This is a genomic window from Microseira wollei NIES-4236, from assembly GCF_020521235.1.
Classification (GTDB): Bacteria; Cyanobacteriota; Cyanobacteriia; order Cyanobacteriales; family Aerosakkonemataceae; genus Microseira; species Microseira wollei.
This window is the reverse complement of the sequence record NZ_BLAY01000053.1, coordinates 1-55,559: the sequence shown is the minus strand read 5'-3', so window position 1 is coordinate 55,559 and position 55,559 is coordinate 1. Positions and strand designations below refer to the sequence as shown.

Below are 55,559 nucleotides of genomic sequence, written 5' to 3'. Positions count from 1 at the left end.
CGTCCCACCCCACAAGAACAAAGATGATTTTTTCTTGTGGGATGGGCATCTTGCCCGTCCCACCCCACAAGAACAAAGATGATTTTTTCTTGTGGGATGGGCATCTTGCCCGTCCCACCCCACAAGAACAAAGATGATTTTTTCTTGTGGGATGGGCATCTTGCCCGTCCCACCCCACAAGACAAAAGATGATTTTTTCTTGTGGGATGGGCATCTTGCCCGTCCCACAAATTTCAAATTTTTACTCAGACAACATCTCCAAAAACTTACAACTCCCCATCGCCGAATCAAACATATGTAACCCAAACTGCCGCGAAAGTTCCTCGCAAACTTTCACTCCTCCCACGCTATTTCCCCGTTCATCTAACAACGTGGCAAGTCTACCCCCGGTAGCTAAATCCCTGGGGATTCATTTAAATAGTTTAAGAGAGAGCATACCCCGTGGATATACTCTCTCTTGAACTTAGGTTACAGCCAAAGACCACAGGTTAGGGGCACGGCTTAGGTAGGATTTGAGTCTCACAACAAGACTTTCTATTTTCCCTACTACATCTGCACCACCAATTTCTTCTCTCTCTCAACAACTGTTGGCGTTTCCACAAGCAGTTTGCACAACTCGTCCAACTCATCCGTTCTCGCATCAATTACTAGCTTTGCACGTTCTTCCAGCTTCTCGAGATTCTCAGGACTTGGATCGTCTATATCATCATTCCCCTTAGTGAGTCTTGGTTGCAAGCGATAATATTGTTTCGGGTCGCCGTCTGCATCTGGCAGGAGTTGGTCTAATTGAGAACCAACTGCTTCACTTTGACCGTCCATAACAATATTAATAATCCGTTGCATCCATTGAGCTTGTCCCCAGCGTTTCACCCGCTCAAATTCATATTCGCGGGTCAGCGAACCCGTACCGATTGAGACAACAATAATCTCATCTATAGCCAGTTTTTTGTCTGGTTGCCTCAGTTGTCTTGCTTTTTTCTTAGAAGCAATTATCGCTTCCATAATTGCCAGGGAAGTTGGATTGTTGGCAAAAACTCCACCATCTATTAATGAATAGAAGCCGTTTGGTTTATTGTCGGTGGGAACCGAGACTGGTTCAAAATAAGTCGGGGCTGCGGAAGTTGCCATAGCAGCTTCTACCATTGTAATACTTTGGCATACTCGGTGGAAGTCCAAACCGCTTGTCTTTTCTGCCTCCTTATTACTGGTGAAGTAAACAGGAATCCGCAGTTCAGTTTCATAGCTGGTAATGAAAATTTCCGTCAGTGCCTCTTGAATTCGAGTTTCCTTGCCCAAATATTCTGCTAAAACTTCTTCCCTGCCATTTGAAGCAAATTTTGGTTTAAGAAATAGTTCCCTTAAATTCTCGTGCCTGTCTATCCAGGACTGGTCGAAAATCCGTTTTCCCTCTTCCCGATACAGGTCGATTAAATCCTTAGCTTTGTAATGCGGTATTTCCGGATTATCTGGATGGGGTTTAGTCAGACCTAATGCCAAGATACCGCCGGTTGAAGTGCCAGCAATCATATCAAACAATTGACAGATCGGCTTGTTTGTCCGCCGTTCAATTTCGGCTATAATCATCGCCGGGATAATCCCTCTGATGCCGCCACCGTCGATTGACAATATTTTATATTTAAAAGTCATATTACTCTCCTTGGTCTGGCACAAAAACTAAATAATTGTTACCTTGATTTCTCGAATCACTTCTAAATTTATATTCCCCTGGTTGGATTTACTTTCCGGACTTTTTTCACTAATAATGAAAATCGTTGCAATTTTTAATAAATCCCAAGTCAATAGTTTTCCTTAATTGAGAAAACTCCAGCTTATTTGCTAGAGAAATACCTTCATCTATATTTTGGAAATTTTGCCAGACTCTGACAGTACCCTCACGGGGTACTTTTGCTTGGCTCTATTACTACAAATTATATAAAAAGTCAATTTTTTTAATTAAATTATAAAACTCTAAAACTTTCTATACATTTAGTGGCAACCAGTCGCCCATCGGGACGCCCCAGGAGAGAAGAAACTGTCTTGCTTGTCCCCCTTCCCACTTCGCTAGATTCATAAATTTTATGAACATTCTGTATCTTAAAACACAATTTGCTTGCCAATTTGAGCTTGGCGTGTTATATTAAAAAAATAGAAGGATAATTATACACCAACCGATCCCAATCTGAAGTCCATGATGAACAAAAATCGTCGCGAAGACCTAAAAAGAACAGCCGAAACACATCGTGCCAACATCCAGAAAAGGCTGCAACATCGCTTGGAAGTCGCCAGAGCCAACGGTGACCAAGAGTTAATCCGGCAACTGGAAGCGGAAATGCAGCAACTGTAGAGCAGTAAAGCGCTGAAAAATAGCATTTTAGGGAGAAAAGAAGGAGGGGCAGGCTAGGAATGCCCCTCCTTTGACTTAGAAACCCGGTTTTTTCAAAAAACCGGGTTTCTTTAACAAGCGATCGCTTGAAGAGGACGCGGGGATGCTAAGGACAAGGGGACGCGGGGAAATCCCAAGCTATCAAGTTATATCACCGATGGCGCTGCAAATGGGAGGCGGATAACCTAGAAATAGCGAGTTTTCTCGCGCTCAGAAGCCATTTTTTTTATCAATGAATTTCTATGGATTTCCCAGATCAGTTTAAGGCAAAGTCGCTAGCTTTGTTGTAGTAGCTATACTGGTGGCTCTACAAATGTAAGCCACAACTTGATTAGCGAGTGAGAAAACCGTCATGACAGTTGAATTGATAGCCTGGATAGCCGATGCCTGGGGTGCATTGCACAAGAATATTGACTGGATGGCTTGGAACCTGTTTTTAGCTTTATTGCCGTTGGCTTTGAGTGTGTGGCTATTTGGCAGACCGCGATCGCGCAAAGCATTATGGTGGATTGGACTATTCCTATTCGCCACCTTTTTGCCAAAATCCCCCTTGGTTTTGACCCACATAGCGCGTTTCATCATCGAGAACCGCACGAATTATATCGTTTGGGCAATTACGCTGGTTTTAATCGCGTTGGATGTGTGGTTGATGCGTAGTCCGCAAACCCGATCTTGGTTTTGGTGGCTGGGATTCCTCGTTTTTATCGCATTTTTGCCCAATGCGCCGTATGTTCTGACCGATATCATTCACCTAGTTGAAGATATTCGCCAGGGATACTCGATGTGGACAATTACCTTAGCGCTTGTTCCCCAGTATTTGGTCTTTATGATCGGTGGGTTTGAAGCCTACGTCCTGTCTTTAATTAACCTGGGCGAATATTTGAAACGACAAGGTTTGGGTAAATTCGTCCTTTGGGTAGAGTTAGCCTTGCACGCACTGAGTGCGATTGGGATTTATTTAGGGCGATTTTTGCGGTTCAACAGTTGGGACATCGTGACGCAACTCGATACTTTAGCGAATAGCGTCATAGACGATCTCGTCGCCAAACGCCCAATTTTAGTGATGTGGGTTACTTTCGCGGTGATTGCGGGATTGTACTGGATTATGAAACAGGTGAGTTTGGGCATAATCTTGCGGAGAAAACAAGCGATCTCTACCCATCAACTCGCTTCACAAAGCGATACCTCCACCGTTCTGTAACCCCATCACCAACCACATCCGCGCCAAATTAATCCTATCGAAAGATGGCACAAGCTTTAGGCTTCGCTGAAATTAACCCAGATAGGTAATAGGTCATAGGTCATTCTTCATCACCTATGACCTATTACCCCTTGTGTTGATAGGAGGTTGGGAATATGGCGTTATTATCTACCGATGAACTCAAAACTTTAATACAAACGGTTCAAAAGCCCTGCATTTCACTTTATATGCCCAGGCAAAAGGCAGGGCCAGAAATTAGACAAAACCCGATTCGGTTTAAAAATATCGTCCGCGAGGCAGAAGAACGTTTAAAGGAAATGGGTTTAGACGACGAGGAGACAATCGAATGGTTTAAGCAAGTTCATCAACTCGATCCGGGTGATTTTTGGGAAAATCAAGATTTGGGACTGGCAATTTATATTTCTCCAGAAATCTTTCGCTACTACAGCCTTCCCTACGAATTTCAAGAATTGGTGGTCGTCAATAATCATTTCCACATTAAGCCACTTCTGCATCTGCTCAATAATGACGGACTGTTTTACATCTTGGCTTTGAGCCAAAATAATATCAGGTTCTTTGAAGCAACGCGCTACAGCATCAACGAACTAGAACTGGAAAACGTTCCTAAAAGCTTAGAAGAAGCGCTGCAATACGACGAAACTGCAAAAGAAGGTCAACAGCGGATTGCCACATCCAAAGGCGGTACTAGGAATTCTTTCGTACAACCGGGCAGTTTTCACGGTCAAGGAAGTCCAGATCGAGATAGGCATCAAGAAGACATTCTGCAATTCTTTCACATGGTTGATAGCGCTTTATTCGACGAGAAACTGAGGAATAAGAAAGCGCCGTTAGTATTAGCAGGCGTTGAGTATCTGTTCCCAATTTACAGAGAAGCTAATACTTATCAGCATTTAGTGGAAGAAGGCATTACAGGCAATCCAGAAAACTTGAAGCCGGCAGAATTGCACGCGCAAGCTTTACCGATTGTAGATCCGATATTGCAGCAGTCAGAAGAACTTGCGCTCGCTCAATACCAAGAATTAGCCGGAGCGGGTACTGGCAAAACTTCTCACGATCTCAAAGATGTGATTTCCAGTGCCTATTACCAACGGGTTGATTCGTTATTTGTACCAGTCGGACAGCAACAATGGGGACACTTTGACCCGGAAACAATGAGTGTAGATTTACACGCGGAACCCGCAGCAGATGATGAGGATTTGTTGAATTTTGCTGCGGTTTATACGATAATAAATGGCGGCACAGTTTACGCAGTCGAGCCAGAAAAAGTGCCAGATGAAGCACCAGCGGCGATTTACCGTTATTAGGTAACGAATCGCTAATTGCTAATTGCTAATTGCTAATTGCTAATTGCTCATGGGAATATTTTATGGATATACCAGCGATTAGCTATTAGCTAGTTGCTAAAATAGATAATCTAGGAATTACGCAAAAAAACAAAGGGCGCTCCGAAAAATCGTGGTTGTCGAGGGGCGAAATTGACGCATAAACCGGGTTTTTGGCTGGAGCGAAGATTTTTACGGCTTTACCAGCCATTAGCCATTAGCAATTAGCCATTAGCAGCAATCTAAAATCACAAATCAAGCTGACGCCGAGATGCTTCTAAAATGATGCGATGTTCGGCGCGAGCGATCGCACTATATGTAGAATCAACCGCATCCAAACTGACAGAAATAGACTCAATTCCCCAGCGGACGAGGTGTTCGATTAAATCTGGATACTGTGCGGGTGCTTGACCGCAAATTGATGTGGGAATCCCTTGCTGTTTGGCAGTTTGGATCAGTTGTTGCACCGCGCGCATCACTGCCGGATGCCGCGAGTCAAACGCCGCTGCCATCTGACTTTGGTCGCGGTCAACTCCTAATAATAGTTGGGTTAAATCGTTAGTGCCGATGGAAATACCCTGGACGCCTGCCTTAACGTAATCTGGTAACAACAGCAGCACAGAAGGCACTTCCGCCATAATCCACAATTCAAATTGGGCATATTGAGTTAACCCTGCTTGCTCAACTTGACGGCGGCAAAAAGAAAACTCTTCAACCGTGCGAACAAAAGGCAAAATCAAGCGCACATTGGTATATCCGGCACGATAAACTGCAGCGATTGCAGTTAGTTCTAGCTGGAAAATCTCTGGATAAACTAGATAGCTGAACGTTCCCCGCACGCCCAACATCGGGTTGCTGGTGGCGGGAAATGAGGGGCTACCTTCTAAAGATTGAAATTCGTGCGCTCGCAAATCCAGGGAGCGATAAAATACCGGACGCGGCGCAAAAGCACTGGCAAATCTACTAATATGCTCGGTTAACCGTTCAACTAGCTGTTGCGATCGCCCCTGCTCAACCCACAAACTGGGATGTTGTCCCTGCAAAAGTTCCAGCATCATCACTTCACTTCGCAATAACCCCACCCCATCTACCGGCAGCGCTTTTGCCTTCTCAATCGCACCCGATTGACTTAAATTGACTAACAGCCTAGTAGCAAGGGGAGTAAAAGATTGCAGAGTTTGGGGTACGGAATTGGGATAAAATTCTTGCCGATGACCCTCACCAGACTCCAGGCGATAAATCTCACCGCGATCGCCGTCTACCATGACAAAATCGCCCGTTTTAATCATCTTAGTTGCACCTCTGACACCTACCACGGCTGGAATGCCTAATTCGCGAGCAATAATAGCAATGTGGCTAGTCATGCCCCCCTGTTCGGCAACTACACCCGCAGCGCGTTGCAACAAAGGTAACCAATCGGGAGTAATGCTAGGAGCAAGCAAAATCCTTCCTGGTGGCAATTGCTCTGGATGGTCAATCTTACCAGCGAGTAAGAGCGCTTTCCCCATTGCCCGCCCCGAAGACGCCCCCAAACCCCGAATCGTGGCAGTTTGACCGCTTGTGAGAGGGGAGGAAGAAGACGGGTCGAGTTGTGTAGAAACATTCCCCGCGTCCCCCCCTCCCCGAGTCAGGAAGTCCTCTTGAGAGGTTGTGGGGGATCTAGCCCCATCTGGCGGACGGGGATACGCTTGGGTGAGATACAATTGCGCTTCCAAACCCGGTTCTAAGAGCGCTAGCGTCCACTCCAGGATTAAAGTCGGACTGAGATCCGCTCTCAGGCGGTGGGTCAACTCAATCAGTTCCGTGAGATATTTTGCTTCTAGAGCGTATTTTTTTTGTTGTTCCTCGCTCAGCAAATAAGTTTGTAGGTAGTTGTCAGGGATTGATTGTTGTTTGCTAACTTTAGGGGCATAGCTAGAGGGGGACTCAAAGGTCCCTGGTAATTCGCTAACATCCTGTCCTTCTGACAAACGATAGGCGATGGTTTTGCTACCCAGGTGTTGGCGAGCGATCGCGCCGCTATCTGGCTGCACTTGGTAGTAATCTGGAAACACTTCTCCCCGCACCAGCGCCATCCCCAGTCCCCAGGTTGCTTGAATTTCCCAAACCTCTTTTGTCGCTAAAACGCGCCCAGAAGCTAGTGCATCGTGGATTGGTTGTACTAAAATCCCTAGATGAATCTGTTGCAGTTTGATCCCGGAGCGCTGCCAATACAGCAAGCTTCTGGCTCTAAATAACTCCGCCCACACCCGCTTGACGCCAAAAGCGATCGCCTCCCTCGTACAAGCGCAAACATGACTTTCCAGCAGTCCGGAAATCTTTCCGGTACTGCCAAACGCCAAATGGGACGGTAGCGCCAGCGTCGGTCGCAAAATCAATCCCTGCGCCTGCAACTTTTTACTCGCCGCTAACAGCGTTGATTCCCAAGTTTCAGGCAGCGCCGCCGCCATCATTTCGCGACGAATGCGCTGCGCCACCTGCTGGAGTTGGTAAGGATTGTCAACATCCACGTACAGCGAAGAAGAAGGCAAGTCGGCAAACAGGGGATCTAACCATTCAATCGTCTCCAAAAACTGGCGCAGAACAGGACTAGGAATTACAAAACCGCCAATAACAGGATATCCCTTCTGCCGCAACTGGCTTAAGTAAAAGGCTTTTTCCCCCACCTGGAGGCGATTTGAAGCTTGAATCCGATCGAGCCAAAGCAGGTCATCCACAGACAGAAAGCCACGAGGTCTGTATATTTCTTAACATTTATTTGGCCTTTGCTAGATCGACCCTAAGCCATCAATTTCCAGCCTTCAGTGTAGATTTCTCAGCATCGGTGACGCCTGTGACACCCATAATATTCATACCTTCGTAGAGGCGAGGCGTACGCATCGTCCTCAAACGCTCACCAGTCTCAATCTCCCACAGCGCCATCGCTCCATCGGCGCTGCCGCTGGCTAAGGTGCGACCATCGCGTGCTGTTGCGATCGCCCACACCTCAGAGGAATCGCGCTTTAATGTTTTGAGACATTCCCCAGATCGAACATCCCACAGCTTTATCGTTTTGTCGTGACTTAGGGGAGTTAGACGCCCAAACTGCTCCTGTAGAAGGTCGCGCAGTTGATCTTGAATAAACAAGTCTTGTTCTAAAAATTGCAGGCAGCTGGAAATATCCCCTGCCAAAAAATCTTTGATTGCAGAAGCCACAATTTTTATGGCTAACGGGTTTCCCCCGTAGCGCTCAAACACCCCTTGGCTTAAAAAATTTTTTGTCCCTCTTCTGCGGACAATCCTGCCAACTTTAAGCAGCGAACCGGCAGGTTTTCTCCCTCTAATGGGATCAATTCTTTGGCAAACTCACGGGACGTTAGCACCAGGCAACTGTTGTGGGAAGTTTCACCTATCAGCTTGAGTAATCGACCATATCCTTCATATTGTGAGCGATAGCAACCTGTGGGTTGGCGAGCGCCACTTTGTAGAATAAATTCGGCATTATCTAAAATCAGAAGACAGCGAGAGGTACGCAAACAAGCCATCAGCCGCAAAAGTTGTTCGTCCAAAGTTTCCTGTAAATGCGTTTCCTGCTCACCCCAGAGGAATTGCAGCAGATTCGCCAGCAATTCTTGGATAGACGGGGCATTACGTAGACTCCGCTCAGATAGTCAAACTCGCCTTGAATCTATTCACCTAACTTTACAGATAAGGCAGTTTTACCAATTCCACCCATGCCTAATAAAGCTACCAATCAGCAGCGTGAAGCCGAGCTATCGCCCCTAGGCGAATCGCCCACAATCCACTGCTTGTTCAATAGTGTGGTTATAAAAAACTGAGATATCAATCGCTTCTCCCCCATCTTGTTGGGAATTGGCTCTGACTTTCTCTGGTGTTTTTTTTACAGGTTGGGATAACATCCCATCACCTAAGTCAGCAATATCTTTGCAGTCCAGCCTCAATTTTTGACAAATTTCTGCAAAAGCACAAAGGAACCACCAGAAAACGTGGCAAAAAGTGGAAAAATTCTCCATCTTATCGCTGCTGTTCCATAACCCGAATTTGTCTTGGGACTGCTAGCATGTGGTGTTCTGGGGGCTATCTTTAAGTCTTCCCTTGTCTCCCTTCTTGCTTGTCCCTCTTCCGACGGGTGGCAGCTGGGAGGCTAAAATAAGGCTGGTGAGCGATCGCACCGCCCATCCATCCACTCCCTTGCGTGCAAGGGAGCGCCTCTCTACCCTCACAGACGGGCAAAATCTGTCCTCAGTCTTGCTTTGTCTCGGTTCAATTTCTGTTTGATCTAGGAGTTGCTTAATGCGAGCGATTAACTTTCTGATTATCTTCCTGTTTTGTGCAGCGCTGGTTTTATTTAGCTTAGAAAATACCGATCCGGCTACGATTAAATTGGTTAAAGGGGTTGACATTCAAGCACCTTTATGCATTGAATTAATTGGCGCAATGGGGTTAGGGGCTGTCCTGGCTTGGATATTTGGCATTTTGAGTTGGTTCCAGCGGTTCTTGGAATCCCGCAAGACAACGCGAGAAATTCGCGAGCGGGAGAATCGGATTCAAGCTTTAGAAAAAGACTTAGAACAATACAAAGCAGAACTGCAAGAGCAACAACAGGCTCTATCATCGGCAACAGAAGCGACAGAAGCAAAAAATACCCAGCCCAAAGTAATTGCTCAAAGTTGAATTTGGCGATGACACCGACCCCAAATCGAGCAGCTGCGTGGAATGACGCGCCGCACTTAGCGATCGCCCTGCTAATTGACTTGGCTCAGCGGGGGGAAATTGACCCTTGGGATGTCCAGGTAATTGAAGTGATCGACCGCTGTTTAAACGAACTAGCCCAAGGGGTGCAGACTGGCTGGTTAGAAACAGATCTATCCCAATCTGGACAGGCATTTTTGGATGCAGCGGTGCTGGTATTGCTCAAAGCCAATACCTTAGAAAACCTCCAAGAACCGGAAATCCCTGCTGAGTCACCAGAAGCAGAAGAACTGGAATTGGCAGATGCAGGCGAAGGGCGATTGCCATTGCGTCTGGAACGCCAGTTACGCAGGCGTCCCACCGCAGTACCGCCACCAAATCGCCCCGTGACGTTGCAGGAATTAATTGAGCAATTGCGGTTAGTCGCCGCCGCAATGGAAAAGCAATCCCCACGCTCTCGTCGCACCAATTCTCACGCCAATGCCTCTGCACGCGCTCAAATGCGGGCAGCTCTAGAATTGGCAAGCCAAGAAAATCTCAGCGAAATCGCAGTTGAACTCGAGCGGTTTTTGGCGGCTTATTGGTCAAATCAAACCGGGGAACAAGATGGGCTGACTCTCGATCAATTATTAGGGTTATGGTCCCTCTCACGGGGCAATCGAGGGAATTCTCCCGATCTACCATCAGCAGAGGCCAATTTGACAATAACTCCTACTCCCGAACAATTACACGACCGGGTGGGCGTCTTCTGGTCGCTGCTGCTGCTGTCGGCGCAATCTAAAGTAGAGTTAGTCCAACACGAGTTCTACCAAGACCTAAAAATTCGCGCTTTATAAAGCATAGCGTTGGCTATGGTATACAGGGACTCTGCAAAACCTGTGGGTAAAACCACGCTTCCGCCCAAAAAACTCAGGACTTACGCACGACGATCCCAGAAACCGGGTTTCTGCGTCGATCTCTAGTTCTCTTGCCACGATTTTTCAGAGAAACCCGGTTTCTTTGCGTAAGTCCTGAAACTGTAAGGAGGAGAGCCAGTGCGGTCTTGGGGTTTCCCCAAGTCGAGCAACTGGCGTATCACCACGCCCTCGTGGCAATTTTGGTCAGCCTGGGAACCCTAGAAATAGGGATATTAAGATTGAAAGGTCTTAAGAATCCCCGTACCAATAGGCGCGGGGAGTGTCAACAGTTTGAACAGCTAAATTGCTAGAACATCTGTCAATGATTCCCGCTCTTGACAGAAAATTGAACAGAAGATTTGATTTGCCATCAAATCCCCCAACTTTAGTAGCCAAGGGTTGAAGGACAAATATTGATGAAAGCCATGATTCTGGCGGCTGGGAAAGGTACCCGCGTCCGTCCAATCACTTACACAATTCCCAAGCCTCTAATTCCAATCCTGCAAAAACCAGTGATGGAGTTTTTGGTCGAATTGCTACGCCTACACGGGTTTGACCAAATCGTGGTCAACGTCAGCCACCTAGCCGATGAAATAGAAAACTATTTCCGCGATGGTCAGCGCTTTGGGGTCCAAATTGCCTATTCTTTTGAAGGTCGGATCGTTGAAGGCAAGCTGGTGGGAGAAGCAATCGGTTCGGCGGGTGGGATGCGCCGCATCCAAGACTTCTATCCCTTTTTCGACGATACCTTTGTGGTACTGTGCGGCGATGCCTTGATTGACCTGGATTTAACTGCTGCGGTGAAGTGGCACAAATCAAAAGGCGCAATCGCTACCGTGGTGATGAAAACCGTCCCCCGCGAAGAAGTTTCTAGCTACGGGGTAGTCGTCACCGACGAAGAAGGTCGCATCAAAGCTTTCCAAGAAAAGCCAAAAGTCGAAGCAGCCCTCAGCACCAACATTAACACCGGCATCTACATTTTTGAGCCAGAAGTGTTGGATTACATCCCCTCTGGCGTCGAATACGACATCGGTAGCCAGTTATTCCCCAAACTGGTAGAAATCAACGCCCCTTTCTACGCCGTCAGCATGGACTTCCAATGGGTGGATATCGGTAAGGTTCCCGACTACTGGCAAGCCATTCGCGACGTGTTAAAGGGGAAAGTCAAAAACGTCTCAATTCCAGGACATCAAGTGCGTCCCGGCGTCTACGCGGGGCTAAACGTGGCGGCGAACTGGGACAAGGTGGACATCACAGGACCAGTATACATCGGCGGCATGACGCATATCGAAGACGGCGTTAAAATTATCGGGCCGACGATGATCGGGCCAAATTGCTGGGTCTGCAAAGGAGCCACCATCGATAACAGCATTATCTTTGATTACTCCCGCTTGGGGCCAGGGGTGCGTTTAGTAGACAAGCTGGTATTTGGTCGCCACTGCATCGATAAAACGGGTGCATCGATTGATGTAGAAGCAGCCGCTTTAAACTGGCTGATTACCGACCGGCGTCAGGAGTTCCCTGCCGAAGAACCCGAAGAACAAAGAGCGATCGCTGAATTGCTCGGTAATGGGAATGGATGATTTTAGATTTGAGATTTGAGATTTTAGATTGATTCAATCTCGCATCTAAAATCTAAAATTTGAGATTAGATTGCAGAATTTACTCAATCTAAAATCTGCAATCTAAAATCTCAAATCAGATTACCTAACTCGACAAATACGTATACCGACTCAAACTGCGTTCGTAATTTTGCAACAACAACTGGGATTCTGGAATCGTAATCTGATTCTCCAATAGTGCTTGCTCGCAGCGGCGGCGGATATTCTCCACCAAGTCTTCGGCGTCGTACTGCACGTAGCCCAAGACTTCTTTCATCGTATCCCCTTTGACCACATGTTCTATTTGGTAACCTTTCGGCGTCAGTTTGATATGGACGGTATTCGTATCTCCAAATAAGTTATGAAGATTCCCCATAATTTCTTGGTATGCACCGTTAAGGAACATTCCCAAGTAATAAGGTTCTCCCGGCTTAAACAGATGCAATTCTAACACCGACTTAACATCCCGCAAGTCAATAAACCGATCGATTTTGCCATCGCTATCGCAGGTCAAATCCGCCAAAATTCCTCGCTGGGTCGGTTGTTCATCCAGCCGGTGAATTGGCATAATTGGAAACAGCTGGTCAATCGCCCAACAATCCGGCGCCGATTGGAACACAGACATATTCACGTAGTAGATGGAAGCCATAATTTTTTCCAGGTCTTCCAACTCATCCGGGACGTAATCTTGCTGGCGCGTAATTGCTAGAATTTTGTGGCAACATGCCCAGTAAAGCCGCTCGGCTTTGGCGCGTTCGGTTAAGCGCAAAATCCCTAAATTAAACCGACTGATCGCCTCTTCTTTAAATTGCGTCGCGTCGTGGTAAAATTCTTGGAAGTTTTCGGCGTTGATCGATTGGTAAGTTTCCCAAAGATAGCGAATCACTGGAGATTCGCCTTCTTGGGGGGGTTCCGGTGATTCGTGGGGGACTTCACTGGTGCTGAGTACATCGAAAATCAGCACCGACTGGTGGGAAGCCACAGCACGCCCGCTTTCGCTAATCAGCGTTGGTACGGATACGTTGCGTTCGCCGCAAGCATCTTTTAACTCGGCGACGATGTCGTTGGCGTAATTCTGCATGTTGTAATTTTTGGAGGCGTAGAAGTTGGTTTGAGAACCGTCGTAGTCCACGCCCAATCCGCCGCCGACATCGAGGTATTTCATATCGGCACCCAGTAACGCCAATTCGACGTAAATTTGACTAGCTTCCCGGATAGCTTCTTTGATGACGCTAATCGAGGAAATTTGGGAACCGATGTGAAAGTGCAACAGCTGCAACGAGTCTAACAGGTTAGCAGCGCGTAATTGCTCGACAGCTTGGATAATTTCTGGTATAGTGAGGCCAAACTTGGCGCGATCGCCTGTAGAAGTCCCCCAGCGTCCCACTCCCTGCGTACTCAGTTTCGCCCGCACCCCTAAAATTGGTTTAATTCCCAACTGGCGCGACGCTTCAATCGCGACCTGCACTTCTTCGATTTGTTCCAGGACAATTAACGGCAGTTGTCCCAGTCGCTGGGCTAACATTGCCGTTTCAATGTATTCGCGATCCTTGTAGCCGTTGCAGACAATTAAAGCACCGGGAGTATCCAACAGCGCTAAAGCAATCATCAATTCGGGTTTTGAACCCGCTTCTAAACCAAACTGATGGGGTTTGCCAAACCGCACCAAATCTTCAACTAGATGGCGCTGCTGGTTGCATTTTACCGGGAACACGCCTCGGTAGGAACCGGGGTAATTGTAGCGCGCGATCGCTTTGGCAAAGCAAGCATTCAACCTTTCGATGCGGTCTTCCAAAATATCGGAAAATCGGATCAGCAGGGGAAGACCCAAATTGCGCTGTTTCAGGGCATTCACCAGTTCAAATAAATCCAGCGAACCGCCGCGTTCCCCCTTGGGAGACACCGTCACGTGACCCGCCGCATTAATCGAGAAATACGGTTCGCCCCAGCCTTGTATGCGGTACAATGCTTCGCTATCTTCCATCATCCATTTCTTGGTCATTTCCCGTGCCGCAGCAGGCAGAAGCATCAAAGACTTAGCCTCTGCCAACGATAATGAATCAACAGAATTTCTCACTCGGTCTTCAACACCCTTTTGATCGGTCGTCGGCTGTGCCCCCATGTCTATCCCCCATGCAACAACTACCGACATGTCAGTTTAGCGCATCTACAACCCTTGCATCGTCGGTTTTCCCACTACTTTTGGCAGAATTTTTCCACCAACAACGAGACGATGGCTAGAAACCCGCTTTCTGCGTCAATGTCTAGTCGCCAAACCCACAATTTTTGCTAGAAACCGGGTTTCTTTTGCCTAGAAACCCCGTAGCGACGAAACTCGCAACCTCCTGTGGTAAAGTTGAACCATCTTGACCCTCACTGCCGCAAGCGAGAACCAAGCTAATAGGCACAGGTTGCAAGAGCAAGTTATGGGTCTTGGGAACCAGGACTTCTGCCCTTGGAGGGAATGTGAGACCAAAGGAACTAGGTCGTTCTCTTGGCAATTCCCGATGAATTGGGAAGCCCACACCTAACCGAGGTAGGAGTGGGTAGTTCACGATACTAGGCTGGAACCCGAATTGTAACGCGCAGGTATTTACAGTGGAACGGACATTTCTAGCAGTCAAACCCGATGGCGTTCAGCGCCAACTCGTCGGCGAGATTATCCGGCGCTTTGAAACCAAAGGCTTTACCCTCGTTGGCTTAAAGCTAATGCAAGTCAGCCGCGAACTCGCCGAACAGCACTACGACGTTCACCGCGAAAGGCCATTTTTCTCCGGTTTAGTTGACTTTATCACCTCTGGCCCCGTCGTAGCGATGGTGTGGGAAGGTGAGGGCGTCGTCGCATCCGCACGCAAAATCATCGGCGCTACCAACCCCCTAACGGCTGAACCGGGTACAATTCGCGGTGATTTCGGAGTTAGTATTGGTCGCAACCTGATTCACGGTTCCGATGCGATTGAAACCGCCCGTCGCGAAGTTAGTCTGTGGTTTAAAGACGAAGAATTAGTAAGTTGGCAACCGAGTATTACTTCTTGGTTGTACGAAAAATAGGTTGCTGACCTAATTTTTAGATCGTGCCATCGTTTCACCGATGGCATTTTTTTATTTAATTTGTAGGGGCGGGTTTTACCAACTATCTGTGATGCCAAACCGACAATTTATCTAAACCCGCGAAGCCCCAATTTCTCGCGAAACCCCCCCGCCCCCGATGCAACGATTTTGGGGGCGGGTTTATGTATATTATTAGTGAGAATCATAGATTATTGGTGAAACCCGCGAAGCCCCCGATGCAACGATTTTGGGGGCGGGTTTATGTATATTAAGTAGGTGCAGGTAAATAAAGTGAAAATAACTTAATGCTCAAAGAGCAATTGATCGGACTCAGCCCAGTATCTTTTGGAGGAAATAGCATAAGAATGATAATCAAGGTCATTAACAGGGGCAAACATCTGTTCGTTCCCGCTCTGTGTTATGGAGTTCAGCACAGCTGAGCGATTACCTAGCAGTTAGGGTGAAAACCAGTGTGTATAGATATAAAAGGGTAAAGCTTTGATATAATTAGGGAAAAGTTCAGTCAGTTTATCAATGCGCTTATGCCAGCGCCCCTTAAAGTTCACCTGACACAACGAGAAGATCAAGTTCTGCTCAAACTGGCTCAAGCAAGCCTAGTGCCATCAAGAACTAGAAGCCGTGCCATAGCGCTATCTGATAAACCGCTAACTAATAAGTTGTCAATAGGTGTTGATATCAGTTAACGGTATGCAAGAGATTTGGACATATATAGAATCTTGGCTTTATGCCAATGCCCCCAAGGTGCTCGACACTTTGCAACCTGGAGCTTCTGATACTCAAATCAAAGCAGCAGAAGATTTTCTCTCTATTCAATTCCCGGCAGAAGTTAAGGCTTCTTATCGTATTCATAACGGGCAGTCAGGTTATGACTATGGCTTTTTAGAGGGGAGGGAGTTTCTATCTTTAGAACGTATGCAAGAGGAATGGGCAGTGTGGAAAGAACTTTTAGATGGCGGGGAGTTTGAAGACTTTGAAAGTTCCCCTGATGCAGGTATTCGCTCTGATTGGTGGAGTGCACAGTGGATTCCGCTGACCAATGACGGAGCAGGTAATCATGATTGTCTAGACTTGAATCCTGGTGAGGGTGGAAAGCGTGGACAAATTATTACAATGTGGCATGATGAACCTGAAAGGCCGATTGTTGCGCCAAGTTTTAGGGAGTGGTTGGAGCAATATGCTGAAGGCTTGGAATCAGGACAGTTCGTTTTTTCCGAGGAAGACAAAGGTATATTCAACGTAGATTATATGTAAGCTGCCACGTCAACTCCACTGGGCAGACTTGAAAGGGTTTTGACAATTAGCCTTACAAAAGTTTACAACGTGTTCCAATTTGCATGTACTTTGTCATACCCCCATGCAGAGCTTAACTTTGTTCTATGTTGATAATGATAATCAATTGAGCAGGGAAGGGAAAGCGCAGCTTTCCCTTCCTGCAATAGTAATGGGGAAGTGGCGAGCGCCGCTCGCCACTTCTCTCTCTAATTGATTATCATTCTTATCATCTCCTCCAATTCACAAGTGGGTTAGAACACCTGCACTTTGAACCAGGGCAAAAACTTGGCGAATTTCTTTTTGGTAATTAAGCTATTTTCACTTTATTTACCTGCATCTACTTATTAGTGAGAATCATAGATTGTTGGTGAAACCCGCCCCTACAAACAATTAATTTTAGATCGCGATCGCTAAAATTTGTGTTACTATAAAGATAATGAAAAAGGTGCGCCCATATGTACGCAATCTGATTGTTAAAATTAGGGATTAAAGCACTAAAGCACCTGGACTTGATACAAGCGATCGCCCCCCATCGTTCCACCTCCTATAACTTGCTATTCTTCTTCATCAATCTCAAAATTCACCCCAGCGTAAATATCCTGGAACGAAATTTGAAACTGAACCGATTTCAACGATAAAACAGCTGCTTCAGACTCATATTCAGTTAAAACCCATTGCCCCTCTGAGTTTTTGGCAAACTGTTCGATGTGATATTCGTATTGGTCAACCAGAACATATTCTTTTAAATCGGGAATCGAGCGATAAAATTGAAACTTATCTGTTTTGTCAGAATTTTTGACTGACAAAATCATCAAAGGATTGGTAACGGTTGTAGTGCCTTTCCCATCATAAACAGGCGCGCCTTGAATCACCATCACATCCGGATAGGTGTATAGACGACGATAACGCGGTATCCACAACTTCACATCACCCATATAGATTTTGTAATTTTGCCCCTTCATGGTTAGTTTGAAATTGGCGTAAAAATTACCAGCGATTTCGTTGTGCTTGGTTGTTTTGCCTGTCATTGGCACTATTTCTCCATCTCGGTATTCGCTTTTGTATTCGGCAGTCTCTTCTAATTCCAGATATTCCTCTGGTGTGTAGGAACGTTTTTGAGTTTGAGTTTGCATAGGATCAATTTCTAAAATTTGTGGTACTATAAGGATAATGGAAAAGGTGCGCCCATATATGCACGAGCTGAATGTGAAAATTAGGGATTAAAGAGAGAGCGCCACATACCCTAGAGGTTTTTCCAAAAAAACCTCTAGGGTATGTGGCGTTTATCGATCAAAGGTTAAATGTTTTATCAATCGCAATAACACCGACCAAGATTGTAGGGGCACGGCATTAAATAATTTCGGGTTAGGGACGAAACTTATTGATGCCTTGCCCCTACCCTGTAATTGATGCTGCTGCCTCGATTCGCCTTGCAGCGCGCGAGCGCCAGATAGTTACAATAGTTTACATCCCGTTCATCAAAACTTAAGCATTCCTATGAATCGGTCAAAAGTCGTAGCAATTATTACAGGGGCGATTTCAGTTATTTTAGCGCTCGCCTACTTACTCCTCGTCCAACTCCTAGACTTTCGCGGCGAAATGCAACCCGCCCCTCTAAGCCAACTACCCCAACCTGCGGAAATTACGCATAGCTAGCGGTAATGTCCTATACTAACTAACTGAGTTGCCTTCAGCATGTGATAGGCTACCAATAGCTGGGTCAAAGCCAGGGGGTAACTTTGGAGGGTTTCCCCAGTAGTCCCGGTAATTTTGCCCAGTTCCCGATCGGCGTCCAGACTACAGTAGGGCAATAAGTCGGGAATTTCGCTGCATAGAAGCTTCTCTAACTCTTTGACTTGATTGCTAGTGGCGTGACTATCGACTTCCAACACATCAACGGGTTTACCCATATCCCGATCCAATCCTAGACGAATCGCTGGCATAGTTTTAGCAGCCGTTTGATCGAAAATTTCCGTCAAGTCTGGGTGGGGAATCGTCGGTCTAAGTACCAAGCGCACGTTCAGGCGTGAATAATCTTCATTTGATGCATCTTCAGGCGGGTAGAAACTCACCACCACATCGGCATATTGGCGCTGAGGACGGATAAACTGTTCCGAGTCGGGTTCGCGTTTTCGCAGTTCGGCGAGAACTTCTTCCTCTTTGTAGCCCCGCTTCATCGTATCGCGCTTTACCTTCCACTTAAACCGCAACCATTCCGGCGGTGCGAGGTACACCTTCACATCAAAGCAGTCCCGCGCACCACGGGTAGCATAACCCAACAAACCTTCAACCATGACAAATTTGTTGGGTTTGACATACTCCGGCGGCTCAAACGTCCCCGTTTTATGGCTGTAAATTGGTTTTAGAATCGGTTGTCCCGTCCGCAGCAAGTTTAAGTGCTGCTGCATAATATCCAAGTAATTGCAGTCCGGGTGCAAAGCCGTAATCCCAACTTCGGCACGCTGGCGGCGATCGTAGCGGTGATAATCATCCGTACAGATTACCGTAACATTGTTTAGTCCCAATACTTGCGCGATGCCTCTAGTCAGCGTGGTTTTTCCGGCAGCGCTATCGCCAACAATGCCAAGGATAATGGGACGGTGGCTCATAACTGTTTAAAAATTAATCTGAACTAATTTTAGGAATAAACGTGCAGAGTATCAACCATTTGACATCCTCCCCAACCTAGAAGGGGCGGATATTCCCTAGCAATCAAACAGACTTAACTGCTTGTCTTCTAGAAGCGTTGACAGTTTAGGGGGAAGCGCCCCATCCGGGGTCTTACACTCCCTCAGAGTCCGTTTAGAGTTGTGGATATGCCAGCGCCTCATTTTTTTATTTTTATACCAGCAATACTGATGTCAGAATAAACCCAGCACTAATTCCTATTACTATTTTATCTTCTCCCCAAAAAAGCGCTCTTAGAGGATTATCTCTTGGCAATAAATATGCCCCCGCAAAAGTAGCAAGGGTACGACCAAGAATATCAGTATCTAAAATCCCAAATGGGAGGCCGATAATTGGCATTTCAGAAATTGGATTTATGATTGGACTCAATAATCCAAATCCATCTTTCCATGCTATAAACATCCCAATCATTTGTGGCCAAACTATCTTTGGATATAATTCTAAAATGTCTATTTTATACCAATTTGGAAGATTTTTGGCAGTTTTTCAATCAAGTTAGATTCCCTAATAATTCTTTGGGGGTTGATGTATTCAATCTCGCCATTTTTAGAATACAAACCTTCAACAATTTCAGCGAGCGCATCTATTTCGATTAAACCCGATTCCATCCCGAAATAACTTTTCTTCTTTAGAGACGGTAAATTGCCGCTCCTTTTACTTGCTCATCTTCTAATTCTGCAAACTGATTGGGATACAAACTAGCCCTAATTATATCTGCTTGTTTAGCTTTACCTTCTTTTTCTATACAATCAGCTAAATCCAGAACTTTTTTAACATAAAAACCCAACAATAAGGTAGTGTATTTCAACAATTTTGGGTATTTATTTCCTTCATAAATTTGAGCAATAGTTCAACCTCTCGATCTTTGTTTAGTTCTGATGCCAAAACTTTGCTGTCAAGTTGAATTGCTTGGGATTTGTTATTTTGCTTTACTGATATATATAAAATCAACTGTCTCGCTTATTAGGATCAATATATCAATATTTTGTTCCAAATATTGCGGATATATGATATACCTCAATAAACTCAAAACATTGGTATGTAAAAATTGTCTTACTTTTCCACTAGCATAAGATTCGTAACCACAGTAACGCCAAGGAATATTATTTTTTTCAAGAAAAGCTATAATTTTTTTGTCGCGTTTTTCCATCGGATCTGCTAGTTCTAATTTGAGAATAGTTTTAATGTCCATCGCTCTTATGCTAAAATCTGTTAATTATTTTAACTGAAATTTTTATCGCGAATCTTACAAGCTTAATACATAAATGTCTCAACTTCCATCCGAGGGTAATAATTGATAAACCTCCCAACAAAATACGTGAAATATAATATATTTATACACCAGGATACAAAGATGCATTTAGAGGATAATTAAATCTCTCTTGGCCTTCTTCTCCGACGGCAATTCTTTCGTCTATTTTAGTTCTATTGTTTTGAATAAGTATACCGATTAAGGTGACCTCATCAACATTACTTACATTTATTGATCGGGCTAATTTTTCTTCTTGTTTTTCTAATTCGCATGTTTCATAAGCGAGATTTAATACTTCTAAAAAACCTTTATATATTTGACATAAATCATTATTATACCTGGACAAAGGAAAGCCTGCATTACCAGATGTTCTGCCCGTTTGTTGTTGTATTTATTTCATCCATTTTTTCTTTTGTTTCACAAGCACTTAATAAATCTTGTGCTATTGCCGCTGGAGCATTAATTGTCAGTTCGTCATGTATATTGCGAACTGCTATGATAGCTTCGTTGAACACCAAAAAAAAGATAAATACCGCTATTTTAGATACTTTTAATTTAACTTTAGCTTGTTTTTTACGAGGAACAAAATTTTTTTAATTTGTCATCGTAATATACTTCCTAAAGCTCGATAAATATACATAACATATATTAATAATTATTTGTAAATCTGGCAAATAAAATTATGTTATAATAGAAGAACAACAATATATCAAAAGTTGATATTAGTTTGAATCTAAGCGCTTCTGGGGGAATGGGATCGCGTTAATCCAGAGGTTGGTATCTTAGCTTTAAGCTTAGCTCCTGTTCGGTTGGCTCTGCACTCATAGGATTGTAGGATTTTATAATTTAATTGCCGCGCGATCGCTCAGTTTTCGGCTTGAGGCGAAAGCTTTAGCAGTCCCAAATCATCTGGTATTTCTTTAAGGGATGTAGGACTGGTATATCTTCCAGGGTGTATTGTTCCTTTTTTGACATTACTCATTAGTCGCGAACGTTAGATTTTGATTGCCTTGGTGCGCCAAAGTCATCCGGCAGTTCTTCGAGTGACTTCCCTAAAGCGCGGCATAGAGCTTTCATTTGAACAACAGTTAACTCTGGCTCATCTTCGCCGCTTTCCCATCTACTGATAGCTGCTTGCGTTAAAGTCTTTGTCCTTGTCTTATCCGGAATTTGCTTTGCTAGTCCTGCTTGAGTTAAGCCTGCCTCCTCTCTTAATCGTCGTAGGGGTGGTATATCTTCTGAGTTTGATTGTTTCTTTTTAGACATCTTAATTGCTCTAAGCATACTTATTGACAAGCAGATTCATAAGTAAGCTTATGGACGTAAACAACACAAAAAGACAGCCCCGCCTCCTGGTCAGGGTTGCGATGGACTGTCCCGTTCGCAGAAAGGGCGATCGCACTCCCATGCGATCGCCCCGACTAAACACAACTAATACAAGGATAAAACGATGACTGACCGAAAAAAATGGGATACAAGCCCCGTCCTTCTAGGACGGCTTTTTGATATAATTTTGCTGGTGAATACATAACCCCCCTCTAGGCTCAAGACAGGTTGAAACAGCTACGGTGAGAGCAGGCGTAGAGAAGAGCTAATAGGCAATGGTCTTCTAAAATCCAACCTAGAAGCAAAATGAGCAATTTGTATTGTGTTTTGAAAAGTCGCGGCTGGGCATTCCGAGACTTAAAACGCACGTGGAGAGAGTGTAAGACCTGGTTCAGGCGGTTCTTGTTGAAACGTCAACCCCATTCAGAGACGATTCCTTCGGGTATCGCTTGGTGAGGAATCACCGTGGCTTTAGCCCGGTGAGGATGTCAAATTCACAACAGCGCTCTTTGAGCGCGACTTTTCCCGTGGATAATTGTCCGCTGATTGCCTAACTTAGAGCGTATCACCGTTGGACGGTTTCGCCATCGCTCCTGACGCGGAGGGACACTTGCGGGTGTTGAAGCAGGTGATGCCGATGGCAGATTTTGCGATATGCCAGAGGCACGCACTCGCGTTCGCATTTGACCTGGTGCGCGAATAACATAGACTTTCCGGTTGAGGAGTTCTTTACACTAGATGCAGGACAAACTAGATAGAAATAATCCATCATATGACTGCCAATTTACCCCAATCGCCAGCCAAGCCGGAAACCCCGATGGGGACGCGAGTGAGAAACTTGTCGATCGTAATAGTTGCGATCGCCCTCACCGTTTCCCTATTTTTAGGAATGCGAACCCAGACAGACACCGCCACTCTCACCGAACTAGCGGAAAACTCCACCCCTCTAGAAGTCGCCATGAGCAACGGCAAACCAACGCTAATGGAGTTTTATGCCAATTGGTGTACCACCTGTCAAGGGATGGCGAAAGATATGGGCGAACTAGAACAAGAATACGCCGAGCAGGTAAATTTCGTCATGCTCAACGTCGATAATGACAAATGGCTGCCCGAAATTACACGTTACCGCGTCGATGGCATTCCCCATTTTGTCTTTTTCGGCAAAGATGGAACAGAAATCGCTCAAACCGTTGGCGAACAACCCCGCACCATCATGGCAGCTAATTTAGCAGCACTTGTTGCCGGTGAAGAATTGCCCCATGCTAAAACAACAGGTCAAACATCCAAATTTGAAGCACCCGTAAGCGCGAAAAAATCAGCAAGTGAAGATCCGCGCAGTCATGGCGCTCAAGTGGTAAATTAACCAGAAATTTGTAGGGGCACGGCAGCAATAAGTTTTGTCGCATTTATCAAAGTTTTTCTTTAGCCTTAGCCCCTACAATGTTGTATTGCACCCAATTGAAAAGGGAACAGCAGTAAGTTTTGTCGCATTTATCAAAGTTTTTCTCCTGTTCCCTACAATTTTGTATTGCTAACTTTAATCCCTATTAGGGATGGAAACTCAGTATTACTATTGCCATAAACCCATGACCCAACCTAAAACAAGTTTCCCGCATACAGACCCGCCCCTGTCGCCGAGAAAAACCCTGCCGACAATGTACGATCTTCCCAGCGAAGATCCGGAGGAACCCGGTTTGCCAGACGAATTTCACGATTTACAACCAGAACTGTTGAGTCGCACTTTCCGCAGTCCCCTGTATCCATCCAATCGGGTATTTACCGGCACGGATATGAACCTTTATTACGACGTGCGCCATCCATTGTGGCACAAACGTCCAGATTGGTTTTTAGTATTAACGCAAGTTGCTAGTTATCTTTTTAGGGCCCAAGACAGGTTAATGGCTAATAGCTAATGGCTGGTAGAACCGAAAAATATTCCCATCAGCAATTAGCAATTAGCGATTAGCCATTTACCAACCCACGATAGTTATAACTAGCAACTTGAGTTATTAGACGTTCCCCGCCTGTACGATGATACGGATCTCAGAAGGAGTTATGTTATTTGGCAAGAAGGCATTAGTCCCTTTGTAGTAGTAGAACTTTTATCCCCCGGAACTGCTAAAGAAGACTTGGGAGAAAACGCCAACTCAGATCCAGAAGCAATTGAACTCGATAAGTTAGCAGATAATACCGAATCTCCAACTGAGGAAGAAACCCAGCTTAACGGCGAGACTCTTACACAAGAAACACCACCCAGAAAGTGGGAAGTTTACGAACGAATCTTACGAGTGCCTTACTATGTAGTATTCAGTCGTTACACCAACAAAGTACACTTCTTCAAGCTAGAGGGAGGACGCTATCAACAACAGTCATTCAACCCAGAACAACCGCGAATTTGGATACCCGAAATCGAGTTAGGATTAGGCTTGTGGCAAGGCGAGTATAACGGCATCACTCGCCAATGGTTGCGCTGGTATGATGCATCAGGAAATTGGATTCCTACAGATGGTGAGAGAGCAGAACAAGCTGAAGCTAGAGCAGAACAAGCTGAATCTCAATTGCGGCAAGTAGTACTAAACCTCTTGCAATCGGGAATGGATACCGAACAAGTAGCGATATTGACAGGACTTTCCAGAGAACAGGTGCAGCAACTGATAGCGAATCCGTCTGCATCGGAATTATAGAAATTTTCAATGGTAAGCTGCCAGACACCTAATTTGAGAGCCAAATTTTACTTCTTGTGGGGTGGGCATCTTGCCCGCCTCTTGATTGGATTTAAATGCGTAGCAGCTGATCGACGATCCTTGTAGTAGCACGGCATAAATAAGCTTTGCCCTTAAGGAGAAGGTTTTCTCCCGCCGTGCTACTACATCCCTCTCTTCGAGAAGACGCTACCCTTGTCTATCGCGTCTTGGCGGTTCAATTCTCCAATAATTCTCGCAGCAACTGTGCCAACCTTGACCCACTATCTCTAACCGCGAGACTTGCCGCATTTTGAGCCATTTTTTCCAATTCTTCCGGCGTTTGCAACAAATTCAATACCTTTGTTTTCAAAACCTCCGCCGTTAATTCCGATTGCTTAAATACCAACGCCGCACCCACATCTCCAAACACCTTGGCATTAAAACTTTGATGATCTTCCGCCGCAAACGGATAGGGAATCAAAATTGCCGGTGTCCCCGTTATCGCCAATTCAGTTAGCGAACCCGCACCCGCCCGACTAATCGCTAAATTCGCCCGTTGCAACAACCCCGCCATATTATCGTAAAACGGCAGAGAAATATATTGCGGATGTTGCAAACTTCCCGCTTCCGGATCTTTATCTCCCGTTAGATGCACCACCCATGCACCCGCGTCAAACCAAGCTGGCGCAGCTTGACGCACCATTTGATTAATTGCCACTGCCCCTTGACTTCCACCAAAAACTATGATAATGGGAACATTGTCTGGAATCGGCAGATCGTGGTTTTGGGGTGAAAGGAATTGCTGGCGCACGGGGGTTCCCGTACAAACCGTTTTGCCACGGGGTAAATACTTCGCCGCCGCTGGAAATCCGATGGCGACGGTAGTACAAAATCGACTCAAGAAGCGGGTGACTTTACCCGGTAGGGCGTTGGACTCGTGGAGGATTGCGGGTAAATTGAGACTGCGCGCCGCAATAATCGCAGGTGCCGCAATATACCCGCCGGTGGTAAATACACCTTGAAATTTTCCTTGTTTGAGCAGTCGGCGACAAGTCCAAATCGCCGCGATAAAGCGGGTGATGATGCGCAGAGTCCCCAATCCGAAGCGCTTTTGAAACCCTTCTAAAGCAATCGTCTTGAGGGGATATTTAGCTGGAACGAGGTCTTTTTCTAAGCGATTGGGAACGCCGAGCCACTGAATTTGGTAATCTGGCAGTTGTTCGGCAGTTGCGATCGCGGGAAATAGATGCCCCCCCGTACCGCTAGCAGCAATCAGCAAGCGCAGCGGCGCTACAGTCGATTTTTTCACAGTCACTTTTGTTTCTCAGCTACCATCAAGCAAGGACAAGGGATACTCAACTTTTAAGCTGACTCTAAAAATATCACCGATGCACAATTCTCTCAAATTATTCCCAGGCGCTTCCCCCAGATTATCCATAATTTTGGTAACGGCGCTAGGGTTATCAACGGGTGGAAACCTTGCTTTTGCAGCGACTCCCGACACCGCGCCTCCTGAATTGAAAAACGCATTATCGCAAATCGACGCCGCCGCAAATCGTCGAGACGTGCAAGGGGTGATGCAGTTGTACAGCCCAAATTTTAGCAATAGCGATGGCTTAAATCGCCAAAACATGGAAAAAGCGCTAGCACAACTTTGGCAGCGCTATCCCCAATTGCAATATCGTACCTCGCTGGAATCTTGGGAACGCGATCGCAGCGGGGCAATTTTAGCCCTTACCGTGACCCAAATTACCGGCAGCCAAGCCATTGACGGCAGAGACTGGACTTTCAACTCTACCATCCGCTCGCGGCAGCGATTGGAAAACCAAAAAATCGTCCAGCAGGAAATTTTAGCCGAACGCACTCAGCTAACTTCCGGCGAAAAGCCCCCCAACGTCGAGATAAAATTACCAGAAACAGTCCGCGCCGGACAGGACTTTACCTTTGATGCCGTTGTCAGAGAACCCTTGGGCGACGACGTGCTAGTCGGCGCAGCTTTACAAGAATCTATCAGCGCCCAAGGTTATTTAAACCCCACCCAGGTACAATTAGAACCCCTGGCGGCGGGGGGAATTTTTAAACAGGGTCGCGCACCCAATAACGCGGGTAAATACTGGATATCAGCGGTTCTGGTACGAGCAGATGGTATGACGATCGTCACCCAACGCCTGCAAGTAGAAGGCACTGCTCGCCCCACTCGTCAGCAAAATCGCCGCTCCAATCCTCGCACCAATCCATCTCGTCCTCAAAATCGTCCTTCTGGTGGTGCGAGTTAGCACCTCGTGCAGGTGAGCAATGTCGGGGCGGGTTTTACCAACAATCGTTAAACTCCAACGTTAACCGCCCCTTTTAGCGAGTCAAAATTACCGATGCCCCATTAGCAATTAGCAATTAGCAATTAGCAATTACCAAATAAACATGATTTCAATTCAAAATCAAATCGTTCTAATTACAGGTGCAAGTAGCGGAATTGGCGCTGCTTGTGCCAAGCTATTTGCTCAAGCGGGTGCCAAATTAATTTTGGCAGCGCGGCGAAAAGAACGATTGGAACAATTCGCAGACGAACTGGGGAAAGAGTTTTCCAGCCAGACTTATTTATTGCAGTTAGACGTGCGCGAGCGCAACGCTGTAGAATCTGCCTTACAATCCCTGCCAGAATCTTGGTCTAATATCGACATTCTGATTAATAACGCCGGTCTGAGTCGCGGATTAGATAAACTGCACGAAGGCGATTTCCAAGACTGGGAAGAAATGATCGATACCAATATTAAAGGCTTGCTTTATCTCACCCGCTATATCGTACCGGGGATGGTCAGTCGCGGTAAAGGCCACGTGGTTAATATTGGTTCGATTGCCGGACATCAAACTTACCCAGGCGGGAATGTTTATTGTGCCTCTAAAGCTGCGGTTAGGGCGATTTCTGAAGGATTAAAACAAGATCTATTAGGAACTCCCGTGCGCGTGACTTCTGTAGACCCCGGTTTAGTGGAAACCGAATTCTCTCAAGTGCGATTTCATGGAGATAGCGCTCGCGCTAAAAAAGTATACCAGGGACTCACACCTTTAACTCCAGACGATGTAGCAGATGTAGTATTTTTCTGCGCCACTCGACCCGCCCACGTTAATATTAGCGAGGTTTTGCTCGTCCCAACCGACCAAGCAACTGCAACACTGGTTCACCGACGAACTTAGGAGCAATTTAAATTTCAAATCCCAGCTTCTTTTTCACTCACATCGTTTAACGGTTGTCAACGGAACACCTTGCCTGACCACCTTATAAACTTCCTGACACTCAGGGAAAGCTTTTTCTAGATTCCATCTTGGGACTCCCAAATAGTAATATGGCTTAGCAATATTTGACTTCTTAACTTCGATGACATCACTACCAGGTTTAGCAAATAGTTTGGCTGAATCCAAAGGTCCGGCAACTAGCACCTGCTTCCCCATCTTGCTATTTTTATTAACCCACTCCATAGCCTCACGGAGACTCAATCCCCAATATTCAGTCTCATATCGATTATAGGCTCCTATCAAACCCCCAGATAAACGATTAAAATAGATGTATTCATAGGGATGCAGATTTATCATGTCGAAGCAGATATGTAAACATAAAATAGCCATCAAACCCACTCCGAAAAATCCCATAAAATATTTTTTCCATAACCAAGAAATTGACCTCGCTGAAATAGCAGCAATTCCGGGCAAAATAAACAGAAACTGGCGCATCCCGTCCTACAGGGTTGAACCCTTAACAATCCCATAGCTTGACAGGGAGAAAATTTGCAGTAATACCAAGATTAAACAAGCCTTTTGTAAATTCGAGAATTGGGAATATTTGTAGACGCTTAAACCTAACCCAATAATAAACAGTAATAGAAATATTTCTGGGACAGTTATAGTAACTATCCGGGGAAGATAATACCAAGGCAATTGGCTACCTAAGATAAATTTACCGTCAAATAAAACCGTTCCTACCCAACCATGATTAGAGTGATATTCGAACGCTTCCAAAAACCATCCCACAGGATTTGACCAAGATACAGGATGACATACGGTGGTCACGATCGCCCAAGATATAAATATCAATATCCAGCTGATAAAAATATTTTTGTATGTATATCTAGTTATTTTTTCTGTTCCCACTCTGGTTACGATATAAGTGAATGGAATAAATCCCAGGAAAACAAATCCTCCAATCCTCGCAATCGTAAGCAATCCGACCAAAACCCCAAATAGAATTGAAGTTATACTAAAGCGGTTAAATCCAATTTTGACTTTTTCATCTAATTTCGAGTAACCCTCGACTAAATAGGCTCCCATCCAGGTAGATAAAGTGAACAGAACCGCAAATGGGATATCCTTTGGGTTGAAGAAGCTATGTCCCCAAAAACCCGGAAAAAGTGCTAGAGTAATAGAACCAAGCCATGCATATTCTGCCCCACAAAAAATGCCCACAATCCCTGCTACTGATACATAGGCTAAAACAGAAAATAAAAAAGTTACTGCATGTTTTAAGACAAATCTATCTCGATTAATTTCTATTCTAGGGAAACCGTTCTTCAGTTGGTATAATGTTTCAGCAGCAATATCAAAAGCCACACCGTAGTATTTAATATCAGCCGGGTGCTTTGGCAGGGGTTGATTTTTTAAAATCAACTCATAATTCCATCCGACATTTTTTATGTGGATAGGCTCGTCCCATGATACCCCGTAGTTATTAACTGTTGATAACCCTATAGTAGCTATTAACCCAATTGCCATAGCCGTTTTAATAAAGCCATTGTTAAAAAATCGTTGATTTCTAACCTCTACCTGAGGGACAACATTAATTGGATTCGTATTCATGGATCTAAATTATTGGCGAATAAAAGTACTAGAAATAGGGATATTAAAAACGAATGCCCTTCTGCATCACAGCCATGTTGGCATAAGTTCTCCCAGTATGCCACCGGTTTCTCAGTGTTTTTACAGAAAAATTATCTTTAGATATATTAAGGAGGGATAAATCCGCAGACAATATCCGTCGAATTACTGATGTCAAGCTACCTCTACAGATTTGAGCAGATCAAGGATTATTTAACTTAAAGTAAAATTGCTGTAATTTTTAAGAATTAGTAAATTTAAAGACAATCGACTTTAACGTGACGTGCTAAGGAGATCTGGCTACATCGGTGTGGGACTGGGGGTGCAGGCGGCAGGGAAGCCCCACATCCGCTTACCTACGCCCAGTCGTGGTGGGAAAAATTTTGGCGTAACTCTGGCGCAACTTAGTTGGCACTGTCGCGCGAGGCACTCTCGTAGAAGCGACAGTTGACGCATGGCCCCTCTGGGTTAACGGCACAGCGAATCAGTTCAGAACCTGCATTGAAACGACAGTTGGCATCTCCCAGTACCCAGCGTCCGCCCACAAAACTTGTTTCTGTAGGGCGGGGTGCAGACTGCACGTATAAGGCAATTTTGTCCAACCGATAGCGCCCTGACTTGAGTTGATAGCGGTGACGGCGTTCTAAAACCGCGTAGGTTTGACCTTCCAGGTTGAGATAGTTACCGGGTTGGGGTGTCCAGTCTAGCTGGACGCTTCCCAGCGACTGACGCGGGTGCGTCAGTATTACCTCCGTAGGCAGTGAGTCTGGCTCCATAGCTCCCAAAAGATGTGTTGCGGACTACATATTTAAGGTATCGCGATTGCAGCCCGCCGCTTCACACCATCGGCAGACTTTAACCAAATTCTGTAACAATTTCCATAATCAAGGCACTTTTTTGTGTTTCACCTATCTACATTTGGAATCTGGAATCCTTATCTTGGCGCAGGTTATGTTTTTCAAAGATGTCCGAGACTATCAAATTCTGTTTTTATCCCTTTTCCTAGTCTTAGGTGTGGCTACCAGGGACTGGACTTTGCGGCTTGACTTCATTTTAGTTGCGATCGCCACCTGCTGTACGGCGCAGTGGATTCTCTCTTCCCTCTGGCCTCGCTGGCAGCCATATCAATCTATTAAACAAGAAAATCCCGCAGAAAAACTCGCCCCGATTCAGCCTTCATTTCCTAGTGCGTTAATTACGGCTTTAGGTCTGAGTTTACTTTTAAGATCCGAGCATTCCAGCACTATAATTTTAGCAGGAATGCTAGCAATTTTGAGTAAATTTATTTTTCAATTTGAGCGCAAGCATTTTTTTAATCCCGCTAACTTTGGGATTATTTCTGCGCTTGTCCTGACCAAAGATGCTTGGGTTTCGCCGGGACAGTGGGGCGATGATTGGTGGTACGCGCTGATATTTTTAGGCGCTGGTGGAATGGTTTTGAAACGAGTAGGACGTTGGGATACAACCGCCGCTTTTTTAGGCAGTTACGCTTTCTTAGAAGCGATTCGCAATCTTTGGCTAGGCTGGACTTGGGATGTTTTTTTCCATCGATTGATGAGCGGTTCTTTGTTGCTTTTTGCCTTATTTATGATTACAGACCCCCGGTCGATTCCCAATGCCCGGTCGGGTCGATTAATTTGGGCTATTAGTATTGCCCTCTTAACTTTTATTCTGCGGAATCAATTTTTTATTCCCACAGCAGTTTTCTGGGCATTATTTGCGCTTTCGCCCTTGACCTTAATTTTGGATAAGATCTGGTCAGCCCCTAGATTTTCTTGGTCAGGGGGTAGTTGTGTAGGGGCGGGTAAAACCTGCCATCCATGCAATCATCGACAGTTGATCTAAACCAGCCCTTTGTTTGACATCAAAGCAAAAAAGGAGATTACTATGAAAATAATTCGCCCAATGGTAACGCTTTTAATTGCATTTTTAGCTGCGATTTGCTTGGCGCCTACAGCTTTAGGATTTTGTGGATTTTATGTGGCAAAAGCAGATACGAAGCTATATAACAAAGCATCTGAAGTAATTATTGCACGCAATGGCGATCGCACAATTTTAACAATGGCAAACGACTACCAAGGCAATATCAAAGACTTTGCCATTGTCGTCCCAGTTCCAGTTGTACTTCAGCCAGAACAAGTGCGCGTTGGTGACCCAAAAATTATCGAACGGCTCGATGCTTTTAGCGCCCCCCGACTGGTAGAATATTTCGACCCAGACCCTTGCGGCGATGGCGACTTCAGCGGTGGTTTTGGCACCAGAGGCGGGCCACCAATGCCAGCAAGTCCAGCCGTGAGAAGAAGGGATGAAAGTGCTTTAGGAGTGACAGTAGAAGCCCGCTTTACTGTAGGAGAATATGACATTTTAATCTTAAGTGCTAGGGAATCTAACGGTCTAGAAACCTGGCTCAAAAGAAACGGTTACCGCATACCGCAGGAGGGTAGTCAACTGCTGCAACCCTACATTCGGCAAAACATGAAATTCTTCGTTGCCAAAGTCAATCTATCGGAATTTGCCAAATCAGGATATAAATTTTTGCGACCCCTGCAAATGGCTTATGAATCTGCCAGATTCATGTTACCAATTCGGTTAGGAACCATCAATGCCACAACCGAGCAAGATTTGATTGTTTACCTCTTATCGCCGAAAGGTCAAACAGAAATTACCAACTACCGCACCGTAAAAATTCCTTCCAACACGGAGATTCCCCCGTTCGTCAAAAATGAGTTTGGCGATTTCTATAAAGCCATGTTCCAAACTGCTTATACTCGCGAAGGAAAAAATATTGCATTTATCGAATATGCCTGGGACATGGCAGGATGCGATCCTTGTTCTGCCCAACCTTTGAATCCCGAAGAATTGCGCCAAGCGGGTGTATTTTGGCTAACTCCCGGAGGCGGCACAAATGTCTTTATTACCCGTCTCCACGTCCGCTATACCCGCGATAAATTTCCCGAAGATTTGATGTTCCAAGAAACAGCAAATCGTCAATTTTTCCAAGGTCGGTATATTCTGCGCCATCCTTTTAGCGGCGAGATTCAATGCGAAGAGGGCCAAAGATATCAACGGGTTTTGGCTGAACGATTTGAACGAGAAGCTCAAACTCTGGCGCAACTAACCGGATGGAATATCCAAGAAATTCGCAAGAAAATGCCTGCCACTGCCGTACAACCCCAGAACCTTCCTTTTTGGAGAAATATTTGGCCTTGATGGCTAATTGCTAATTGCTAATTGCTAATTGCTAATTGCTAATTGCTAATATTAAAAAGCTGGGCGCCAAATTGTAGTTAAACAGCTTCACCATTAGCGATTAGCCATTAGCTATTAGCAATTAGCGGGGTTTGCTGTACTCCCGCGACAGCAGGGCTAAACAAATAATACCAATTGCGCCTAACCAATTTGCATTAATACTATCAATCCAAACTTCTCGTCGGACAGGTTTAGTTGCTGCTGGAATTGAAGTTTGTTCGCTTTCTACGTTGTTAGGAGTCGTTTGAGCAGAAGCTGGTAGCGTTGAGGGAAGCAACGTTAAACTTAAGGAAAGAATGCCAGCTCCAGCAATTTTAGCTAAATTGGAACGCTTCATATTAAAGCTCTTTTTTTAAACAGCGGCAGGCTCTTTATATCCTTAAGTTTATTAATTTCCTCAAAAAACCGCCTCACCCTTTGGTAGGAAAGCCGACCCGGCCTCAATTCTCACTCCAGAAACAAGAAAGTAGGCACGGGTTAAACACAAAATGGGTGTCAAAAGAAACCCGGTTTCTTAAATAATACCTTCGCCAATGTTCTGAAACGCCCCCAGGCTAAAGCCTGGGGCTATACAAACAAAGCCCGCAAGACAAGGGCTGTAAGAATTTCAGCCCTTGTCTTGCGGGCTTTGTTTGTATAGCGACACCCTTAAGGGTGTCGTATTTTGGCGAAGATATTGTTAAAGAAACCGGGTTTCTCTCGGCAACAGAAACCCGGTTTCTCTGAAAAATAGTGGGTTTGACAGCGAGAAATCTACGAAGAAACCGGGTTTCTGACTGCTAGGATCTGCCGTGGAAGGGTAATGGGGAGAGGCAATGAATCCAATTACCAATTCCCAATTCCCAATTCCCAATTTGAATAACTAACGCAAGTTGCTAGTTATAAACAAGCGCGTTGCAAGCTTGCAAGCTTGCTAATTGCTAATCTAGGATTTTTACCAATCTAGCCATTAGCCATTAGCCATTAGCCGCTCCCAGAGAGATAACTAGCAACTTGAGATAACTAGCAACTTGAGTTACTTAATACTTACGTTGAGGGAGAAACTGGCATTACCTCGCGATCCGCCAACAACAATGCGATAGTTTCCTGAAGCGGGTAATTCTTGCTCAAAAGTTGTGGCGCCAGTTTCCAAGACCACTCCATCCGGTGAAACGACATCAAACAACGCCCCCCCTTGCGCTTGGGAAGAGGAGATATTAACTCTCATTGTCTGACGCGCACGAGCGCCCAATATGTAAACATTTCTTTCACCTCGGATGACGCTATCTCGGATAGTCGCCGAGTTAGAACCTCGCGCAAATTGAACGCGACGGACACGCGCTGTTTGTGCCATCAAAATATCTGACTTCACACCAGATTTTTCTGGTTGATAAACTGTTGGCAATTCAGCAGCTTGAACCTTAGGTACAATTGCTAAAAATAACCCGGCAAATAATGATAAACCGCGATTCATTGGGATGTTTTACACCTTTACAGTAAACATCCTTAGTCTCTCCCATCTTTATAACAAACACCTGAGTAATTATCAGGAAATCCCTGGGGATTTTTATAACAGCTACTTTTAGCTATTTTCCCGATTTTTACTCTTGACAAATGCCGGTGTAATTTTATCGATATTTACTGGGTAGTCTGCTGAGTTACTTGCTCGATTTGTTGGGAAAAGTAGGCTTCCCGATATTGCAATTGTCTTGCTATTTCCAATCCTTGTTGAAAAGCGTTGAGGGCTTGGGTCAAGTCGTTTAAACTTAGATAAAGTTTGCCCATTTGGTCGTAAGCGTTCATCAGTCCGTAAGCATCTTTAGCCAGTGCATTGACTGAGACAAGAATTTGATAAACTGACAATGCTTGCTGGGTTTGGTTATTAGATTGGAATAGATTAGCCATTTTTTGCAACGCTGCTGCCGCGCGATTAAACATTTCGCGTTTATAGGCAAAAATATAAGCTTCTTGATAGCTTTGTGCGGCTTGTTCTAGTAAACCAAGCGCTTCATAATTGGAACCAATTGATAGGTGAAGTTCTCCAACTTGAATCAAGTCTTGCTCGTTGAGGGAAAGCTCGATTAATTGCTGCTTTGTTTTGATTGCCATTTGATATTGTTTGCCTTGGTCGTAAATATACGCCAACTGTTTTAAATAGGCGATTTGTTTGACGCGATCGCTCCTTTCCTGAGCCAATCTCAGTAATTCCCGATAATTATCCGCAGCTTTAATGTATTCGAAATAACTCATATTCATTTCGGCAAGGGTGAGCAGCGTCGCCTCAACAGTCGTAGCATCTTGTTGCGAGCGCGCTACGGCGAGAATTTGTTCGTAAACGCCGACGGCTAATTGGGGCGCATTGACTTGCTGGTAGGCAGTAGCGAGCGATCGCCACAACTCCAACTCTACAGGCGGTTGCTTTTGCACCTCTTGTTGAATAGTTTGCAAGCGCTTGGTAATAATTTGTACATCTGGTCGGCTGTTTTGCTGCCAAGCGATCGCGCCGACTCTCCCCAACGCCTGCACCTCGGACAACGGCCCGATATATCGCCGCAGCCGCAATTCGCGATACCATATTTCAAACGCTCCCACCCTGTCCCCAGCTTGCAATTTAGTCGCCGCTTCGGTATTTAGTTGCTCTAATGCCACAGAAAGTGCAGCGCGTTCGGCATCAGTTAGGCGGCGTCTTCTGTCAGTTCGAGGTAATAGGGGATCGGGGGTTCTAATTTCTAAGGGATTGGGGGGAAACTGATTCGGATTAGGATTTTGGTTGGAATTTGTCGCAGCGATCGAAGACAAACTGAAATAAAGACAAAAGGCGATTGCCAGACACAGAAATTTTGCCGTATTTTGGGTCGAATTCACCACCCGATCGCCAATTAAGTACGTGAATTCAGTCCTCTTTAGAGGACTTAAGCTATTAGCCAGGGATTTTAATCCCTGGCGGGTGATGGAACTTAAGCTATTAGCCAGGGATTTTAACCCCTGGCGGGTGATGGAACTTAAGCTATTAGCCAGGGATTTTAACCCCTGGCGGGTGATGGAACTTAAGCTATTAGCCAGGGATTTTAATCCCTGGAGGGTGATGGAACTTAAGCTATTAGCCAGGGATTTTAATCCCTGGAGGGTGATAGAACTTAAGCTATTAGCCAGGGATTTTAACCCCTGGCGGGTGATGGAACGGGTGTAAAATTTCGGTTTAAAGTGAGTGAAATATCCATTTTTATCTGCATTCATCGGTTTTAAACCTCTTCAACCTCATTTTTTCCCTGGTATCTGGCGTGTCTAAACCCAAATAGACTGTTAAACTAAATCCGGATTGGTCAATCGGATCGTCAAGAGTGGGAGAAGACAGGTGTATTGCTTTCGCATGTTTCGACTATTCGCTATTGCAGCTACTCTATTGATACTCACAGGCTGTAGCTTGCCGCAAGTCACCGCCGAACAGCGCATATTTCTGAATTTATCCTTGGATTATTTGGGCGAGTACCAATTGCCCAAGATGAAGTATAAGGATACACCCGTTGGGGGGTTATCGGCACTCACCTACGATCGCGCGCGCGATCGCTTCTACGTACTTTCCGATGACCGCTCTCAACTAGCCCCAGCGCGATTTTACACCCTGAAACTAGCTTTAAACGAAACGGGCATCCAAAACGCAGAAATCGAAAACGTCACCTTCCTCAAAACAGAAGACAATCAAACCTATCCTAAAGCCACGATCGACCCGGAAGGAATTGCCCTCACACCAGGACAAACCGTCTTTATTTCCAGCGAAGGCGTCACCAAAGACGGAATACCTCCATTTTTGCGCGAATTCGACCTGCAAACCGGACAACAAAAATCAAGTTTACCCATTCCAGAAAGATACATAGCCGACGCCACTGACGACAAACAACAAAAGGGAATTCAAGATAATTTAGGGTTTGAAGCACTGACGCTGAATCCTACCGGAACTGTTCCCGCCAAAGGCGAACCAATTCGCTTGTTTACCGCCACCGAATCGGCTTTAAAGCAAGATTTAGATCCGCCTGCAAAAGATGAGCAAGGGAACCCCAAACCGCAAATAAATAAATGCCGCTTGTTGCATTACTATATCGGCGATGGCCCGCCGCTTTTAGTGTCAGAACATGTTTATCCTCTTTCCCCTACACCTGAAGGTGCTTTAGCTCATGGTTTAGCTGAATTATTAGCCATAGATCAAGGCGGTCATTTCCTCAGTTTAGAGCGCAGTTTTTTGGGTTTAGCGGGTTTGCAAGTCAAAATTTATCAAATCGCCACAGGAGGAGCAACCGATACCTCCCGCGTTGTCAGTTTAAAAGGAGAATTGCGAGCAATTGAACCAGTCAAGAAAAAGTTACTTTTCGATTTAAGCGAACTCGGTATTGCTTTAGATAATTTAGAAGGAATGACACTTGGTCCCCGATTCCCCGATGGTTCTCAAAGTTTAATTTTGGTCAGCGATGATAACTTCCAAGAGCAGCAAGTCACCCAGTTTCTGCTGTTTCGGCTCAAAAGCGAACGGCAAGTAGGAACTTAGAAACGCCGACTATAATTGACAAATAAAAGCTTTTGAACTAAAGACATGACGACTGTAGCTATTTTGCCAGAGTCCGACGCTAGTGGTAAGAGGTTTTATCGCGCAATTGCAGGCAAAGTGCAAGCGACTGGCTTGCACTGCGGGTGAAGCGCTAGACGCTTTGACTGCTCAACTAGAAGATAGCGAATTCGGTGCGTTATTGATCGTTCAAAACTTCCGATCTGACCGTTTTTTTAGTGCCGAACAGCAAAAGCGGTTATCTGAATTGATGAGTATTTGGCAGCACGCGATCGCAGTGAGACGCTTCCTTTACAGCCGATTGCCAGCGAGTGAGGTACAGCCTTTTGGCGCAAGAATGCAATAGCGGCAGCAAAAATGGCAGCGCGCTTGACAAACTCAGGTGTACCTCATCCGCCTGCAATCCGCTATAGAACAGCAAGCAGAATTGGATAATCTTGTCCAAGCTGAGTTGCAAGCTGCCATAGGCAGAACCTCTGACTTCAGCCTCAACAGGTCTTTGTTTACATACGCTAACGGGGTATCCTAAATCACAGGATTTGCGAGCGCCACATCCTGCCGCCCGGTAACAGTTGATTTCCGTTGCGGGACAAATACGTAACAACAAGGAAGTAAAAATGACTGGCCCTTCTCCCGATGGATACTATGGACTCACCCCCGGTAACGACAGTTTTCAAATCACGCCTGGGTTGTTAACCCGATTGCCCATAGGATTGCTCGGTTTAACAGGAAACGATAGGATTACTGGCTCATCTGACGCAGAAATTATTAATGGAAATCAAGGGGATGACTTTATTTTTGGTCGAGGGGGTGACGACATAATTTATGGAGGTAAAGACCAAGATCAATTGTGGGGAGATGAGGGAAATGACACCCTCAACGGTAACTTGGGGGATGATAGTATTTATGGGGGTGCAGGAAACGATTTAATCCGAGGGGGCAAAGGCACAGATATTTTACGCGGTGATGCCGGAGACGATACTTTAATCGGCGATTTTGGTGCAGATGTGCTGACTGGAGGTAGCGGCAGCGATTTGTTTGTTTTAAGACCAGATACAGTATTAGCTGAACCAACGAGTGCGGACTTGATTTTGGATTTTGATAAATCTAGCGATCGCATCGGCATCAGCAACGGACTAACAGCAGCAAATCTCGTCCTCAGACAAGAAAATATCCCCATCAATCAAGCTCTGAATGACCCCAGGTTGGTAAACAATCCAGAAATACAGAATCTAATTAATAATGGTTTAGTCGCTCCGAGAACCTTAAGTCCAGAATTGATTCGCCAAGTGTTCCAATCCTTCACAGGTATCGATATTGACCCCAACCGAGATGGCATTATTGTCGGCACTTCGATTGAACTGCAAAACGGTACAGGTTTAGGTTTTGCTTTGAACGTTGTCCCAGCAGATTTGCAAAATCTCATGGTTCCCGTGAGTAATATTTAACCGCGATCGCGCGGTAGGGGCACGGCAATCTAGATCTGTCGCATTTAACAACGTATCTCATGCCGTGCCCCTACAGCAAAAATCCCGTTGGCGGTATGGGCACGGCAATCTAGATCTCTCGCATTTAACAACGTATGTCATGCCGTGCCCCTACAGCAAAAATCCCGTTGGCGGTATGGGTACGGCAATCTAGATCTCTCGCATTTAACAACGTATGTCATGCCGTGCCCCTACAGCAAAAATCCCGTTGGCGGTATGGGCACGGCAATCTAGATCTCTCGCATTTAACAACGTATGTCATGCCGTGCCCCTACAGCAAAAATCCCGTTGGCGGTGGGGGCACGGCAATCTAGATTTCTCCCATTTAACAACTTATGTCATGCCGGTATGGGCACGGCAATCTAGATTTCTGGCATTTAACAACTTATGTCATGCCGTGCTACTACTTGGTGGCAATTGAATTTGGCACACATCCCGTTGGCGGTAGGGGCACGGCAATCTAGATCTGTCTCATTTAACAACTGATCTCATGCCGTGCCCCTACAGCAAAAATCCCGTTGGCGGTATGGGCACGGCAATCTAGATCTGTCCCATTTAACAACGTATGTCATGCCGTGCCCCTACAGCTACGCGATTGCAAGCCGTAAAATAATTAAGTTCGTTCTTAACAATCGCACTTTAATCAACAATGACTCACTCGACGGATATTCCCACCCTAGTTCGCTGGATGGCATCCGATTTCAGCAACCAAGCACAAGCATATGAAAATCCGCCGTTTTTTGCTCACATTCGCGTTTGTATGCGTCCTCTGCCTTTAGAATTTCTGGGAGGGGTGAGTCTGTACCTAGAACAAGCTTACGACTTTGCCTTGAATCAGCCTTACCGGGTGCGGGTGCTGAAGTTTGTAGAAGTCGGCTCGCGCATCGAAATCGAAAACTATAAAATCAAGCAGGAAGAACAGTTCTACGGTGCTTCTCGCGACCTCGAACGCCTGCAAACCCTGCAAGCAGAGCGATTGGAGAAAATGCCCGGTTGCACCTTCATTACCGAGTGGACGGGGAACAGCTTCAAAGCTAGAGTTGAACCCGGAAAAGGCTGCATCGTCGTGCGAAAAGACAAAACCACCTATCTCGACAGCGAATTTGAAATTGACGAAGATAAACTAATCAGCCTCGACCGAGGGCGGGATGTGGAAACGGACGAACATGTCTGGGGTTCGATTGCTGGACCATTTGAGTTTGTCCGCAAGGCTAGTTTTGCCGACGAGGTAAAAGTCTAGGAAATTTTAGATTTTAGATATCAGATTTTAGATTGGGCAGGACTTACCCTTGGGCGACCTAGAAACCGGGTTTGCAGCGATTGGGCACGGCGGGCAAAATATTGTGTAAAGCGAAAATTTTATGCTTGCCGTGCCCCTACTACTGGCACACCTGCCCACCCGCTCACCTGCCCTCCTGTGCTTCCCTATAAGTTCATCCCTATTATCGGTATAGAGGGTACACAAAACCTGGTAGATTTAGCGAGTGTCAGTAAGCAGTATGGGCAAAAAGCAAGATGAAAGTCCTGGTTATTGGTGGCGATGGTTATTGCGGTTGGGCAACGGCCCTATATCTTTCTAACAGAGGTTACGAAGTCGGCATCCTGGATAGCTTGGTACGGCGGCATTGGGATTTACAGCTGGGAGCCGAAACCCTAACACCCATCGCACCGATTCAGCACCGCATCCAGCGCTGGCACGATCTTACCGGAAAATCTATTGACCTGTTCGTTGGGGATATTACCAACTACGAATTCCTTCTATCAGCGCTGCAACAGTTTTCTCCCGATGCCATCGCTCACTTCGGCGAACAGCGTTCCGCCCCTTTCTCGATGATCGACCGCGAACATGCCGTACTCACTCAAGTGAATAACGTCGTAGGGACGCTGAATCTACTCTACGCAATGAAAGAACATTTCCCCGACTGTCACTTGGTGAAGCTGGGAACGATGGGCGAATACGGCACGCCCAACATCGATATCGAAGAAGGCTATATCACCATCGAGCATAATGGACGCAAGGATACGCTACCCTATCCCAAGCAACCGGGCAGCATGTATCACTTAAGTAAGGTACACGATAGTCACAATATCCACTTTGCTTGTCGCATGTGGGGTCTGCGCGCCACAGATTTGAACCAAGGCGTAGTTTACGGCGTTTTGACCGAAGAAACGGGGATGGATGAAATGCTGATTAACCGTCTCGACTACGACGGCGTATTTGGGACGGCGTTGAACCGTTTCTGCATTCAAGCCGCCATCGGTCACCCGATTACAGTGTATGGGAAAGGCGGTCAAACGCGGGGATTTTTGGATATTCGGGATACAGTGCGGTGCATGGAATTAGCGATCGCTAACCCCGCTAACCCCGGCGAATTCCGCGTCTTCAACCAATTTACCGAAATGTTCAGCGTCGGCGAGCTAGCTTTAATGGTGAAAAAAGCAGGCACTACGTTGGGACTGAATGTAGAAATCAATCACTTAGACAACCCCAGAATCGAAAAAGAAGAACACTACTTCAACGCCAAAAACACCAACCTACTCGACCTCGGTTTGCAACCTCATTACCTCTCAGACGCCCTACTCGATTCCCTGTTGAACTTTGCCGTCAAATATCAACATCGCGTCGATAAAAACCACATCCTGCCCAAAGTTACTTGGCACAGGTAGTCAAGGAAAATTTCAGATTTCAGATGGCAGATTGCAGATTTAATTAAATTTGAAATCTGAAATTTACCATAATATACTGATATGAACATCCGCGCGATCGTTCTGTTACTAACTGTCGTGCTGCCCGGTTTGGCTGCGACTAGCCTCAGTGCCTACTATCTATTTCCCGAATGGAAGGCACTAGAGGCAAGCTTTAAATCATACGAAAAATTAGCCAAATCTCCAGCTGCAACAATCGAGCAATTATCGATTGCTCAAGCAGCAGAAAACAGACACAGAATTAATTGTTTTGCTGAAGGTGTAGGAGTTTTGTTAGGTGGAGTTATCTTGGGGATTGGCATTCATGGAATTTGCGCCCAATCAAGCACCAAATAACAATAAAATAAAACTTGTGTTACGGGTTGCTCCCGCAAGCGCAATCACCAATAGATTTCTGCAAAAACTCTTGTGGGATAGGCGTTTTGCCTGTCTTTGGCTTGATTTAATAGATTTCTGCAAAAACTCTGGTGGGATAGGCCACACGAGCAGTCTTTGGCTTGATTTATTGCAGAAGTCTAATAGATTTCTCCATAAAATACAGTCTTTGGCAGGCAGGATGCCTACCCCACAAGAGTTTTTGCATCTAATAGATTTCTCCATAAAATACAGTCTTTGGCAGGCAGGATGCCTACCCCACAAGAGTTTTTGCAGAGGTCTAATAGATTTCTCCATAAAATACAGTCTTTGGCAGGCAGGATGCCTACCCCACAAGAGTTTTTGCAGAAATCTAATCACCAATGACACTTGACGAATGACCAATTATGCGAATAGCCTTATTTACTGAAACATTTCTGCCCAAAATTGACGGCATTGTAACGCGACTGTGCCATACTGTAGAACATCTACAGCGCAGCGGCGACCAAGTGTTAATTTTCTCGCCGGATGGCGGATTAACCCAATACAAAGGCGCAAAAATTTACGGCGTTCCGGGATTTCCCCTACCGCTTTATCCAGAGTTAAAATTGGCACTCCCCAAACCAGAAATTGGTAAAGCGCTGGAGAAGTTTAGACCAGATATTGTTCACGTTGTCAACCCAGCTATTTTGGGATTGGGTGGGCTGTTTTATGCGAAAACGCTGAAAATTCCGCTGGTAGCTTCTTACCATACCCATTTACCCCAATATTTACAGCACTATGGGTTGGGAATGCTGGAAGGGTTATTGTGGGAATTATTAAAATCGGCTCACAATCAAGCGCAGTTAAATCTTTGTACCTCGACGGCAATGGTGGAAGAATTGACGGCGCACGGGATAGAACGAGTCGATTTATGGCAGCGGGGAGTGGATACGGAAACGTTTCATCCCGACTTAGCCAACGTGGAAATGCGAACTCGCCTCAGCCAAGGAAACCCCTCTAGCCCGCTGCTGCTTTACGTTGGTCGTCTGGGGGCTGAAAAAGAAATCGAGCGCATCAAACCCATCTTAGAAGCGATTCCAGATGCCCGCCTGGCCTTAGTTGGAGATGGCCCAAACCGACAAGTTTTAGCAGAACATTTCGCCGGAACGCCGACCAACTTTGTCGGATACCTGCGCGGGCGAGAATTGGGGGCAGCGTATGCTTCTGCCGATGCATTTATTTTCCCCTCCCGTACCGAAACCTTGGGGTTAGTGCTGCTAGAGGCAATGGCAGCGGGGTGTCCCGTCGTCGCGGCGCGCTCTGGTGGAATTCCGGATATTGTCACCGATGGGGTAAACGGATACTTATTCGATCCGAAAGATGAACTAGGTGCGATCGCCGCGACCAAAAACCTATTATCCCAAAAACAAAAACGAGAAACCCTGCGCGAGTTCGCCCGCAAAGAAGCCGAACGCTGGGGATGGGCAGCTGCCACCCGCCAATTACAACGCTACTATCAAGCCGTAGTTTCCGATCAAAACCTGCCTTTAGCTGCATGATCTGGTGATAGGCGATTGGTAATATGGGCAAAAACTTGTAGCCCTGTCTGTCGAGGGGATACATTCGTAGTAGGCTCTGCCTTCAACTTGTGTTCCCGTTCGTTTGACAACAATTAAATCATCAACAGCCTCGTTCTGTTGGACCTACCTTGGAGGTTCAGTGGGTCAGTCATTCCCATCGACGCGACCCACAGCCTTGAGGATACAGACTTGGGTTGCCCAACAGAAGGGGGCATTGCTTTTACCCGGCAAGCTTTACGCACCGCGCGTTCGCGCCGCGTTGACCTCAGGAGAATTACCCAGGGTTGACCTAAGCAGAATCACACAGCGTTGACCTCAGGACAACAGCAAAGCAGTGGGGATAACTGCCGATAAACATCTATTGGGCGAGGGCAGAGGCTAAATAGGCAATGTTACGATACTGGGGAGCGCAGGATACCCCATAATCAGCAGATATGACCATGACTCTTTCCCATAACGGTAGTTTTCTCGCTACCATGTTGGCTCAGTTAACCCAGGTCAATCGCACTCATACGCTAATCCAGCGAGTCAATAGTTATTCGGTTTCGGAATTTGTCTGCCTGCTCGACTTTATCACCGCAGAATTCCAGCAATTTTTGCGAGCAATCGAACTGATCAACAACGAAGCGCTCGAAGCAATGCTGGAGCGGATTTTGGAAGCAATTACGCTCAAAATCGGTCAAATTCTCCAAGCGGATCGCACGACCATATTTTTGGTTGATAAGGAAAAAGGTCAGCTGTGGTCTAAAAACAGTTCCGAAGACTCACAAAAGCCCACAGAAATCCGCCTGCCGCTCAATAGTGGCATTGCTGGTCACGTAGCGACTAAGGGAGAATATCTCAACATTCCCGACGCTTACAATCACCCCTTGTTTAACCCGGACTTTGATAAGCAAACGGGTTACCATACCCGCAACATCCTGTGTATGCCAATTTTTAGCAGCAAAAACCAGGTCGTGGCGGTGGTGCAACTGTCGAATAAAGCGGGGAATCTGCCGTTTGATAGCGATGATGTCGAGCAATTTCAAGACTTTGCTGCCAAAATCGGTATTATCTTAGAAAGTTGTCGGTCTTTTTATGTGGCAGCTCGCAATCAACGCGGGGCGTCGGCACTGCTGAAAGCGACTCAAACTCTCGGTCAAAGTCTGGATTTAGAAACAACGCTGCGAGCGGTAATGGATCAAGCTCGCAATTTAATGCAAGCGGATCGCAGTACCCTATTTTTACTGACAAAAGAAACCAACGAACTCTGGACAAAAGTTGCAGCAGCTGATGGTAGAACTTTAATCGAAATCCGCATTCCGGCTAATCGGGGAATTGCTGGTTACGTCGCTTCTACCGGGCAGCCGCTCAATATTACAGATGCATATAAAGACCCGCGTTTTGACCCCAGTACCGATAAAAAAACTGGATATGTAACTCGCAATATTTTGTGTCTGCCGGTGTTTAATTCGGGCAACGAATTGATAGGAGTGACCCAATTAATTAATAAGCATCAGGGCAGTTTTACTGGCTCGGATGAAGAATTTATGCGGGCGTTTAATATTCAAGCTGGAATCGCGTTAGAAAATGCCAAACTGTTTGAAAACGTTTTACTAGAAAAGCAATATCAAAAAGACATTCTGCAAAGCTTATCCGATGCGGTAATATCCACCGATATGGAAGGCAAAATTGTCACGATTAACGATGCCGCTCTAGAATTGCTCGGTTGCCCTGTACAAGCAACTTCTGGTAAAAGCAACAAACGGTTATGGAAGGAAAAAATCATGGGACGACTCGTTTGGGAAGTCGTGCCTATTGAGAATTTGCAAATGCGATTGCAGGATGCGGTCAAAACGGGTGCTAAGCATTACGTGCCGGAGCAAAACTTGACGATAGGATTGTACCCAGAGGGGCAACCAGTCTGGGAAATTAAGCTAGACGACCCCAATCAAAGCTGGATTTTAGCCATTCGCGATCGCGAACATCCAGACTTCTTTATCCCCTGGAACGAAAAAGACAAAAGCCACGACACAGGAAATTCTCACGCTAGTTCCCCGCTTTCCTATCCCCCGATCCCCAAAGCAAAAATCAGGGAAATCGAACGCAGCATCAATCTCACAGTTAACCCCTTGACAAATCCGGAAGGAGGTGCTAGAGGAGGATTGGTGGTGTTGGAAGATATCAGTCAAGAAAAACGGATGAAATCTACCCTGTATAGATACATGACGCCGAATGTAGCAGAGCGAGTTATGGCACAGGGTGACGACGCGCTGATGGTAGGCGAGCGCAAGGAAGTGACAATTTTATTTTCTGATATCCGGGGCTACACGACGCTGACAGAAAATCTGGGGGCGGCAGAAGTGGTATCGTTGCTGAATCAGTACTTTGAAACAATGGTGGAGGCGGTGTTTAACCACGAAGGCACCCTGGATAAATTTATCGGCGATGCCTTGATGGCAGTATTCGGCGCGCCGCTACCCTTAGAAAACCATGCGTGGATGGCAGTCCGTGCGGCGCTGGACATGCGTCGGCGTCTGGCAGACTTTAACGATCGCCGCTTGATGGCAAACCAACCTAAAATTAATATCGGCATCGGCATTAGTTCGGGGGAAGTGGTTTCGGGTAATATTGGTTCCCACAAACGCATGGATTATACGGTGATAGGAGATGGAGTTAACCTGAGTTCTCGCTTAGAAAGCGTAACCAAAGAATATGGATGCGATATTGTTTTGAGCGAGTTTACCTACAAGCTGTGCAGCGATCGCATCTGGGTACGCGAACTCGATAAAATTCGGGTAAAGGGCAAACACGAAGCGGTAAAAATATACCAGTTAATCAACGATCGCGACTTTCACCTCGATGCTGTCACCGAACAATTTATCTCCCATTACAATGCCGGCAGATCCGCGTACCTAGACAGGAAATTCAAGCAAGCGATCCAACACTTTACGGCAGCTCAAAAGTTGGATAGTCAGGATATTGCAACGGCGATCCACTTGGAAAGAGCGACTAAATTCCTCGAAGAACCACCCCCCGAAAATTGGAACGGCGTACACGCGATGACGACAAAATAGGTAATGGCTAATGGCTAATGGCTAATGGCTAATGGCTAATGGCTAATGGCTAATGGCTAATGGCTAATGGCTAATGGCTAATGGCTAATGGCTCATGGCTAATGGCTAATGGCTAATGGCTAATGGCTCATGGCTCATGTGATATTTTAAGATCGATCCCCTATTAGCAATTAGCAATTAGCAATTAGCAATTAGCAATTAGCAATGAACGAAAAACTATACGAAGGCAAAGCCAAAATTCTCTATAGCACCGACGATCCAAATGTTTTGCTGACTCATTATAAAGACGACGCTACGGCGTTTAACGCCCAGAAACGGGGCAGCATCGTCGGCAAAGGCGAGATTAACGCCAAGATCGCTAGTCGTCTGTTTCAGGTGATGGAAGCGAATGGTATTCCCACCCACTTTATCGACCAACCTGCGCCGAATCAAATGCGGGTTAAAGCTGTAAAAATTTTGCCGTTAGAAGTGGTTGTCCGCAATATTGCTGCTGGTAGTTTGTGTAAGCAAACCGGATTGCCAGAAGGTAAGGTTTTACCCCAACCTTTGGTTGAATTTTATTACAAGAACGACCCCTTGGGAGATCCACTACTCACCCGCGATCGCTTATTCCTACTCGAACTGGCAACTGAATCACAAGTAGAGCAAATTGTCAAGCTGGCGTTGCAAATTAACGCAATTCTACAAGACTTTTTCAGCCAATGCGGTATTACCCTGGTAGACTTCAAGCTAGAGTTTGGCACCGACTCTCAACAGCAAATACTATTAGCGGATGAAATCAGCCCCGACACCTGCCGCCTGTGGGATGCAAAAGAAACCGATCCGAACCGACGAGTGTTGGATAAAGACCGCTTCCGGCGCGATTTGGGTAATGTAGAAAGCGCCTATCAGCAAGTCCTGGAACGGGTTTTACAGCAGACAGATAAACGCTTGTAGTAGCGCTTGGTCCCGAAGCGGACGCACCGGAGACGGGGACGCTCCCGACGCGGAAGAGGACGCACCGGAGACGGGGACGCACCGGAGACGGGGACAATCCCGACGCGGGGAATGAGTCTGGTTTCTGCACAACTCGACCCCTCTCCCACTCTCCGCGTCTTTGCGTCTCCCTTTCCCCGCGTCTTCTTAGTCACTACGAACGGGGAAGCAACAATCTTGTCGGTGACCGCGTCAGTGTCCGCTAACCGATGTATGCTTTTGAGCTAGCGCTTGTGCGAAAATCCCAGAAGCTAACAGGGAATTGCTTGCTCGCGTTCCTTTGGTGTGTGGAAGTGTTTGACAAAGTGAACAAAATGCGCTTATCACCAGTTTTGCTGGCAGCGGTGGCTGCCTCAACCGCTTTTAGTAACTTATTACCAGCGAAAGCACAAACCGCTGATGCCTCCTCGCCAGATATTGCTGCTGATGTTAAAAGCAGAGGGCGAACTAGAGACGAGAAAAAAGGCAACAACAGCAAGGAGGACGATTCTAACGCCTCAGCGTCGCTGCTCAAACCTGTTGCCAAAAATGAAATCAACAAGGGGACGGCGACAGCAGCAACATCTGTAGAAACCCCAATGAGGGATTCCCTGGCGCTGCTGGCAGATCTTCAACCCAAGGCGGCGGCAGAAGTGTTTCCATCTTTAGCATCTCTGCCTCATACCGCAGAGGATCTCTTGAGCAGGGGAGCAGGGGAGCTTTTACCAATTCGCACCCCAGAACTGCTGGCGCAAGCACCTGCAACGCCATCGCCTACGGATGCACCAACGGATACTTTCGCCCCCGAGAGCGCACCCACACCGCCACCAACTCCCCAAGTAGAACCGGAAACGCCTGGGACTCCGGGAACTCCACCCCAAGGAACGCCAACTCCTACCCAAGAAACGCCCAATCAAATTCAGCTCGAGTTAAACCCCCCGCCGTCTTCTCCAAATATCGAACTGAATATTCCCCAGAGAACGCCTGGGACGCCAGAAGCGCCATCAAATGCCCAGCCTTCCCCCGCTCCCGACGAACCCCGCGTATTGGTGGCAGAAGTGGTTGTCAGCGGTGCAGAAGGCGACTTGCAAAACGTAGTTTACGATGCGATTCGCACCCAACCGGGACGCACTACTACGCGATCGCAATTGCAACAAGATATCAACGCTATTTTTGCCACCGGCTTTTTCACCAACGTGCGCGTTGTGCCAGAAGATACACCATTGGGTGTGAGAATTACGTTTATCGTCGAGCAAAACCCGGTGCTGAAAGGGGTAAAAACCGAGGGAACTCAAGCTGTCACCCAAAGTGTCATTAACGAAATTTTCAGTCCTCAGTACGGTAGAATCCTCAACTTCCGCGACTTGCAAGCAGCGATCAAGCGGTTAAACCAGTGGTATCAAGAGCGGGGTTTTGTATTAGCTCAGGTAGTTGACTCCCGCGTCTCTCCCGATGGCACCGTCACCTTGGTGGTTGCAGAAGGGGTGGTGGAAGATATTCAAGTCCGCTTCCTCAACAAAGAAGGGGATGCACAAGATGCCCAAGGTAGACCGATCCGAGGCCGCACCCGCCAGTATATTATTTTGCGGGAAATGGAACTCAAACCGGGGCAAGTATTTAACCGCGATCGCATCCAAAGCGATTTGCGGCGCGTGTTTGGACTGGGTTTGTTTGAAGACGTACAGGTGTCCCTCAGTCCAGGACAAGACCCCCGCAGAGCCGTTGTGACAATTAACGTCAAAGAAAGAAGCAGCGGTTCGATTGCGGCGGGGGCTGGATTTAGTTCCGCCAGCGGGTTGTTTGGTTCGGTCAGCTATCAACAGCAAAATGTGGGCGGCAATAACCAAAAATTAGGCGCAGAAGTGCAGTTGGGGCAACGGGAATTGTTGTTTGACTTGCGCTTCACAGATCCTTGGATCGGCGGCGATCCTTACAGGACTTCTTACACGGTAAACTTCTTTAGACGGCGTTCGATCTCGTTGATTTTTGATGGGGGCGAGAGAGAAGTCGAACTGGAAAACGGCGATCGCCCGCGCATAGTGCGGCTAGGTGGCGGCGTTACCTTCAACCGTCCTTTGGCGAGAAATCCCTTTATCGTGCCAGACTGGCAAGCATCTTTAGGGTTGCAGTATCAACGGGTTTCCATACGCGATCGCGATGGCGACATTAGTCCAGAAGATGAACTCGGCAACGATTTAAGCTTCAGCGGTGAAGGCAGCGACGACCTAGTCACCGTACAATTTGGCCTCGTGCGCGATGTCCGCAACGACCGCCAGCGCCCCACTAGCGGTTCCTTATTCCGAGTTGGTGTCGATCAATCGATCCCGATTGGTCTGGGCAGCATTTTCCTTACCAGGCTGCGCGGTAGCTATAGTTACTACGTCCCTGTAAGATTTACCGGCTTCGCCAGAGGGCCGCAAGCACTAGCTTTTAACCTGCAAGCGGGAACCGTTTTGTTTGACCTACCGCCTTATGAAGCATTCTCGTTGGGTGGTGCGAACTCGGTGCGGGGCTACGATGAAGGAGATTTAGGCAGCGGTCGCAGTTACGTCCAAGCTACCGCAGAATATCGCTTCCCGATTTTTAACTTTCTCGGCGGCGCTTTATTCGTCGATTTTGGTTCCGATCTCGGCACCGATAGCGCCGTACCGGGCAATCCTGCCGGAATTCGGCGCAAACCGGGTACTGGCTTCGGCTACGGTCTAGGCGTCCGCATTCAATCACCCCTAGGGCCGATTAGGCTGGATTACGGTATAAACGATGACGGGGACGGTCGCTTTCACTTCGGCATCGGGGAACGCTTTTAGGAATTTAAGAATTGCAGATTTTAGATTTCAGATTTAATAGGAGAAAATCTGGGATTTTAAATCTGCAATTTTACTTTTATTGAACCGCGAAGGCGCGAAGGGCGCGAAGGAAGAAGAGGAAGAAGAAGGAAGAAGAAGCAAGATGATAGGTAATATTGTGGCGCACTGGCAGTAAATTCCAGAAATCTGAAATCTGAAATCTTAAATCTGCAATTGTCTATGGTCAGCACTATCGCATCTATGTTTGAATTATCGGGGGTCGGACTCCACTGCGGCGTTGTTACTAAAGTGCGAGTCCTACCGGCATCCCCTGGGGAAGGTCGTTATTTTGTGCGGGTGGATTTGCCGGGAGAACCTGTTATTCCTGCGCGTTTGGAGGCTGTCAGTCAGACGATTTTGTCTACCCAGCTAGGTCAGGGTAAAATTTCTGTCCGCACCGTAGAACACCTGCTAGCCGCCTTAGCTGCAATGGGTGTAGACAACGCCCGCATCGAGATCGATGGCGAGGAATTGCCGTTACTCGATGGCTCGGCAAGAATGTGGTGTGAAGCGATCGCCGCAGCAAAATTAGCAGAGGAGCAGGTGGGTGGAGGGGCATTTGAATCTATATTCTCACCTGCTCCCCTGCACACCTGCTCCCCTGCTCCCCTGCAACAGCCAATCTGGGTACATCAAGGCGATGCGTTCGTAGCGGCAATACCCTCACCAGAACTGCGCTTTAGCTACGGAATCGACTTCGACCTACCCGCGATTGGCAATCAGTGGTATAGTTGGTCACCAAGCTGCGAAAGTTTTTCTGAAGCGATCGCGCCCGCCCGCACCTTTGGCTTACTCCACCAAATCGACGAGTTACGCGCCAAAGGTTTAATCAAAGGTGGCAGTTTAGACAACGCCCTCGTTTGCGGCGCAGATGGCTGGATTAATCCTCCCTTAAGATTTGCAAATGAGCCAGTGCGTCATAAAATCTTAGACTTAGTAGGCGACTTGAGCTTGTTGGGAAGTTTTCCCGTTGCTCACTTCTTAGCTTACAAAGCAAGCCACAACTTGCATATCCAACTCGCCCGACGAATTTTAGATGGTAATTGGTAATTGGTAATTGGTAATTGGTAATGGAAAAATATCAAACAACTACAGGACTTACCCACGACGAGGCCACAAACCCGGTTTATTCGTTGACCTCTGGTTTTCTTTGCCAAGGATTTTTCTGAGAAACCGGGAACTTGCGCGTAAGTCCTGAACTACCTACTACCCTCTTCCCTGTTAAAATCTAAAATCCCAAATCTAAAATCTAAAATTGCCAATCATGTCTACTCTGACTGACACGAACGCTCCTGAGTCTCCTGCACCTGCGGCTGAAGCACCAGCTACTAAAACCGTCCTCACAATCGAAGAAATTCAACAACTCCTGCCCCACCGCTATCCCTTTTTATTAGTAGATCGAATTATCGATTACACGCAAGGAAAGCGCGCAGTTGGGATTAAAAACGTCACCGTCAACGAACCATTTTTTCAAGGGCATTTTCCCGGTCGTCCGATTATGCCGGGTGTTTTAATTGTAGAAGCAATGGCGCAAGTCGGCGGCATCATCATGAAGCAGATGCCCGATATGCCAGAAGGTTTATTTATGTTTGCTGGAATTGATAAAACCCGATTCCGGCGTCCCGTCGTTCCCGGCGACCAATTAGTAATGACAGTGGAACTGCTGTGGGTCAAGCAACGTCGTTTCGGTAAAATGCAGGGCAAAGCTGAAGTAGATGGTCAATTAGCCGCCGAAGCAGAAATGATGTTTTCCCTCGTAGACTAAACAATTTTGGATTTTGGATTTTGGATGGTAATTGGTAATGGAAAAAATCTCAAACAACCAACTAATACCCACTACCCATATAAATCTAAAATCTAAAATCTAAAATCTAAAATTTTTTGGAGTAAGACCCTTGAAAACGCTCATTCATCCAACCGCTGTTATTCATCCTGGGGCAGAATTACACCCGACGGTGCAAGTGGGTGCATACGCGGTGATTGGAGAGAAAGTAAAAGTTGGTGCGGGAACGGCGATCGGCGCTCACGTGGTGATAGATGGGGATACGGAAATAGGCGAATGCAATCAAATTTTCCCCGGTGCAGCTATTGGTTTAGAACCCCAAGATCTAAAGTACGATGGTTCTCCAACGCGAGTGATTATCGGCAACGGCAATAAAATTCGCGAATACGTTACCATTAACCGCGCCACCCGCGAACCAGAAGCAACTTTAATTGGCAATAATAATCTGTTGATGGCCTACTCCCACGTCGCCCACAACTGTACAATTGAAGATTCTGTTATTATTACTAATTCTGTGGCTTTAGCCGGACATGTCTACATCGAGTCTAAAGCTGTGATCGGCGGAGTATTAGGAATTCATCAATTTGTGCGCATTGGGCGTTTGGCAATGGTAGGCGGGATGAGTCGCATCGACCGCGATGTGCCGCCCTATATGCTAGTAGAAGGAAATCCATCGCGGGTGCGATCCCTCAATCAAGTCGGACTCAAACGCGCTGGAATTACTGAATTAGACCAAGGGCAAGTTTTTCAAACCCTCAAAAAAGCTTTCCGCATTTTATATAGATCTGGACTAACTTTCAATCAAGCTTTAGAACAGTTAGAACTGCTACCACCTAGCGAACAATTGCAGCATTTACATCACTTCCTGCAACTCTCCCAAACCAAAGGACGCCGAGGGTTAATTCCAGGACGCCGTTTGGGCGAGAGAGGTGAAGAGTGAGCTCTGGAGCTGGTGAGCAGGTGAGCTCTGGAGCAGAGCAGCTGGTGAACTCTGGAGCAAGTGAGAATATAGATTCAAATTCCCCTCTGCCCACCTGCCCACCTGCCCCTCTGCCCACCTGCCCACCTGCCCCTCTGCCCACCTGCACACCCACACCCCGGCGAATTTTCATCAGTACCGGGGAGGTATCAGGCGATCTTCAAGGGGCGTTGTTGATCGAGGCGTTGCAGCGACTAGCTAGTATTTCTAATTTGCAATTAGATATTGTCGCGTTGGGTGGCTGGCGCATGGCTGCTGCTGGTGCTACTATTCTGGGCAATACTACCAGCATCGGTTCCATCGGTTTATTCGAGTCTCTCGCTTATATTTTTCCTACCCTTCAAATCCAGCGTCGCGCTAAACAATACCTGCAACAATACCCCCCGGATCTCGTCGTGCTAATTGACTATATGGGACCAAATTTAGTCATTAGCAGCTATCTCCGCCAAGTCGCACCGCAAGTCCCGATTGTATATTTTATTACACCCCAAGAGTGGGTTTGGTCCCTCAGTCCGCAAAATACGGCGCGCATCGTCAACGGTACGGATCTTGTATTGGCTATATTTCCCGAAGAAGCGCGATATTTCCAAAAAAACGGGGCAAAAGTTACTTGGGTGGGTCATCCAATTGTAGACCGGATGCAGGCATTTCCCAACCGAGAAACAGCCCGTGCAGCATTGGGTATAAAGTCAGAGCAAATAGCGATCGCTCTCATCCCCGCCTCCCGACGCCAAGAATTAAAATACGTCCTCCCGGTAATGTTCCAGGCGGCTAAAATTATCCAAGCAAAATTACCCCAAGTTTATTTTTGGATTCCCCTCTCTTTAGAAAGCTACCGACAACCCATCGCACAAGCAATTCAAAATTATGGCCTCCGCGCTACCTTGGTAGCGGATAAAACTAAAGAAGTACTTGCATCTGCTGACCTAGCGATCGCTAAATCGGGCACGGTTAATTTAGAATTAGCGCTGCTAGACGTGCCGCAAGTCGTAATTTACCGCGTCAACCCGCTTACTGCTTGGATCGCCCGCAAGGTGCTAAAATTTTCTATTCCCTTTATGTCGCCCCCCAACTTAGTCGAGATGAAGTCGATTGTGCCAGAGTTGCTGCAAGAACAAGCTACCCCAGAAAATATTGTCCGGGAAGCGTTGCACCTGCTAGAACCAACCCAGCGCCAAAAAACCCTTGCAGACTATAGCCAAATGCGGCAAGCTTTGGGAGAAGTAGGCGCGTGCGATCGCGCTGCTAAAGAAATTCTGGCAATTTTAGATTGTAGATTTTAAATCACAAAATAGATTTTAATCTAAAATCTGCAATCTAAAATCTGCAATCTAAAATCTAAAATCTAAAATCTAAAATCTAAAATGGATTGTCGTCGTCCGATTGCCATCGATTTATTTGCGGGTGCGGGTGGGTTTTCCCTGGGGATAGAACAAGCTGGTTTCGATGTACTGGTGGCAGTTGAACGCGATCCGATCCACGCCGCCGCCTATGCCTATAATTTCCCCCAAACCCTTGTTTTAGCTACCGATATTACTACCCTACGCGGCGAGATGATTTGGCAAGCTCTTTTGCGGCAAGAGGAGCAGAGAAAATCTGAAATCGATCTAATCATCGGTGGGCCACCCTGTCAAGGGTTTTCGATCATGGGCAAGAATTGTGTCGATGACGATCGCAACGAGTTGGTGTTTCATTTTTGTCGTTTGGTGTGCGAATTAAAACCTCGGTATTTTGTGATGGAGAACGTACCGGGAATGATTTCTAAGAAATACACCCAATTGCTAGAACGGTTAATTCAGGAATTTGAAAACAATGAGTATCGCATTACACAACCCGTTAAATGTTTAAACGCCGCAGATTTTGGCGTGCCGCAGCAGCGGCGGCGGTTGTTTTTATTGGGATCTCGCGCTGGGGAGTTGCCCTTATCGTATCCAAAACCTCGCGATGGAAGTAAGGTAACCGTAAAGGATGCGATCGCTGACCTGCCAGATTTAGATGACTTTCCCGAACTGTGGAAAACTGACGAGGTATTGCTGAGTGAGGCGACTATAAGAGCAAGCGAAGCATCGGCGACGCGCTATGGGCGGCAAATGCGAGGTCAAGACGGCGATCAAACCGATTTTTCCGAACCGCGACTCTGGAATTCCCAACTTTTGACCAGTTCCCGTCGCACTAAACACAAAGATACCTGTATTGAGCGCTTTCAGGATTTACCCCCAGGTCAGCTAGATTCCATCAGTCACCTGCGACGCCTCGACTGGGACGGACTCTGTCACACCTTGCGTGCGGGGACAGGCGCGGAACGCGGTCGCTACACTTCCCCTCGTCCGATCCATCCTACCCGACCCAGGGTGATTTCCGTGCGCGAAGCAGCCCGATTGCACTCGTTTCCAGACTGGTTCCGCTTTCATACAACCAAATGGCACGGTTTCCGGCAAGTTGGCAATGCCGTACCGCCTTTATTGGCAGGTGCGATCGCTCAGCAAGTTATTGCCGCTTTAGATATTATTCCGCTAAAGCCAACAAAACAGCTGCAACTGGGAAACACCCAATTGATTAATTTTAACCCTGTCGGGGCCAGTAAATATTGGGCAGAACAGACGCAGAAACTGGGTTTGTCAAACTCAGATCTTGCACCTAAAATGTCCGGACCCGCAGGATGCCCATCCCACAAGCAAAATTGATCTCTTGTGGGGTGAGCGGACCCGCAGGATGCCCATCCCACAAGCAAAATTGATCTCTTGTGGGGTGAGCGGACCCGCAGGATGCCCAT

The 55,559-nt window shown here is 46.5% G+C and carries 57 protein-coding genes and 2 pseudogenes; 34 read left to right on the top strand and 25 right to left on the bottom strand.

Going from position 1 to position 55,559, the window contains the following annotated elements; translation table 11 throughout:
• A partial coding sequence (locus MiSe_RS18575; protein WP_226583320.1) for a hypothetical protein occupies positions 1-214 on the bottom strand: 214 nt, incomplete at its 3' end.
• Between the two features lie 332 nt (positions 215-546).
• Complete coding sequence (locus tag MiSe_RS18565) at positions 547-1,647, bottom strand: patatin-like phospholipase family protein (protein ID WP_226583313.1); 1,101 nt, start codon at positions 1,645-1,647, stop codon at positions 547-549.
• A gap of 544 nt (positions 1,648-2,191) precedes the next feature.
• Here MiSe_RS18565 and pirA point away from each other — a divergent pair.
• From pirA to MiSe_RS18550, 3 genes are all read left to right on the top strand, one after another.
• Positions 2,192-2,344 (top strand): arginine synthesis PII-interacting regulator PirA, encoded by a 153-nt coding sequence (gene pirA / locus MiSe_RS18560; protein WP_444980517.1) that lies wholly within the window; start codon positions 2,192-2,194, stop codon positions 2,342-2,344.
• A 391-nt stretch (positions 2,345-2,735) separates the two neighbouring features.
• Complete coding sequence (locus MiSe_RS18555) at positions 2,736-3,584, top strand: DUF1361 domain-containing protein (RefSeq protein WP_226583310.1); 849 nt, start codon at positions 2,736-2,738, stop codon at positions 3,582-3,584.
• 155 nt (positions 3,585-3,739) lie between these two features.
• Positions 3,740-4,909, top strand: coding sequence for a baeRF7 domain-containing protein (locus MiSe_RS18550; protein WP_226583307.1), 1,170 nt, complete (start codon positions 3,740-3,742; stop codon positions 4,907-4,909).
• Positions 4,910-5,175: 266 nt separating this feature from the next.
• Here MiSe_RS18550 and MiSe_RS18545 read toward each other — a convergent pair whose 3' ends face one another.
• The 5 genes from MiSe_RS18545 to MiSe_RS18525 form a co-directional block, all read right to left on the bottom strand.
• A complete protein-coding gene (locus MiSe_RS18545; protein WP_226583294.1) occupies positions 5,176-7,644 on the bottom strand; it encodes a putative PEP-binding protein in 2,469 nt (822 codons plus the stop codon).
• 70 nt (positions 7,645-7,714) lie between these two features.
• A complete protein-coding gene (locus tag MiSe_RS18540; RefSeq protein ID WP_226583291.1) occupies positions 7,715-8,122 on the bottom strand; it encodes a WD40 repeat domain-containing protein in 408 nt (135 codons plus the stop codon).
• A 50-nt stretch (positions 8,123-8,172) separates the two neighbouring features.
• Positions 8,173-8,475, bottom strand: a complete 303-nt coding sequence (locus tag MiSe_RS18535) for a hypothetical protein (protein ID WP_226583290.1) — start codon at positions 8,473-8,475, stop codon at positions 8,173-8,175.
• 213 nt (positions 8,476-8,688) lie between these two features.
• Positions 8,689-8,940 carry a hypothetical protein gene (locus tag MiSe_RS18530; RefSeq protein WP_226583287.1) on the bottom strand — a complete coding sequence of 84 codons (252 nt, stop codon included), beginning with the start codon at positions 8,938-8,940 and terminating at the stop codon, positions 8,689-8,691.
• Between the two features lie 70 nt (positions 8,941-9,010).
• On the bottom strand, positions 9,011-9,160 hold the full coding sequence (locus MiSe_RS18525) for a hypothetical protein (RefSeq protein WP_226583273.1): 150 nt from the start codon (positions 9,158-9,160) through the stop codon (positions 9,011-9,013).
• Positions 9,161-9,220: 60 nt separating this feature from the next.
• On the opposite strand from MiSe_RS18525, the gene MiSe_RS18520 reads away from it, so the two are divergent.
• The 3 genes from MiSe_RS18520 (at position 9,221) to MiSe_RS18510 (ending at position 12,098) form a co-directional block, all read left to right on the top strand.
• A complete protein-coding gene (locus MiSe_RS18520; RefSeq protein WP_226583270.1) occupies positions 9,221-9,601 on the top strand; it encodes a LapA family protein in 381 nt (126 codons plus the stop codon).
• Positions 9,602-9,609: 8 nt separating this feature from the next.
• Positions 9,610-10,455 carry a segregation/condensation protein A gene (locus tag MiSe_RS18515; protein WP_226583268.1) on the top strand — a complete coding sequence of 282 codons (846 nt, stop codon included), beginning with the start codon at positions 9,610-9,612 and terminating at the stop codon, positions 10,453-10,455.
• Positions 10,456-10,931: 476 nt separating this feature from the next.
• On the top strand, positions 10,932-12,098 hold the full coding sequence (locus MiSe_RS18510; RefSeq protein WP_226583265.1) for a nucleotidyltransferase family protein: 1,167 nt from the start codon (positions 10,932-10,934) through the stop codon (positions 12,096-12,098).
• 124 nt (positions 12,099-12,222) lie between these two features.
• Here the strand turns inward: MiSe_RS18510 and speA are convergent, their stop codons facing one another.
• Entirely contained in the window at positions 12,223-14,268 is a 2,046-nt protein-coding gene (speA, locus tag MiSe_RS18505) for a biosynthetic arginine decarboxylase (RefSeq protein ID WP_444980516.1), read from the bottom strand.
• Between the two features lie 446 nt (positions 14,269-14,714).
• On the opposite strand from speA, the gene ndk reads away from it, so the two are divergent.
• Both ndk and MiSe_RS18495 read left to right on the top strand, forming a co-directional pair.
• Positions 14,715-15,167 carry a nucleoside-diphosphate kinase gene (gene ndk, locus MiSe_RS18500; RefSeq protein WP_226583261.1) on the top strand — a complete coding sequence of 151 codons (453 nt, stop codon included), beginning with the start codon at positions 14,715-14,717 and terminating at the stop codon, positions 15,165-15,167.
• A gap of 708 nt (positions 15,168-15,875) precedes the next feature.
• Entirely contained in the window at positions 15,876-16,439 is a 564-nt protein-coding gene (locus MiSe_RS18495) for an SMI1/KNR4 family protein (protein WP_226583260.1), read from the top strand.
• Positions 16,440-17,014: 575 nt separating this feature from the next.
• Here MiSe_RS18495 and MiSe_RS18490 read toward each other — a convergent pair.
• Positions 17,015-17,593: a Uma2 family endonuclease gene (locus MiSe_RS18490; protein WP_226583257.1), complete on the bottom strand. Its 579-nt coding sequence runs from the start codon at positions 17,591-17,593 to the stop codon at positions 17,015-17,017.
• Between the two features lie 364 nt (positions 17,594-17,957).
• Here MiSe_RS18490 and MiSe_RS18485 point away from each other — a divergent pair, with 364 nt between their 5' ends.
• A complete protein-coding gene (locus tag MiSe_RS18485; protein ID WP_226583255.1) occupies positions 17,958-18,116 on the top strand; it encodes a hypothetical protein in 159 nt (52 codons plus the stop codon).
• Here MiSe_RS18485 and MiSe_RS18480 read toward each other — a convergent pair.
• From MiSe_RS18480 to MiSe_RS18440, 9 genes are all read right to left on the bottom strand, one after another.
• The gene (locus tag MiSe_RS18480) at positions 18,113-19,069 is read right to left on the bottom strand and encodes a phosphoribulokinase (RefSeq protein WP_226583252.1); all 957 of its coding nucleotides are present in this window, start codon (positions 19,067-19,069) and stop codon (positions 18,113-18,115) included. The two genes, MiSe_RS18485 and MiSe_RS18480, sit on opposite strands and share 4 nt — an antisense overlap.
• Positions 19,070-19,301: 232 nt before the next feature.
• Positions 19,302-19,550 carry a hypothetical protein gene (locus tag MiSe_RS18475; RefSeq protein WP_226583249.1) on the bottom strand — a complete coding sequence of 83 codons (249 nt, stop codon included), beginning with the start codon at positions 19,548-19,550 and terminating at the stop codon, positions 19,302-19,304.
• A gap of 47 nt (positions 19,551-19,597) precedes the next feature.
• Positions 19,598-19,756: a hypothetical protein gene (locus MiSe_RS18470; protein WP_226583246.1), complete on the bottom strand. Its 159-nt coding sequence runs from the start codon at positions 19,754-19,756 to the stop codon at positions 19,598-19,600.
• Between the two features lie 20 nt (positions 19,757-19,776).
• Positions 19,777-19,956 carry a hypothetical protein gene (locus MiSe_RS18465; protein WP_226583243.1) on the bottom strand — a complete coding sequence of 60 codons (180 nt, stop codon included), beginning with the start codon at positions 19,954-19,956 and terminating at the stop codon, positions 19,777-19,779.
• Between the two features lie 111 nt (positions 19,957-20,067).
• Positions 20,068-20,340 (bottom strand): hypothetical protein, encoded by a 273-nt coding sequence (locus MiSe_RS18460; RefSeq protein WP_226583240.1) that lies wholly within the window; start codon positions 20,338-20,340, stop codon positions 20,068-20,070.
• A 142-nt stretch (positions 20,341-20,482) separates the two neighbouring features.
• The gene (locus MiSe_RS18455; protein ID WP_226583237.1) at positions 20,483-20,746 is read right to left on the bottom strand and encodes a hypothetical protein; all 264 of its coding nucleotides are present in this window, start codon (positions 20,744-20,746) and stop codon (positions 20,483-20,485) included.
• A gap of 13 nt (positions 20,747-20,759) precedes the next feature.
• A complete protein-coding gene (locus tag MiSe_RS18450) occupies positions 20,760-20,915 on the bottom strand; it encodes a hypothetical protein (RefSeq protein ID WP_226583234.1) in 156 nt (51 codons plus the stop codon).
• A 466-nt stretch (positions 20,916-21,381) separates the two neighbouring features.
• Complete coding sequence (locus tag MiSe_RS18445) at positions 21,382-21,666, bottom strand: helix-turn-helix transcriptional regulator (protein ID WP_226583231.1); 285 nt, start codon at positions 21,664-21,666, stop codon at positions 21,382-21,384.
• A 625-nt stretch (positions 21,667-22,291) separates the two neighbouring features.
• Positions 22,292-22,432 carry a hypothetical protein gene (locus tag MiSe_RS18440; RefSeq protein ID WP_226583227.1) on the bottom strand — a complete coding sequence of 47 codons (141 nt, stop codon included), beginning with the start codon at positions 22,430-22,432 and terminating at the stop codon, positions 22,292-22,294.
• A gap of 66 nt (positions 22,433-22,498) precedes the next feature.
• Here MiSe_RS18440 and MiSe_RS18435 point away from each other — a divergent pair, with 66 nt between their 5' ends.
• The 3 genes and pseudogenes from MiSe_RS18435 to MiSe_RS18425 all read left to right on the top strand — a co-directional run.
• A complete protein-coding gene (locus MiSe_RS18435) occupies positions 22,499-23,089 on the top strand; it encodes a thioredoxin family protein (RefSeq protein WP_226583224.1) in 591 nt (196 codons plus the stop codon).
• 223 nt (positions 23,090-23,312) lie between these two features.
• A pseudogene (locus MiSe_RS18430) lies at positions 23,313-23,582 on the top strand (Uma2 family endonuclease); the annotation flags it as partial.
• Between the two features lie 153 nt (positions 23,583-23,735).
• Positions 23,736-24,410: pseudogene (locus MiSe_RS18425) on the top strand (Uma2 family endonuclease); the annotation flags it as partial.
• A gap of 235 nt (positions 24,411-24,645) precedes the next feature.
• On the opposite strand, the gene murG reads toward MiSe_RS18425, so the two are convergent.
• Entirely contained in the window at positions 24,646-25,719 is a 1,074-nt protein-coding gene (gene murG / locus MiSe_RS18420) for an undecaprenyldiphospho-muramoylpentapeptide beta-N-acetylglucosaminyltransferase (RefSeq protein ID WP_226583221.1), read from the bottom strand.
• Positions 25,720-25,798: 79 nt separating this feature from the next.
• Between murG and MiSe_RS18415 the strand changes: the two genes are divergently transcribed.
• Both MiSe_RS18415 and MiSe_RS18410 read left to right on the top strand, forming a co-directional pair.
• Positions 25,799-26,686 carry a DUF8623 domain-containing protein gene (locus MiSe_RS18415; RefSeq protein ID WP_226583219.1) on the top strand — a complete coding sequence of 296 codons (888 nt, stop codon included), beginning with the start codon at positions 25,799-25,801 and terminating at the stop codon, positions 26,684-26,686.
• A 142-nt stretch (positions 26,687-26,828) separates the two neighbouring features.
• Positions 26,829-27,602: an SDR family oxidoreductase gene (locus MiSe_RS18410; RefSeq protein ID WP_226583216.1), complete on the top strand. Its 774-nt coding sequence runs from the start codon at positions 26,829-26,831 to the stop codon at positions 27,600-27,602.
• A gap of 33 nt (positions 27,603-27,635) precedes the next feature.
• Here the strand turns inward: MiSe_RS18410 and MiSe_RS18405 are convergent, their stop codons facing one another.
• The 3 genes from MiSe_RS18405 to MiSe_RS18395 form a co-directional block, all read right to left on the bottom strand.
• The gene (locus MiSe_RS18405) at positions 27,636-28,136 is read right to left on the bottom strand and encodes a hypothetical protein (RefSeq protein ID WP_226583213.1); all 501 of its coding nucleotides are present in this window, start codon (positions 28,134-28,136) and stop codon (positions 27,636-27,638) included.
• A 6-nt stretch (positions 28,137-28,142) separates the two neighbouring features.
• The gene (locus MiSe_RS18400) at positions 28,143-29,255 is read right to left on the bottom strand and encodes a glycosyltransferase family protein (protein WP_226583210.1); all 1,113 of its coding nucleotides are present in this window, start codon (positions 29,253-29,255) and stop codon (positions 28,143-28,145) included.
• A gap of 422 nt (positions 29,256-29,677) precedes the next feature.
• On the bottom strand, positions 29,678-30,049 hold the full coding sequence (locus MiSe_RS18395) for a DUF6464 family protein (RefSeq protein ID WP_226583207.1): 372 nt from the start codon (positions 30,047-30,049) through the stop codon (positions 29,678-29,680).
• A gap of 175 nt (positions 30,050-30,224) precedes the next feature.
• Here MiSe_RS18395 and MiSe_RS18390 point away from each other — a divergent pair, with 175 nt between their 5' ends.
• Positions 30,225-31,118: an RnfABCDGE type electron transport complex subunit D gene (locus MiSe_RS18390; RefSeq protein WP_226583190.1), complete on the top strand. Its 894-nt coding sequence runs from the start codon at positions 30,225-30,227 to the stop codon at positions 31,116-31,118.
• A 42-nt stretch (positions 31,119-31,160) separates the two neighbouring features.
• On the top strand, positions 31,161-32,483 hold the full coding sequence (locus MiSe_RS18385) for a DUF2330 domain-containing protein (protein WP_226583187.1): 1,323 nt from the start codon (positions 31,161-31,163) through the stop codon (positions 32,481-32,483).
• A gap of 121 nt (positions 32,484-32,604) precedes the next feature.
• Here MiSe_RS18385 and MiSe_RS18380 read toward each other — a convergent pair whose 3' ends face one another.
• The 3 genes from MiSe_RS18380 to MiSe_RS18370 all read right to left on the bottom strand — a co-directional run bounded on the left by MiSe_RS18380 (position 32,605) and on the right by MiSe_RS18370 (position 35,738).
• Positions 32,605-32,859 carry a hypothetical protein gene (locus MiSe_RS18380; RefSeq protein WP_226583184.1) on the bottom strand — a complete coding sequence of 85 codons (255 nt, stop codon included), beginning with the start codon at positions 32,857-32,859 and terminating at the stop codon, positions 32,605-32,607.
• Positions 32,860-33,537: 678 nt separating this feature from the next.
• A complete protein-coding gene (locus MiSe_RS18375) occupies positions 33,538-33,975 on the bottom strand; it encodes a hypothetical protein (RefSeq protein WP_226583180.1) in 438 nt (145 codons plus the stop codon).
• 164 nt (positions 33,976-34,139) lie between these two features.
• Positions 34,140-35,738 carry a tetratricopeptide repeat protein gene (locus MiSe_RS18370; RefSeq protein ID WP_226583177.1) on the bottom strand — a complete coding sequence of 533 codons (1,599 nt, stop codon included), beginning with the start codon at positions 35,736-35,738 and terminating at the stop codon, positions 34,140-34,142.
• A 118-nt stretch (positions 35,739-35,856) separates the two neighbouring features.
• On the opposite strand from MiSe_RS18370, the gene MiSe_RS18365 reads away from it, so the two are divergent.
• From MiSe_RS18365 to MiSe_RS18295, 18 genes are all read left to right on the top strand, one after another.
• Positions 35,857-37,041, top strand: coding sequence for an esterase-like activity of phytase family protein (locus MiSe_RS18365; RefSeq protein ID WP_226583174.1), 1,185 nt, complete (start codon positions 35,857-35,859; stop codon positions 37,039-37,041).
• Between the two features lie 82 nt (positions 37,042-37,123).
• Positions 37,124-37,405 carry a hypothetical protein gene (locus MiSe_RS18360; RefSeq protein ID WP_226583172.1) on the top strand — a complete coding sequence of 94 codons (282 nt, stop codon included), beginning with the start codon at positions 37,124-37,126 and terminating at the stop codon, positions 37,403-37,405.
• Between the two features lie 271 nt (positions 37,406-37,676).
• On the top strand, positions 37,677-38,507 hold the full coding sequence (locus MiSe_RS18355; protein ID WP_226583169.1) for a calcium-binding protein: 831 nt from the start codon (positions 37,677-37,679) through the stop codon (positions 38,505-38,507).
• A gap of 64 nt (positions 38,508-38,571) precedes the next feature.
• Positions 38,572-38,700, top strand: a complete 129-nt coding sequence (locus MiSe_RS51040) for a hypothetical protein (protein WP_264196563.1) — start codon at positions 38,572-38,574, stop codon at positions 38,698-38,700.
• A gap of 31 nt (positions 38,701-38,731) precedes the next feature.
• Positions 38,732-38,860 carry a hypothetical protein gene (locus MiSe_RS51035; RefSeq protein ID WP_264196562.1) on the top strand — a complete coding sequence of 43 codons (129 nt, stop codon included), beginning with the start codon at positions 38,732-38,734 and terminating at the stop codon, positions 38,858-38,860.
• Positions 38,861-38,881: 21 nt separating this feature from the next.
• Complete coding sequence (locus MiSe_RS51030; RefSeq protein WP_264196560.1) at positions 38,882-39,010, top strand: hypothetical protein; 129 nt, start codon at positions 38,882-38,884, stop codon at positions 39,008-39,010.
• A 185-nt stretch (positions 39,011-39,195) separates the two neighbouring features.
• On the top strand, positions 39,196-39,786 hold the full coding sequence (locus MiSe_RS18350; RefSeq protein WP_226583166.1) for a chromophore lyase CpcT/CpeT: 591 nt from the start codon (positions 39,196-39,198) through the stop codon (positions 39,784-39,786).
• Between the two features lie 275 nt (positions 39,787-40,061).
• Positions 40,062-41,213, top strand: coding sequence for an NAD-dependent epimerase/dehydratase family protein (locus MiSe_RS18345; protein ID WP_226583163.1), 1,152 nt, complete (start codon positions 40,062-40,064; stop codon positions 41,211-41,213).
• An 81-nt stretch (positions 41,214-41,294) separates the two neighbouring features.
• Positions 41,295-41,588, top strand: coding sequence for a hypothetical protein (locus tag MiSe_RS18340; RefSeq protein ID WP_226583161.1), 294 nt, complete (start codon positions 41,295-41,297; stop codon positions 41,586-41,588).
• 425 nt (positions 41,589-42,013) lie between these two features.
• On the top strand, positions 42,014-43,147 hold the full coding sequence (locus tag MiSe_RS18335) for a glycosyltransferase family 4 protein (RefSeq protein WP_226583158.1): 1,134 nt from the start codon (positions 42,014-42,016) through the stop codon (positions 43,145-43,147).
• Positions 43,148-43,608: 461 nt separating this feature from the next.
• On the top strand, positions 43,609-46,224 hold the full coding sequence (locus MiSe_RS18330) for a GAF domain-containing protein (protein WP_226583156.1): 2,616 nt from the start codon (positions 43,609-43,611) through the stop codon (positions 46,222-46,224).
• Positions 46,225-46,428: 204 nt separating this feature from the next.
• Positions 46,429-47,160, top strand: coding sequence for a phosphoribosylaminoimidazolesuccinocarboxamide synthase (gene purC / locus MiSe_RS18325; protein ID WP_226583154.1), 732 nt, complete (start codon positions 46,429-46,431; stop codon positions 47,158-47,160).
• A 353-nt stretch (positions 47,161-47,513) separates the two neighbouring features.
• The gene (locus MiSe_RS18320; RefSeq protein WP_226583151.1) at positions 47,514-49,985 is read left to right on the top strand and encodes a BamA/TamA family outer membrane protein; all 2,472 of its coding nucleotides are present in this window, start codon (positions 47,514-47,516) and stop codon (positions 49,983-49,985) included.
• 219 nt (positions 49,986-50,204) lie between these two features.
• Positions 50,205-51,074: a UDP-3-O-acyl-N-acetylglucosamine deacetylase gene (gene lpxC / locus MiSe_RS18315; RefSeq protein WP_226583148.1), complete on the top strand. Its 870-nt coding sequence runs from the start codon at positions 50,205-50,207 to the stop codon at positions 51,072-51,074.
• A gap of 214 nt (positions 51,075-51,288) precedes the next feature.
• Positions 51,289-51,789, top strand: coding sequence for a 3-hydroxyacyl-ACP dehydratase FabZ (gene fabZ / locus MiSe_RS18310; RefSeq protein WP_226583145.1), 501 nt, complete (start codon positions 51,289-51,291; stop codon positions 51,787-51,789).
• A 130-nt stretch (positions 51,790-51,919) separates the two neighbouring features.
• A complete protein-coding gene (gene lpxA, locus MiSe_RS18305; RefSeq protein ID WP_226583142.1) occupies positions 51,920-52,747 on the top strand; it encodes an acyl-ACP--UDP-N-acetylglucosamine O-acyltransferase in 828 nt (275 codons plus the stop codon).
• 134 nt (positions 52,748-52,881) lie between these two features.
• The gene (lpxB, locus tag MiSe_RS18300; protein WP_226583323.1) at positions 52,882-54,069 is read left to right on the top strand and encodes a lipid-A-disaccharide synthase; all 1,188 of its coding nucleotides are present in this window, start codon (positions 52,882-52,884) and stop codon (positions 54,067-54,069) included.
• Between the two features lie 81 nt (positions 54,070-54,150).
• Positions 54,151-55,470 carry a DNA cytosine methyltransferase gene (locus MiSe_RS18295; RefSeq protein WP_226583139.1) on the top strand — a complete coding sequence of 440 codons (1,320 nt, stop codon included), beginning with the start codon at positions 54,151-54,153 and terminating at the stop codon, positions 55,468-55,470.
• Positions 55,471-55,559 lie beyond the last annotated feature (89 nt).

Excerpts from the sequence above, each read along its gene's own strand:
- MiSe_RS18440 (WP_226583227.1), bottom strand. The coding sequence starts at position 22,432 with ATGTTATTCGCGCACCAGGTCAAATGCGAACGCGAGTGCGTGCCTCTG.
- MiSe_RS18515 (WP_226583268.1), top strand. The coding sequence starts at position 9,610 with ATGACACCGACCCCAAATCGAGCAGCTGCGTGGAATGACGCGCCGCAC.
- pirA (WP_444980517.1), top strand. The coding sequence starts at position 2,192 with ATGAACAAAAATCGTCGCGAAGACCTAAAAAGAACAGCCGAAACACAT.
- MiSe_RS18495 (WP_226583260.1), top strand. The coding sequence starts at position 15,876 with ATGCAAGAGATTTGGACATATATAGAATCTTGGCTTTATGCCAATGCC.
- MiSe_RS18390 (WP_226583190.1), top strand. The coding sequence starts at position 30,225 with ATGTTTTTCAAAGATGTCCGAGACTATCAAATTCTGTTTTTATCCCTT.
- MiSe_RS18445 (WP_226583231.1), bottom strand. The coding sequence starts at position 21,666 with ATGTCTAAAAAGAAACAATCAAACTCAGAAGATATACCACCCCTACGA.
- lpxC (WP_226583148.1), top strand. The coding sequence starts at position 50,205 with ATGGTCAGCACTATCGCATCTATGTTTGAATTATCGGGGGTCGGACTC.
- MiSe_RS18340 (WP_226583161.1), top strand. The coding sequence starts at position 41,295 with ATGAACATCCGCGCGATCGTTCTGTTACTAACTGTCGTGCTGCCCGGT.
- MiSe_RS18355 (WP_226583169.1), top strand. The coding sequence starts at position 37,677 with ATGACTGGCCCTTCTCCCGATGGATACTATGGACTCACCCCCGGTAAC.
- MiSe_RS18565 (WP_226583313.1), bottom strand. The coding sequence starts at position 1,647 with ATGACTTTTAAATATAAAATATTGTCAATCGACGGTGGCGGCATCAGA.
- MiSe_RS18510 (WP_226583265.1), top strand. The coding sequence starts at position 10,932 with ATGAAAGCCATGATTCTGGCGGCTGGGAAAGGTACCCGCGTCCGTCCA.
- MiSe_RS18530 (WP_226583287.1), bottom strand. The coding sequence starts at position 8,940 with ATGGAGAATTTTTCCACTTTTTGCCACGTTTTCTGGTGGTTCCTTTGT.
- MiSe_RS18385 (WP_226583187.1), top strand. The coding sequence starts at position 31,161 with ATGAAAATAATTCGCCCAATGGTAACGCTTTTAATTGCATTTTTAGCT.
- MiSe_RS18415 (WP_226583219.1), top strand. The coding sequence starts at position 25,799 with ATGCACAATTCTCTCAAATTATTCCCAGGCGCTTCCCCCAGATTATCC.
- MiSe_RS18470 (WP_226583246.1), bottom strand. The coding sequence starts at position 19,756 with ATGGAATCGGGTTTAATCGAAATAGATGCGCTCGCTGAAATTGTTGAA.
- MiSe_RS18555 (WP_226583310.1), top strand. The coding sequence starts at position 2,736 with ATGACAGTTGAATTGATAGCCTGGATAGCCGATGCCTGGGGTGCATTG.
- MiSe_RS18320 (WP_226583151.1), top strand. The coding sequence starts at position 47,514 with ATGCGCTTATCACCAGTTTTGCTGGCAGCGGTGGCTGCCTCAACCGCT.
- MiSe_RS18460 (WP_226583240.1), bottom strand. The coding sequence starts at position 20,340 with ATGGACATTAAAACTATTCTCAAATTAGAACTAGCAGATCCGATGGAA.
- MiSe_RS18345 (WP_226583163.1), top strand. The coding sequence starts at position 40,062 with ATGAAAGTCCTGGTTATTGGTGGCGATGGTTATTGCGGTTGGGCAACG.
- MiSe_RS51030 (WP_264196560.1), top strand. The coding sequence starts at position 38,882 with ATGTCATGCCGGTATGGGCACGGCAATCTAGATTTCTGGCATTTAACA.
- purC (WP_226583154.1), top strand. The coding sequence starts at position 46,429 with ATGAACGAAAAACTATACGAAGGCAAAGCCAAAATTCTCTATAGCACC.
- MiSe_RS18375 (WP_226583180.1), bottom strand. The coding sequence starts at position 33,975 with ATGAATCGCGGTTTATCATTATTTGCCGGGTTATTTTTAGCAATTGTA.
- MiSe_RS18475 (WP_226583249.1), bottom strand. The coding sequence starts at position 19,550 with ATGTTTATAGCATGGAAAGATGGATTTGGATTATTGAGTCCAATCATA.
- MiSe_RS18395 (WP_226583207.1), bottom strand. The coding sequence starts at position 30,049 with ATGGAGCCAGACTCACTGCCTACGGAGGTAATACTGACGCACCCGCGT.
- MiSe_RS18370 (WP_226583177.1), bottom strand. The coding sequence starts at position 35,738 with ATGAATGCAGATAAAAATGGATATTTCACTCACTTTAAACCGAAATTT.
- MiSe_RS18295 (WP_226583139.1), top strand. The coding sequence starts at position 54,151 with ATGGATTGTCGTCGTCCGATTGCCATCGATTTATTTGCGGGTGCGGGT.
- MiSe_RS18550 (WP_226583307.1), top strand. The coding sequence starts at position 3,740 with ATGGCGTTATTATCTACCGATGAACTCAAAACTTTAATACAAACGGTT.
- MiSe_RS18435 (WP_226583224.1), top strand. The coding sequence starts at position 22,499 with ATGACTGCCAATTTACCCCAATCGCCAGCCAAGCCGGAAACCCCGATG.
- fabZ (WP_226583145.1), top strand. The coding sequence starts at position 51,289 with ATGTCTACTCTGACTGACACGAACGCTCCTGAGTCTCCTGCACCTGCG.
- MiSe_RS18350 (WP_226583166.1), top strand. The coding sequence starts at position 39,196 with ATGACTCACTCGACGGATATTCCCACCCTAGTTCGCTGGATGGCATCC.
- MiSe_RS18400 (WP_226583210.1), bottom strand. The coding sequence starts at position 29,255 with ATGAATACGAATCCAATTAATGTTGTCCCTCAGGTAGAGGTTAGAAAT.
- MiSe_RS18380 (WP_226583184.1), bottom strand. The coding sequence starts at position 32,859 with ATGAAGCGTTCCAATTTAGCTAAAATTGCTGGAGCTGGCATTCTTTCC.
- MiSe_RS18490 (WP_226583257.1), bottom strand. The coding sequence starts at position 17,593 with ATGCAAACTCAAACTCAAAAACGTTCCTACACACCAGAGGAATATCTG.
- speA (WP_444980516.1), bottom strand. The coding sequence starts at position 14,268 with ATGTCGGTAGTTGTTGCATGGGGGATAGACATGGGGGCACAGCCGACG.
- MiSe_RS18520 (WP_226583270.1), top strand. The coding sequence starts at position 9,221 with ATGCGAGCGATTAACTTTCTGATTATCTTCCTGTTTTGTGCAGCGCTG.
- MiSe_RS18410 (WP_226583216.1), top strand. The coding sequence starts at position 26,829 with ATGATTTCAATTCAAAATCAAATCGTTCTAATTACAGGTGCAAGTAGC.
- MiSe_RS18485 (WP_226583255.1), top strand. The coding sequence starts at position 17,958 with ATGAATCGGTCAAAAGTCGTAGCAATTATTACAGGGGCGATTTCAGTT.
- MiSe_RS18330 (WP_226583156.1), top strand. The coding sequence starts at position 43,609 with ATGACTCTTTCCCATAACGGTAGTTTTCTCGCTACCATGTTGGCTCAG.
- MiSe_RS18405 (WP_226583213.1), bottom strand. The coding sequence starts at position 28,136 with ATGCGCCAGTTTCTGTTTATTTTGCCCGGAATTGCTGCTATTTCAGCG.
- MiSe_RS18480 (WP_226583252.1), bottom strand. The coding sequence starts at position 19,069 with ATGAGCCACCGTCCCATTATCCTTGGCATTGTTGGCGATAGCGCTGCC.
- MiSe_RS18335 (WP_226583158.1), top strand. The coding sequence starts at position 42,014 with ATGCGAATAGCCTTATTTACTGAAACATTTCTGCCCAAAATTGACGGC.